This is a genomic window from Nonomuraea sp. ZG12 (assembly GCF_052068115.1).
GTDB lineage: Bacteria > Actinomycetota > Actinomycetes > Streptosporangiales > Streptosporangiaceae > Nonomuraea.
Genome location: NZ_JBQHCW010000010.1, coordinates 166579 through 221411, shown reverse-complemented (window position 1 = coordinate 221411; position 54833 = coordinate 166579). Strand labels below are relative to the sequence as shown.

General features: G+C 69.4%; 61 protein-coding genes and 1 pseudogene (2 of these 62 only partly in view). 18 read left to right on the top strand and 44 right to left on the bottom strand.

Annotated features, from left to right (window positions below; translation table 11 throughout):
* A protein-coding gene (locus tag ACTMTF_RS27120) for a methyltransferase domain-containing protein (RefSeq protein ID WP_441113191.1) crosses the window boundary here: on the bottom strand, positions 1–311 show its beginning. The gene continues 892 nt to the left of window position 1, outside the view; the window shows 311 of its 1203 coding nt (coding positions 1–311); its start codon is at positions 309–311; its stop codon lies beyond the left edge, outside the window.
* A gap of 61 nt (positions 312–372) precedes the next feature.
* On the opposite strand from ACTMTF_RS27120, the gene ACTMTF_RS27115 reads away from it, so the two are divergent.
* The gene (locus tag ACTMTF_RS27115) at positions 373–951 is read left to right on the top strand and encodes a dTDP-4-dehydrorhamnose 3,5-epimerase family protein (protein WP_441113190.1); all 579 of its coding nucleotides are present in this window, start codon (positions 373–375) and stop codon (positions 949–951) included.
* Here ACTMTF_RS27115 and rfbD read toward each other — a convergent pair.
* The 10 genes from rfbD to ACTMTF_RS27065 form a co-directional block, all read right to left on the bottom strand.
* On the bottom strand, positions 933–1847 hold the full coding sequence (rfbD, locus tag ACTMTF_RS27110; RefSeq protein WP_441113189.1) for a dTDP-4-dehydrorhamnose reductase: 915 nt from the start codon (positions 1845–1847) through the stop codon (positions 933–935). The two genes, ACTMTF_RS27115 and rfbD, sit on opposite strands and share 19 nt — an antisense overlap.
* The gene (gene rfbB, locus ACTMTF_RS27105; RefSeq protein ID WP_441113188.1) at positions 1844–2773 is read right to left on the bottom strand and encodes a dTDP-glucose 4,6-dehydratase; all 930 of its coding nucleotides are present in this window, start codon (positions 2771–2773) and stop codon (positions 1844–1846) included. The genes rfbD and rfbB overlap by 4 nt, the downstream gene beginning before the upstream one ends.
* Positions 2770–3837: a glucose-1-phosphate thymidylyltransferase gene (locus tag ACTMTF_RS27100; protein WP_441113187.1), complete on the bottom strand. Its 1068-nt coding sequence runs from the start codon at positions 3835–3837 to the stop codon at positions 2770–2772. Before ACTMTF_RS27100 ends, rfbB begins: the two co-directional genes overlap by 4 nt.
* Positions 3838–3839: 2 nt before the next feature.
* Positions 3840–5285 (bottom strand): sugar transferase, encoded by a 1446-nt coding sequence (locus ACTMTF_RS27095; RefSeq protein WP_441113186.1) that lies wholly within the window; start codon positions 5283–5285, stop codon positions 3840–3842.
* 269 nt (positions 5286–5554) lie between these two features.
* Complete coding sequence (locus ACTMTF_RS27090; RefSeq protein WP_441113185.1) at positions 5555–5905, bottom strand: hypothetical protein; 351 nt, start codon at positions 5903–5905, stop codon at positions 5555–5557.
* A gap of 106 nt (positions 5906–6011) precedes the next feature.
* Complete coding sequence (locus ACTMTF_RS27085; RefSeq protein ID WP_397005577.1) at positions 6012–6644, bottom strand: GntR family transcriptional regulator; 633 nt, start codon at positions 6642–6644, stop codon at positions 6012–6014.
* Positions 6645–6654: 10 nt separating this feature from the next.
* Positions 6655–7545: a DMT family transporter gene (locus ACTMTF_RS27080; RefSeq protein ID WP_441113184.1), complete on the bottom strand. Its 891-nt coding sequence runs from the start codon at positions 7543–7545 to the stop codon at positions 6655–6657.
* A gap of 18 nt (positions 7546–7563) precedes the next feature.
* Complete coding sequence (locus tag ACTMTF_RS27075; protein ID WP_441113183.1) at positions 7564–7941, bottom strand: hypothetical protein; 378 nt, start codon at positions 7939–7941, stop codon at positions 7564–7566.
* A gap of 132 nt (positions 7942–8073) precedes the next feature.
* Complete coding sequence (locus tag ACTMTF_RS27070; protein ID WP_441113182.1) at positions 8074–8559, bottom strand: GNAT family N-acetyltransferase; 486 nt, start codon at positions 8557–8559, stop codon at positions 8074–8076.
* Positions 8559–8915 carry an MmcQ/YjbR family DNA-binding protein gene (locus tag ACTMTF_RS27065; protein WP_441113181.1) on the bottom strand — a complete coding sequence of 119 codons (357 nt, stop codon included), beginning with the start codon at positions 8913–8915 and terminating at the stop codon, positions 8559–8561. The genes ACTMTF_RS27070 and ACTMTF_RS27065 overlap by 1 nt, the downstream gene beginning before the upstream one ends.
* Positions 8916–8964: 49 nt before the next feature.
* Here ACTMTF_RS27065 and ACTMTF_RS27060 point away from each other — a divergent pair, with 49 nt between their 5' ends.
* Positions 8965–9381, top strand: a complete 417-nt coding sequence (locus ACTMTF_RS27060; RefSeq protein ID WP_441113180.1) for a hypothetical protein — start codon at positions 8965–8967, stop codon at positions 9379–9381.
* Here the strand turns inward: ACTMTF_RS27060 and ACTMTF_RS27055 are convergent.
* Positions 9357–10790 carry an alpha/beta hydrolase gene (locus ACTMTF_RS27055; RefSeq protein ID WP_441113179.1) on the bottom strand — a complete coding sequence of 478 codons (1434 nt, stop codon included), beginning with the start codon at positions 10788–10790 and terminating at the stop codon, positions 9357–9359. The two genes, ACTMTF_RS27060 and ACTMTF_RS27055, sit on opposite strands and share 25 nt — an antisense overlap.
* Before the next feature lie 79 nt (positions 10791–10869).
* On the opposite strand from ACTMTF_RS27055, the gene ACTMTF_RS27050 reads away from it, so the two are divergent.
* Together ACTMTF_RS27050 and ACTMTF_RS27045 are read left to right on the top strand one after the other, a co-directional pair.
* Positions 10870–11430: an ArsR/SmtB family transcription factor gene (locus tag ACTMTF_RS27050; protein WP_441113178.1), complete on the top strand. Its 561-nt coding sequence runs from the start codon at positions 10870–10872 to the stop codon at positions 11428–11430.
* A gap of 24 nt (positions 11431–11454) precedes the next feature.
* Positions 11455–12306, top strand: coding sequence for a DUF72 domain-containing protein (locus ACTMTF_RS27045; protein ID WP_441113177.1), 852 nt, complete (start codon positions 11455–11457; stop codon positions 12304–12306).
* 14 nt (positions 12307–12320) lie between these two features.
* On the opposite strand, the gene ACTMTF_RS27040 is transcribed toward ACTMTF_RS27045, so the two are convergent.
* Positions 12321–12716 (bottom strand): VOC family protein, encoded by a 396-nt coding sequence (locus tag ACTMTF_RS27040; protein WP_441113176.1) that lies wholly within the window; start codon positions 12714–12716, stop codon positions 12321–12323.
* A gap of 21 nt (positions 12717–12737) precedes the next feature.
* The gene (locus ACTMTF_RS27035) at positions 12738–12926 is read right to left on the bottom strand and encodes a hypothetical protein (RefSeq protein ID WP_441113175.1); all 189 of its coding nucleotides are present in this window, start codon (positions 12924–12926) and stop codon (positions 12738–12740) included.
* A gap of 105 nt (positions 12927–13031) precedes the next feature.
* Here ACTMTF_RS27035 and ACTMTF_RS27030 point away from each other — a divergent pair, with 105 nt between their 5' ends.
* Positions 13032–13685, top strand: coding sequence for a TetR/AcrR family transcriptional regulator (locus tag ACTMTF_RS27030; RefSeq protein ID WP_441113174.1), 654 nt, complete (start codon positions 13032–13034; stop codon positions 13683–13685).
* Between the two features lie 177 nt (positions 13686–13862).
* Here the strand turns inward: ACTMTF_RS27030 and ACTMTF_RS27025 are convergent, their stop codons facing one another.
* The 4 genes from ACTMTF_RS27025 to ACTMTF_RS27010 all read right to left on the bottom strand — a co-directional run bounded on the left by ACTMTF_RS27025 (position 13863) and on the right by ACTMTF_RS27010 (position 18633).
* On the bottom strand, positions 13863–15023 hold the full coding sequence (locus ACTMTF_RS27025; RefSeq protein WP_441113173.1) for a serine hydrolase domain-containing protein: 1161 nt from the start codon (positions 15021–15023) through the stop codon (positions 13863–13865).
* Between the two features lie 142 nt (positions 15024–15165).
* Positions 15166–16692 carry a choice-of-anchor I family protein gene (locus ACTMTF_RS27020; protein WP_441113172.1) on the bottom strand — a complete coding sequence of 509 codons (1527 nt, stop codon included), beginning with the start codon at positions 16690–16692 and terminating at the stop codon, positions 15166–15168.
* Positions 16693–16773: 81 nt separating this feature from the next.
* Positions 16774–17400, bottom strand: a complete 627-nt coding sequence (locus ACTMTF_RS27015) for a response regulator (protein ID WP_397006790.1) — start codon at positions 17398–17400, stop codon at positions 16774–16776.
* A 15-nt stretch (positions 17401–17415) separates the two neighbouring features.
* Entirely contained in the window at positions 17416–18633 is a 1218-nt protein-coding gene (locus ACTMTF_RS27010; protein WP_441113171.1) for a sensor histidine kinase, read from the bottom strand.
* Between the two features lie 123 nt (positions 18634–18756).
* Here ACTMTF_RS27010 and ACTMTF_RS27005 point away from each other — a divergent pair, with 123 nt between their 5' ends.
* On the top strand, positions 18757–19890 hold the full coding sequence (locus ACTMTF_RS27005; RefSeq protein ID WP_441113170.1) for a sensor histidine kinase: 1134 nt from the start codon (positions 18757–18759) through the stop codon (positions 19888–19890).
* The gene (locus ACTMTF_RS27000; RefSeq protein ID WP_441113169.1) at positions 19887–20552 is read left to right on the top strand and encodes a response regulator; all 666 of its coding nucleotides are present in this window, start codon (positions 19887–19889) and stop codon (positions 20550–20552) included. The genes ACTMTF_RS27005 and ACTMTF_RS27000 overlap by 4 nt, the downstream gene beginning before the upstream one ends.
* On the opposite strand, the gene ACTMTF_RS26995 is transcribed toward ACTMTF_RS27000, so the two are convergent.
* Complete coding sequence (locus ACTMTF_RS26995) at positions 20533–21168, bottom strand: DUF2306 domain-containing protein (RefSeq protein ID WP_397005609.1); 636 nt, start codon at positions 21166–21168, stop codon at positions 20533–20535. The genes ACTMTF_RS27000 and ACTMTF_RS26995 overlap by 20 nt on opposite strands.
* A 162-nt stretch (positions 21169–21330) precedes the next feature.
* Between ACTMTF_RS26995 and ACTMTF_RS26990 the strand changes: the two genes are divergently transcribed.
* Positions 21331–22311, top strand: coding sequence for an NAD(P)-dependent alcohol dehydrogenase (locus ACTMTF_RS26990; protein WP_441113168.1), 981 nt, complete (start codon positions 21331–21333; stop codon positions 22309–22311).
* A gap of 99 nt (positions 22312–22410) precedes the next feature.
* A complete protein-coding gene (locus ACTMTF_RS26985; protein ID WP_397005613.1) occupies positions 22411–23445 on the top strand; it encodes an ion channel in 1035 nt (344 codons plus the stop codon).
* Positions 23446–23521: 76 nt separating this feature from the next.
* Here the strand turns inward: ACTMTF_RS26985 and ACTMTF_RS26980 are convergent, their stop codons facing one another.
* The 7 genes and pseudogenes from ACTMTF_RS26980 to ACTMTF_RS26950 all read right to left on the bottom strand — a co-directional run bounded on the left by ACTMTF_RS26980 (position 23522) and on the right by ACTMTF_RS26950 (position 27707).
* Complete coding sequence (locus ACTMTF_RS26980) at positions 23522–23725, bottom strand: hypothetical protein (RefSeq protein WP_441113167.1); 204 nt, start codon at positions 23723–23725, stop codon at positions 23522–23524.
* Positions 23726–23745: 20 nt separating this feature from the next.
* The gene (locus ACTMTF_RS26975; protein ID WP_441113166.1) at positions 23746–24291 is read right to left on the bottom strand and encodes a hypothetical protein; all 546 of its coding nucleotides are present in this window, start codon (positions 24289–24291) and stop codon (positions 23746–23748) included.
* Positions 24288–25385, bottom strand: a complete 1098-nt coding sequence (locus ACTMTF_RS26970; protein ID WP_441113165.1) for a helix-turn-helix domain-containing protein — start codon at positions 25383–25385, stop codon at positions 24288–24290. Before ACTMTF_RS26970 ends, ACTMTF_RS26975 begins: the two co-directional genes overlap by 4 nt.
* Positions 25386–25475: 90 nt before the next feature.
* Positions 25476–26363 (bottom strand): SDR family NAD(P)-dependent oxidoreductase, encoded by an 888-nt coding sequence (locus ACTMTF_RS26965; protein ID WP_441113164.1) that lies wholly within the window; start codon positions 26361–26363, stop codon positions 25476–25478.
* A 94-nt stretch (positions 26364–26457) separates the two neighbouring features.
* A complete protein-coding gene (locus ACTMTF_RS26960) occupies positions 26458–26832 on the bottom strand; it encodes a hypothetical protein (protein ID WP_441113244.1) in 375 nt (124 codons plus the stop codon).
* Positions 26833–26847: 15 nt separating this feature from the next.
* Positions 26848–26925 (bottom strand): annotated as a pseudogene (locus tag ACTMTF_RS26955) (TetR family transcriptional regulator); the annotation flags it as partial.
* Between the two features lie 107 nt (positions 26926–27032).
* A complete protein-coding gene (locus ACTMTF_RS26950) occupies positions 27033–27707 on the bottom strand; it encodes a hypothetical protein (RefSeq protein WP_441113163.1) in 675 nt (224 codons plus the stop codon).
* Positions 27708–27760: 53 nt separating this feature from the next.
* Between ACTMTF_RS26950 and ACTMTF_RS26945 the strand changes: the two genes are divergently transcribed.
* A complete protein-coding gene (locus ACTMTF_RS26945) occupies positions 27761–28528 on the top strand; it encodes a MerR family transcriptional regulator (protein WP_441113162.1) in 768 nt (255 codons plus the stop codon).
* Here ACTMTF_RS26945 and ACTMTF_RS26940 read toward each other — a convergent pair.
* From ACTMTF_RS26940 to ACTMTF_RS26930, 3 genes are all read right to left on the bottom strand, one after another.
* Positions 28525–28665, bottom strand: a complete 141-nt coding sequence (locus ACTMTF_RS26940; RefSeq protein WP_441113161.1) for a hypothetical protein — start codon at positions 28663–28665, stop codon at positions 28525–28527. The genes ACTMTF_RS26945 and ACTMTF_RS26940 overlap by 4 nt on opposite strands.
* Positions 28666–29028: 363 nt before the next feature.
* On the bottom strand, positions 29029–30033 hold the full coding sequence (locus ACTMTF_RS26935; RefSeq protein ID WP_441113160.1) for a hypothetical protein: 1005 nt from the start codon (positions 30031–30033) through the stop codon (positions 29029–29031).
* A 194-nt stretch (positions 30034–30227) separates the two neighbouring features.
* Positions 30228–31430 (bottom strand): MFS transporter, encoded by a 1203-nt coding sequence (locus ACTMTF_RS26930; protein ID WP_441113159.1) that lies wholly within the window; start codon positions 31428–31430, stop codon positions 30228–30230.
* A gap of 78 nt (positions 31431–31508) precedes the next feature.
* Here ACTMTF_RS26930 and ACTMTF_RS26925 point away from each other — a divergent pair, with 78 nt between their 5' ends.
* Positions 31509–32645: a hypothetical protein gene (locus tag ACTMTF_RS26925; RefSeq protein WP_441113158.1), complete on the top strand. Its 1137-nt coding sequence runs from the start codon at positions 31509–31511 to the stop codon at positions 32643–32645.
* Positions 32646–32659: 14 nt separating this feature from the next.
* On the opposite strand, the gene ACTMTF_RS26920 is transcribed toward ACTMTF_RS26925, so the two are convergent.
* The 4 genes from ACTMTF_RS26920 to ACTMTF_RS26905 form a co-directional block, all read right to left on the bottom strand.
* Positions 32660–32785: a hypothetical protein gene (locus tag ACTMTF_RS26920; protein WP_441113157.1), complete on the bottom strand. Its 126-nt coding sequence runs from the start codon at positions 32783–32785 to the stop codon at positions 32660–32662.
* Positions 32786–32885: 100 nt separating this feature from the next.
* Complete coding sequence (locus tag ACTMTF_RS26915) at positions 32886–37184, bottom strand: HAD-IC family P-type ATPase (RefSeq protein WP_441113156.1); 4299 nt, start codon at positions 37182–37184, stop codon at positions 32886–32888.
* Positions 37185–37222: 38 nt separating this feature from the next.
* A complete protein-coding gene (locus tag ACTMTF_RS26910; protein ID WP_441113155.1) occupies positions 37223–37729 on the bottom strand; it encodes a hypothetical protein in 507 nt (168 codons plus the stop codon).
* Positions 37730–37854: 125 nt separating this feature from the next.
* The gene (locus ACTMTF_RS26905) at positions 37855–38526 is read right to left on the bottom strand and encodes a hypothetical protein (protein ID WP_441113154.1); all 672 of its coding nucleotides are present in this window, start codon (positions 38524–38526) and stop codon (positions 37855–37857) included.
* Positions 38527–38985: 459 nt separating this feature from the next.
* On the opposite strand from ACTMTF_RS26905, the gene ACTMTF_RS26900 reads away from it, so the two are divergent.
* From ACTMTF_RS26900 to ACTMTF_RS26880, 5 genes are all read left to right on the top strand, one after another.
* The gene (locus ACTMTF_RS26900) at positions 38986–39348 is read left to right on the top strand and encodes a metalloregulator ArsR/SmtB family transcription factor (protein WP_441113153.1); all 363 of its coding nucleotides are present in this window, start codon (positions 38986–38988) and stop codon (positions 39346–39348) included.
* Complete coding sequence (locus ACTMTF_RS26895) at positions 39345–39851, top strand: SRPBCC family protein (RefSeq protein ID WP_441113152.1); 507 nt, start codon at positions 39345–39347, stop codon at positions 39849–39851. Before ACTMTF_RS26900 ends, ACTMTF_RS26895 begins: the two co-directional genes overlap by 4 nt.
* 194 nt (positions 39852–40045) lie before the next feature.
* Entirely contained in the window at positions 40046–40783 is a 738-nt protein-coding gene (gene uppS, locus ACTMTF_RS26890) for a polyprenyl diphosphate synthase (RefSeq protein WP_441113151.1), read from the top strand.
* Positions 40780–42195, top strand: a complete 1416-nt coding sequence (locus ACTMTF_RS26885; RefSeq protein ID WP_441113150.1) for an oxygenase MpaB family protein — start codon at positions 40780–40782, stop codon at positions 42193–42195. The genes uppS and ACTMTF_RS26885 overlap by 4 nt, the downstream gene beginning before the upstream one ends.
* A gap of 233 nt (positions 42196–42428) precedes the next feature.
* Positions 42429–42662, top strand: a complete 234-nt coding sequence (locus tag ACTMTF_RS26880; protein ID WP_441113149.1) for a hypothetical protein — start codon at positions 42429–42431, stop codon at positions 42660–42662.
* A 513-nt stretch (positions 42663–43175) separates the two neighbouring features.
* On the opposite strand, the gene ACTMTF_RS26875 is transcribed toward ACTMTF_RS26880, so the two are convergent.
* Entirely contained in the window at positions 43176–43643 is a 468-nt protein-coding gene (locus ACTMTF_RS26875; RefSeq protein ID WP_441113148.1) for an NUDIX hydrolase, read from the bottom strand.
* Between the two features lie 286 nt (positions 43644–43929).
* Here ACTMTF_RS26875 and ACTMTF_RS26870 point away from each other — a divergent pair, with 286 nt between their 5' ends.
* Positions 43930–44457, top strand: coding sequence for a flavoprotein (locus ACTMTF_RS26870; RefSeq protein WP_441113147.1), 528 nt, complete (start codon positions 43930–43932; stop codon positions 44455–44457).
* A gap of 34 nt (positions 44458–44491) precedes the next feature.
* Here ACTMTF_RS26870 and ACTMTF_RS26865 read toward each other — a convergent pair whose 3' ends face one another.
* Together ACTMTF_RS26865 and msrA are read right to left on the bottom strand one after the other, a co-directional pair.
* Positions 44492–44812, bottom strand: a complete 321-nt coding sequence (locus tag ACTMTF_RS26865; protein WP_441113146.1) for a hypothetical protein — start codon at positions 44810–44812, stop codon at positions 44492–44494.
* Positions 44809–45468, bottom strand: coding sequence for a peptide-methionine (S)-S-oxide reductase MsrA (msrA, locus tag ACTMTF_RS26860; RefSeq protein ID WP_441113145.1), 660 nt, complete (start codon positions 45466–45468; stop codon positions 44809–44811). The genes ACTMTF_RS26865 and msrA overlap by 4 nt, the downstream gene beginning before the upstream one ends.
* Positions 45469–45588: 120 nt before the next feature.
* Between msrA and rarD the strand changes: the two genes are divergently transcribed.
* On the top strand, positions 45589–46509 hold the full coding sequence (gene rarD / locus ACTMTF_RS26855) for an EamA family transporter RarD (RefSeq protein WP_441113144.1): 921 nt from the start codon (positions 45589–45591) through the stop codon (positions 46507–46509).
* Here rarD and ACTMTF_RS26850 read toward each other — a convergent pair.
* From ACTMTF_RS26850 to nuoH, 8 genes are all read right to left on the bottom strand, one after another.
* Entirely contained in the window at positions 46477–47466 is a 990-nt protein-coding gene (locus ACTMTF_RS26850) for a polyprenyl synthetase family protein (protein ID WP_441113143.1), read from the bottom strand. The genes rarD and ACTMTF_RS26850 overlap by 33 nt on opposite strands.
* Positions 47467–47476: 10 nt before the next feature.
* The gene (nuoN, locus tag ACTMTF_RS26845; protein WP_441113142.1) at positions 47477–49063 is read right to left on the bottom strand and encodes an NADH-quinone oxidoreductase subunit NuoN; all 1587 of its coding nucleotides are present in this window, start codon (positions 49061–49063) and stop codon (positions 47477–47479) included.
* The gene (locus ACTMTF_RS26840) at positions 49060–50625 is read right to left on the bottom strand and encodes an NADH-quinone oxidoreductase subunit M (protein WP_441113141.1); all 1566 of its coding nucleotides are present in this window, start codon (positions 50623–50625) and stop codon (positions 49060–49062) included. Before ACTMTF_RS26840 ends, nuoN begins: the two co-directional genes overlap by 4 nt.
* A complete protein-coding gene (nuoL, locus tag ACTMTF_RS26835; protein WP_441113243.1) occupies positions 50625–52481 on the bottom strand; it encodes an NADH-quinone oxidoreductase subunit L in 1857 nt (618 codons plus the stop codon). The genes ACTMTF_RS26840 and nuoL overlap by 1 nt, the downstream gene beginning before the upstream one ends.
* A 73-nt stretch (positions 52482–52554) precedes the next feature.
* A complete protein-coding gene (gene nuoK, locus ACTMTF_RS26830) occupies positions 52555–52851 on the bottom strand; it encodes an NADH-quinone oxidoreductase subunit NuoK (protein ID WP_397005677.1) in 297 nt (98 codons plus the stop codon).
* Positions 52848–53606, bottom strand: coding sequence for an NADH-quinone oxidoreductase subunit J (locus tag ACTMTF_RS26825; RefSeq protein ID WP_441113140.1), 759 nt, complete (start codon positions 53604–53606; stop codon positions 52848–52850). The genes nuoK and ACTMTF_RS26825 overlap by 4 nt, the downstream gene beginning before the upstream one ends.
* Entirely contained in the window at positions 53599–54114 is a 516-nt protein-coding gene (gene nuoI / locus ACTMTF_RS26820; RefSeq protein ID WP_441113139.1) for an NADH-quinone oxidoreductase subunit NuoI, read from the bottom strand. Before nuoI ends, ACTMTF_RS26825 begins: the two co-directional genes overlap by 8 nt.
* A protein-coding gene (gene nuoH / locus ACTMTF_RS26815; protein WP_441113138.1) for an NADH-quinone oxidoreductase subunit NuoH crosses the window boundary here: on the bottom strand, positions 54101–54833 show its 3' portion. 578 nt of this gene lie beyond the right edge of the window; only the last 733 of its 1311 coding nucleotides appear in the window; its start codon lies beyond the right edge, outside the window; its stop codon occupies positions 54101–54103. Before nuoH ends, nuoI begins: the two co-directional genes overlap by 14 nt.

Below are 54833 nucleotides of genomic sequence, written 5' to 3'. Positions count from 1 at the left end.
TCGTTGCTGGCCACCTCTACCACGAACGCGTCCGGCTTCAGCCGCAGCCCGGCCACGAACGCCCGCGCGTGCTCCACCCAGGAGGTGGAGTAGGAGGAGAAGTAGGCGTAGTCGGTGAACGTGTCCTCAGGGGTGATCAGCGGCGGGAGTTGTGCCAGCCAGCACGAGGTGCACACGCGAAGGTGCAGCGGGTAGGCGACCTCCGGCTCGTCGAGCCGGTCGGCGGTGAGGAAACGCTCGCAGGGCGGCGTGGCCCCCAGGTCCACCACCGAGGCCAGGTCGCCCGAGCCGCACAGCCGGCAGGTCGTCATTCACACACTCCAGACAAGTTGATATTTCGTTCCGGCAGGCTCTGTCGTTACTGTGCGCGGCATGGATCCCCTCGGCATCGAGGGCGCCTGGTGTCACACACCACGCGTCCACACCGACCCACGTGGCGCGTTCCACGAGGCCTTCAGGGCCGCCGACCTGCCCCACGGGTTCGATCTCGCGCAGGTCAACAGCTCGGTCTCGGTGCGGGGGGTGCTGCGCGGCGTGCACTACGCCGACGTCCCGCCCGGCCAGGCCAAGTACGTCATGTGCGTGTACGGCAGCGTCATGGACGTGGTCGTGGACCTGCGCGCCGGCTCGCCCACGTTCGGCCGGTGGGAGGCGGTGCGGCTGGACGACCGGGAGCATCGGGCCGTCCTGATCGCCGAGGGGCTCGGGCACGCGTTCATGGCGCTCAGCGAGCGGGCCACGGTCGTCTACCTGTGCTCGCGGCCCTACAGCCCGGCCCGTGAGCACGGGGTGCACCCGCTCGACCCGGATCTGGGCATCGCCTGGCCGGGGGACGTCGAGCCGGTGCTGTCGGACAAGGACGCCACGGCGCCCACGGTCCAGGCCGCGCTCGCCGCCGGGCTGCTCCCGGACTACGACGCGTGCCGGCGGTTCTACGCGACGCTGCACTGACGTCCCGCCTTCCCGCCCGTCACAGGCCCGCCCGTAACTGGCCCGCTCACCGCTGACCCGCCCGTCACAGGCCCGCTCACCGTCGGCCAGGCGGCGTGCAGCGCCTCCCGCCAGTGCCGGATCGGCGCGCACCGGGTGCAGGCCAGCACGCCGCTGGCGGGCCGCCGCGCGGGGCGCGGGAAGGCCGTGCCGGGCACCGGGCGCACCCGGCCGGGATCGGCGCCGAGCAGCCTGAAGACCTCGGTGGCCAGCCCGTGCCAGGTGGTCTCCCCCGCGCTGGTGCCGTGATAAATCCCCGGCGGCAGGTCCGAGCGCGCCAGCCTGACCAGGAAACCGGCCAGATCCGCGGACCACGTGGGCTGGCCGCGCTGGTCGTCCACCACGTCCACGGTGGGGCGGGTGCCGGCCAGCTCGATCATGGTGCGGACGAAGTTCGGCCCGCCCGCGCCGTACAGCCAGGCGGTGCGGACCACGTAGTGGCCGTGCTCCAGGGCCACGCGCTCCCCGGCGAGCTTGGTCCGGCCGTAGGCGTTGACCGGCCCGGTCGGCGAATCCTCGTGGTACGGCCGGCCGCTCTCGCCGTCGAAGACGTAGTCGGTGGACAGGTGCAGCAGGCGCGCGCCCGCCCGCCGGCACACCCGCGCCAGCGTGCCGACCGCGTGACCGTTGATCTCCAGCGCCTCGTCCTCGCGGGTCTCCGCCGCGTCCACCGCAGTCCAGGCGGCACAGTTGATCACCACCTGGGGCCGGTGGTCGGCGACGGCGTCGCGCACCGCCCGGACGTCGCACAGGTCCAGCTCGGGCCTGCCGAGCGCGAGCACGGGCTCCCCGGTCAGCGCCGCCTTGACCAGCACGTCGGCGGCCAGCATGCCGCCGCCGGTGATCAGCCACCTCATAGGCCGGCCCACCAGTCAGGGTGATCCGCGTACCACCGGACGGTCTCCTTCAGCCCCTGCTCGAAGCCGATGCGCGGGCGGTAGCCGAGCGCGCGCAACCGGCCGTCGTCCAGGGAGTAGCGGCGGTCGTGGCCCTTGCGGTCCGCCACCTGCTCCACCAGGTCCCAGCCCCGGCCGCACGCCTCCAGCAGGCGTCCGGTCAGCTCACTGTTCGTCAGCTCCGCGGTGCCGGCGATGTGGTAGACGTCACCCGGCAGGCCCTGCGCGGCCACCAGCCGGATGCCCGCGCAGTGGTCCTCGACGTGGATCCAGTCGCGCACGTTGCCGCCGTCGCCGTACAGCGGCACCTTCTCGCCCCGCAGCAGCCGCGTGACGAACAGCGGGATGATCTTCTCGGGATACTGCCGGGGGCCGTAGTTGTTGCCGCACCGGGTGATCGACACGTCCAGGCCGTAGGTGATCGCGTACGAGCGCGCGATCAGATCCCCGCCGGCCTTGGCCGCCGCGTACGGCGAGCGCGGCCGGAGCGGGGCGGACTCGTCCCAGGAGCCGGAGTCGATCGAGCCGTACACCTCGTCGGTCGACACCTGGACGACCTTGGGCACCCCGGCGTCGAGGCAGGCCTGCAGCAGCGTCTGGGTGCCCAGGACGTTCGTGCGGACGAACTCCGCCGCCCCGTCGATCGACCGGTCCACGTGCGACTCGGCCGCGAAGTTGACCACCAGGTCGTGTCCGGGCACCACCTCGCGCAGCAGGTCAGCGTCGCAGATGTCGCCGTGCACGAACGTGTGCGGCACCCCGTCGAGGTTGGCCCGGTTGCCGGCGTAAGTGAGCTTGTCGAGCACCGTCACCTGCGCGTCCCGCATTGCGTGCACGAAATGCGAGCCGATGAAGCCCGCGCCGCCAGTGACCAGAATCGTCGTCATGAGCTGATTTGCACCTTGCTGTGATCGCCCAGCACGAGACGGTGGGCTCTTGGAGTGTTGGGCGCCGGAGTCACCTCGACGTCGTGGCCGATGAGCGACGACTCGATCCGGCCGACCCCCGCGATGGAGGCCCTGGGCAGCACGATCGAGTATTCGATCTCGCTGCCCGTGATGGCGCAGTCCGCGCCGATCGAGGTGTACGGGCCGATGTAGCTGTCGCGGATGACCGCTCCCGCGCCGATGATCGCCGGGCCGACCAGGCGCGAGCGCTCGACCACGGCGCCCGGCTCCACCAGGACCCGCCCGATCAGCTCACTCGCCTCGTCCACCTGCCCGGACATGCCCGGGTCCAACCGCTCCAGCACCATCCGGTTGACCTCCAGCATGTCGGTCACGTTGCCGGTGTCCTTCCAGTAGCCGGTGATCACCGAGGATTCCACGCGCAGGCCCGCCTCCAGCAGCCACTGCAGGGCGTCGGTGATCTCCAGCTCGCCCCGCCACGACGGCTTGAGCTCGGCCACCGCCGCGTGCACGGCCGGGCTGAACAGGTAGACGCCGACCAGCGCCAGATCGCTCTTGGGCCGGGCCGGCTTCTCCTCCAGGCCGATGACCCGGCCCCGCCCGTCGAGCTCGGCGACCCCGAACTGCCGGGGGTCGCCGACCCGGGTGAGCATGATCTGCGCGGCGGGCCGCTCCCGTGCGAAGCGCGCCACGATGTCGCCGATGCCGCCCACGACGAAGTTGTCCCCCAGGTACATGACGAAGTCCTCGTCCCCGAGGTAGTCGCGGGCGATCAGCACGCCGTGCGCCAGCCCGAGCGGCGCCTGCTGGCGCAGGTAGGTCACCTCCAGCCCGAACGCCGAGCCGTCGCCGACCGCCGCCTCGATCTCGGCCTGCGTGTCCCCCACCACCAGGCCCACCTCCCGGATCCCGGCGGCCGCGATGGACTCCAGGCCGTAGAAGAGCACCGGCTTGTTCGCGACGGGGACGAGCTGCTTGGCCGAGGTGTGCGTGATGGGTCGTAGCCGTGTGCCCGATCCCCCGGCGAGCACGAGTGCTTTCACCGTCAGTAAGCCCCTTCTCCACGGGTCACGACGGACCAGGTCTTCCAGAGGATCTGCAGGTCCAGGATGAGCGACCAGTTCTCCACGTACCGCAGGTCGAGGCGGACCGACTCGTCCCAGGTGAGGTCTGAGCGGCCGCTCACCTGCCAGAGCCCGGTCATCCCCGGCTTGACGACCAGGCGGCGGCGCACGTCGGTGCGGTACTGGGCGACCTCTTCCGGCAGCGGCGGCCGGGGGCCGACCAGCGACATCTCACCCCGGACGACGTTGAGCAGCTGGGGCAGCTCGTCCAGCGAGTAGCGGCGCAGGAAGGCGCCCACGCGGGTGATCCGTGGATCGTTCCGCATCTTGAACAGCACGCCGTCGAACTCGTTCGACTCGGCCAGCGCCCCCTTGAGCCGCTCGGCGTCCACCACCATGGTGCGGAACTTCACCAGCCGGAACGGCCGGCCGTCCCTGCCGATGCGCGTCTGGTGGAACAGCGCGGGCCCCGAGCTGGTCAGCCGGATCAGCACCACGATCGCCAGCAACGGCAGCGCCAGCACGAGCAGCGCCGCACCGGCCACCAGCCGGTCGAACACGGTCTTGACGAACTGCCGGACGCCGTTGAACTCGGGGTGCTCGACGTGCAGCAGAGGCATCCCGGCCACCGGGCGGATGCTGATGCGCGGGCCCGCCACGTCCATCAGGGCAGGGGCCACGAACAGGTCGGTCCGATCCGTCTCCAGGCTCCAGGCGAGCCGGCGCAGCGCCGCCCCGTCGAGCTCCGGGCAGGCCAGCACGGCCACGGCGTCCGCGCGGGTCCGCTCCACCACGTCCGCGACGTCGTTGAAGGTGCCCATGACCTCGATCCCGTCCAGGTCGGCGTCCATCCGGTCCGGCGGCAGGCAGGCTCCCACCACCCGCATCCCGTGGTACGGCTGGCGGCGGAACTGCATCACCAGGTCGAGAATCGACTCCCGGTGCCCGACCGCGATCACCTGACGCAGGTACTCGCCGGCGGCTCTCCTGCGATGCAGGCGTTTACGCATCTTGTAGCGGAAGAACAGCGTGGCGAGGAGCGCCAGGGGCAGCATCGCCATCACGAAGCTGCGCGCGATCACGGTCTGCGTGGCATAGGCGCCGATGGCGACGGCGGCCATCAGGCTCACCCCGCCGTTGAAGACCGCCTTGAACTCCTCCGTGCCCTCACCATTGGCCCGCTGGTGATAGGCGCCGCCGAGCATGAGCGCGAGCGGCCAGACGAGCACCAGACCCAGCCCCAGCAGAAACTCGGCCGACGGGATGTACACCCCGTACATCAGCCGGACACCGAGCACGCAAACGCAGGCGAGCAGCACGCAGGCCGTGTCACCACCCAGCAGAAGTCGCAGGTACGCACGCGTCCAGATGCTCGACGCGCTGCGCGGCACGGCCTCAAGGAGCACGACAGCGGACTCCACCCTCATAGCACCACCCTGTTAAATCCGTGCACGGCTTTAACATGACGTTCTTCGGGTCGCACAGGTTGACAACAACCCATGCACAACCAAGGGCGGCGGCCCCCCACTAAAGAGTAAAGATCAGTCTTATGATGGGGAACATTCGCTTCCTGTCCACAATCGGACGAGATCAGCGCTTTTCAGGGCTTGACGGAACGATCCAAAAGTGATGTGTTCTTCGCGGAAATCGAGCCGTTTACCGCGATATTTCGGCAGATTGCGGCATACGTTGCCGGCTAGTCATACTCCAGATCCGGCAGGGCGGACGGGGGATCCGGGCTTCGCCATACGACCACCACGCCGTCGTGCGCCGAGTCGGCCGCCACCGTCAAACGGTCCAGATCGAAATCCGGCAAATAGCGCAATCGCGCCAGGAAGGTCGCGTCGGTGGCCGAACGCGGCACCACGCACCCCTCGCCGTCCCGGTCCAGCAGGATGAACAGAACGTCGGCCTCGGCCTCGGTCACGACCCGGACCTCGACGACGTCCTCCCACGCGAGCGCCTCGACGCTCCCGTCCGCGTAGTGACGGGTCACGCCCTCTTCCGTGACGTACACGTAGGAGTCCGGCATCGGGTTGCCGTGCATGGCCGCGATTCTTGCGAGTAGTGGGGTTGTACCGCAAGGGTTCGCGCACACAGGAGCAGATGACGAGACAAGGGATCTTTCCCCTTACGGGAGTGGATCTTCGCCCTCACGGGGGTGGATCTTCGCCCCACGAGTGGCCGAGGTGGGCTGCCACGGCCGCCCGCGCCGCCTGCTCCGGGCCGTTGGCGATGGCGTCCAGCAGCTCCCGGTGCTCGTGCACCAGCACGTCCCGGTCCTCGTAGACCCGGCGCAGCCGGACCAGCCCCAGCCGGGTCTCGGCGGCCAGCGAGCCGTAGAGCCGTTCGAGCCGGGGGCTGCCCACCGCTTCGATCAGCGCCTGGTGCAGCGCCATGTGCTCGGCCACCGACTCCGACCACGGCGCCTCCACGCCCAGCGCGTCCATCCGCGCCAGCGCCGCCTCCGCCTCCGGCACCCGCCGCCCCGCCACCGCCCGGGCCATCAGATCCTCCAGCGGCCTGCGTACGAACATGAGGTCGTCGAGGTCGGCGAGGGTCACCTCGGGGACGTAGGCGCTGCGGTTGCGCTCGCGCCTGAGCAGCCCCTCGTGCACCAGCCGGGCCAGCGCCTCGCGGACGGTCGGCCTGGCCACGCCGTACGCCGCGGCGATCTCCTGCTCGGGCAGCGGCGTGCCGGGCTCGATCTCACCGGAGAGCACCCTGCGGCGCAACGCGTCGGCCAGCGCGCCGACGGCGGACAGGGGTTTGATCGGCACCGTCACGGCTGTGACTCTAACGCCCCGCGGCCGATGCCACTTCTTGTACGGCGGCCCGCCCGGCTCCGCGCTCCGGCAGCGCCACGACCACCAGGCTCACGGCCAGCAGGGCCAGGCCCGCGATCGAGAGAGGAGCCAGCCGCTCACCGAGCACCACCAGGCCCAGCAGCGCGGCCACCGCCGGCTCGGCCAGCGCCAGCGTCGCGGCCGTGGCCACCGGCGTGGACCGCAGGCCCCTGCCGTACAGGACATAGGACAGGGCGGTGGCGGCGAAGCCGAGGTAGAGGGCGGCGAGCAGGCCGCGCGGCTCGCCGAGCCAGCCCACTCCCTGCCAGAGCAGGACCGGCAGCATGATGACGGCGGCCCCGCCGAACAGCACGCCCATCACCGCGCCGGACGGTGCGCCACCCGAGATCGCCCGCGCGGCACTGACCGCGTAGAAGGCGTAGAGCAGCCCGCCGAGCAGGGCGAACAGCACCCCGGACACCACCTGCCCGCCCGCCTGAGCGCCGCCGCCGGCGATCAGCGCCGCGCAGCCCGCCACGGCCGCCGAGGTCGCCAGCGCCCACCGGGCGCTCGGCCGCTGCCGGTGCATCGACCAGGAGAGCAGCCCGGTGAAGACCGGGCCGCTGCCGATCGCGACGACGGTGCCGATGGCCACGCCGGTGCGGGCCACGGCGGCGAAGAAGCACAGCTGGTACGCCGCGACCGCGACCGAGGCGAGCACCAGGCCGGGGCGGAGCACCCGGCCGATCCCCGCTCCCGCGAACAGCGCCAGCGCGGCGCCGCCGATGACGAGCCTGGCCGCCGCCAGCGCGACGGGGTCGGCGGAGACGAGCAGCCCAGCGGTGCCGGCCGTGCCCCACAGGACGGCGGCGGCCACGACAGCGAGAGGTCCGTTCCTCATCCATCCATTGTCTGACAACTAGACAATTTCGTCCAGTAGCTGGTCCAGCAGCCGACCGGCGGGCTGAGCCACCTCGGCCGCGTACTCCTCCAGGACCGCCAGGCCCTCGTGGACGCCGGACGTGCGACGGCGGGGCAGCTCCAGCAGCACCTCACCCTCGACCGTGACCGACCCGTCGATGTGGAAGGCGTCGCCGGAGACGGCGATGGAGACCTCGAAGCTCAGCTCCCGGCCGTCCGGCAGCACGAACGCGGTGCCGGTGCGCGCCCCGGCGGGCGGGAAGAAGTAGGAGAAGTGCCGGCTGCGCGCGAAAGGATGGCGTAACTCGGCGAGAATCCCCGTCGCCCGGCTCAGCGCCGCCAGCAGCGCGGCCGCGGCCGCGCTCTCGCCGTCCACCCGCAAAGGGTAGATCAGCGGACCAGCCGGTCGAAAGGCGGGCATCCTGGAAAGGCTGGACCGGCGGACCAACCGGTGGCCCGCCGGACGTGATCAGCCGGTCTGTCGCGGCCCGTCCAGCGTGATCTGCGGTCAGTCGGTGGCCAGGCGGGCGTGGCGCTCGACGTCGTAGCGGACGCCGTCGTAGTGCAGCCTGCCGCGCTCGACGCCCTCCGGCCGGAAGCCCGCCTTGGTGGCCACCCGGCACGAGGCCGCGTTGTCGATGCGGTGGCCCAGCTCCAGCCGGTAGAGGCCGCGCTCGCCGAAGGCCCACCGGACCAGCTCGTCGGTCGCCGCCACGGCGATGCCGCGCCCCCGGGCCTCGGGCACCGTCCAGTAGGAGACCCAGCCGTTCTCGTGCGCGTCGATGTCGGTCACCGCGACATTGCCGACGACCTGGTCGCCGAGGGTGACGGCGAACGCGTGGCCCACCTCCGCCCAGCTGGCGATCCAGCCGACCGCGTCCTTCAGCGTGACGATCGGCCAGGCGGCCTGCCTGCTCATGTCGGGCGAGCTGAAGGCCCGCAACACCACGGGGGCGTCCTCGTCACGCCACGCACGTAGTCGTACATATCTCATTACTGACCGATTTTATGGGCCTCCTCGAATGCGGTGACAAGGGGCTTGGGGGCGGTCAGGCACCACGCCTCCGCTGTCAGCTCGAACAGCTCGTCCATCTCGATCCGATCGAGATGGACGACCACCCAGCCGAACCGGCCGGCGGTGAACTGGATCTCGAACACCTCAGGCCTCTCGGCCACCAGCGCCAGCTGCTCCTCGATGGTCGCTTTGAGCCCGACGGTCTCGGTCTCCTCCCACAGGTAGCCGAAGCCCTTGTCGCGCACCTTGAGCCCGACCCAGCTCCCGCCGTCGCTCACCTGCACCTCGGGCAGACTGTCCAGCAGCTCAAGGAACTCTTCGACGCTCACTCCCATGCCCTCTGTGTACCAAACCCGCCTGACATTTCGCGCCTATGATCAACGCATGGTGGCCGAAGGGATCGCGCGGATGCCCGTCCTGGTGCGCGCGGTCACGTTCGTGATGGCGCTCCAGTTCGTCTTCGCCCTGGTGGGGCTCACATTCGCGCTGTCCGGCGTGATCACGTCGGGCAGCCTTCCGGCCTTAGGGCTCGTGCTGCTCCTGGCCGCGACCCTGGCGGCGCAGGGCTGGCTGATGCGGCACCTGGGCGGCCGGAGGCATTGGGTCCGCTGGGCGGTCGCGGGGTTCGAAGTGTTCGTGATCACCACGGAGCTGATCGTCGAGGCGACGGACCCGGGGCTCACCGCCCGGACGTTCATGCGGGCCGTCCTGTCCCTGCCGTCGATCGTCATCATCCTGTTGCTCCTGCCGAGCGCCGGCCGCTGGTTCGACCGCTCTCACGGCAGCAGCAACCCCCAGTAAAGGGCCCACGGTACGAACACGGCCCCGCCCGCGAGCAGGACGCCGAGCCGTACTCTCTCTCCTGCCGGCGGCGACGCGCGCCGCCAGGCCCGCGCGGTGAGCACGGCGGCGACCACGGCGGCCACCGCCAGCCCCTGCAGGGCCAGCCAGATCAGCGGCCGGTCCAGCAGCATCGGACCGGGATAGGCCAGCTTGCCGCCGGTTCTGATGACGTAGAAGAGGTACGCGAACCCGCCCAGCACCGTCGCGAGCCCGGCGGCGCTGAGCAGTCGCGCGGCCCTGGCGGCGGGGGCGCGGGACGTGCCGCGCAGGCGTCTCACCAGCGCGACCACCGGATAGCCCCCGAAGGCCACCAGGAACAGCACCAACGCCGCGAGCTGCATGGTCGCCGATTCCCACCAGGCCGGCGGATCGACCGGCCGGGAGAGCGACGCCTGGACCGGGGCCGGGCCCGAGGTCCTGGCCGTGGGCGGATCGCCCGCCGTGACGTCGTGCACCCAGGTACCGACCAGGTCGGCGTAGCCGGGGGCGAGCTCCGGCAGCCGGGTGACGCCGCCGTCGGGGGTCCGGTGGGCGGCGTGGTCGGCGTCCGCGAAGAAGCGGAAGGTGTAGTGCTGGTTGCCGCCCTTGTCCAGGGCCTTGGCGAACAGCGGCGGGCTCTCCCGGGGCGGGGTCAGCAGGTCGTGGGTTCCCCAGATGCCGAGCAACGGCTGACGAACGGCGGTCAGGGCCGGCTCGGGGTCGTAGTAGGGCTCGGGGAACATGCCGCCGTCGGCGATCATCCGGTAGAAGTTGTGCTCGGCCCGGTCCACGAGCGAGCCCGACACCCCCGCCTTGCGCAGGCCGGCCGCCACCGCCCAGACCTGCTGCCGCAGCGGTGGCAGGCTGTTGGCGCCGACGAGGACCACGAAGGCGATGTCGGCGGTGCGGGAGGCCGCGATCGGGGCCACCCAGCCGCCTTCGCTCAGTCCCCAGATGCCGACCTTGGCCGGGTCGACGCCCTGCTGCCGGCGGAGCGTGGCCACGGCGCCGAGCGCGTCGTCGGCGAGTTGCGCGTACGAGCGCTGGAAGAGCGAGTAGCCCTCGGATCGCTTGTCGTGGACCAGGACGGACATGCCCCTGCGGGCGAACTCGACGGCCTCGACCATCAGCTTGGTCCTGGGGGTGCCGGCGCCGGCGCCGTGCACGAGGACCATGCCCGGACGTGCGGGCCGCGCGTCGGCGGGGGACAGGACCGTCCCGTGCAGGACGAGCCCGTCGCCGCCGGCGAAGCTCACCTCCTCGGCGGTCAGGTCGGCGGGAACACCGGAAGGTGGCGCGGCGGCGACTGGGGAGCCAGGAGGCAGCGCAACGGCTGGGGCGGCGAGTAATGCCAGGGCGATGGCCAGTGCGGCGAGCATGCGTCTCATATTGCCGACACTAGTCTGCAGAGAAGTCTCTGCATAGGAACGTCTGCAGAAATCACTCGGGAGGACTAGGCTGCTCGTCATGAAGGATGAGGAGCCGTCCCAGCTCGACCCGGCGAGACTCAAGGCCCTGGCCCATCCCCTGCGGCGGCTGATGCTCCGCCACCTCAACGTGCACGGCCCCGCGACCTCCACGACGCTCGGCGAGTTGCTCGGCGCCAAGACCGGCACCACCAGCTACCATCTGCGCCAGCTTGAGAAGAACGGCTTCATCGAGGAGATCCCCGAGCGCTCCACCGGCAGGGAGCGCTGGTGGCGGGTGGCCCCGGGGCCACGGGACCTGCGCCTGCCGACGGCCGGCCAGCTCGCCCCGGAGGACCGGCCGGTGCTGGCCGAGTTCCAGCGGATCGGCATGGAGGAGGACCGCGCGCTGTTCGAGCGCTTCCCCGAGGCCTACCACCGCGATCCCGACTGGGCCAAGGCGTCGCGTGGCATGGGGCGGATGACGAAGGAGGAGTTCGAGGAGTTCTTCGAGGCCTACATCGCACTGCTGCTCAAGTACAGCCCGCGTGGCGACGACGTCACCCCGGGCGCGCGGCCCGTTCACATCCGCCTGTTCGCGCTGCCCGCGGACGAGGACTGACCGTCCTCCGGTAGCGTCGAGGCCATGCGGCTTCACGTGGGATGCGCGATGTGGACTCACGCGTCATGGCAGGGCCGCTTCCTGCCTCACCCGCTCCCGCCCGGCGAGCGCCTGCGGTCCTACGCGACCTGGTGCAACGCGGTCGAAGGCAACACCACCTTCTACGCCACCCCGGCGAGGAGCACGGTGGAGACCTGGGCGGCGCAGACCTCCCCCGACTTCCGCTTCGTGGTCAAGCTGCCCAAGCCCATCACCCACGACCGCCGCCTCACCGGCGTCGACGACCCGCTCCGGGCCTTCCTGGAGGCGATCGAGCCACTCGGCCCCCGCGCCCACGCCCTCTGGATCCAGCTGCCCGGCTCCTTCGCCCCGACGGATCTCGGCACCCTGGCCGGTTTCCTCCGCCGGCTGCCCGGCGCCTACAGATACGCCGTCGAGGTCCGCCACCGCGCCTTCTTCGACGACCCGCGCTCGGCCCGGTTGCTCGAAGGAGTCCTGGCCGGCGCCGACGCCGAGTGGGTCCCGTTCGACACCACGGCCTTCTTCCAGAGCCCGCCGACCAGCGACGCCGAGCGGGACGCGTGGACGAAGAAGCCCCGCGTCGCCCGCCGCTCCTCGGCCCTCACCGACCGCCCGATCGTCCGCTACCTGGGCCGGGACGCGACCACCCGCACCATCGAGGGCTGGCGGCCCTGGCTCGACACGGTCACCGGCTGGCTCCGCGAAGGCCGCTCCCCCACCGTCTTCATCCACACCCCGGACAACGCCGACGCCCTGACGCTCGCCCGCCGGTTCCACGACGACGTCCGCTCCCGCCTCCCCGAGCTCGACCCGCTACCGGAACCCCAGCCCATCGAGCCCCTCACCCTCTTCTGACACTCCCGTACCGATCACGATTCAGTGTGGGCAGGAGCGGTCCACTCGACGAACTGGATGATCACGCCGTTGGGGTCGGTGATCTGGAACAGGCGCTCACCCCAGGGCTCCTCGCGCAGCGGCATGGTGATCTCGACTCCGGCCTCGCGTAGCCGCTTTTCCTGGTCCTGGAGGCCGTCGGCGAGGGTGAAGGCCAGGATCAGGCCGGTGGCGTGCTGGTCGCGCTGTTCGGATGGCAGGACCTCGATGCCGCGGGCGAGCAGGACGATGGCCACCGCGTCGGCGCGGGTGAGGGAGGCGAAGCCGTCGGCCGCGGCCTGGACGGTGTAGTCCAGGTGGGTGGTGAGGAACGCCTGGGAAGCGGTGACGTCGTCGACGGTGAGCGAGACGGTGGACGCGGTGATCTGCAAGAAGGGCTCCAAACTAGGGGGTCAGTAGCTGCGGCGGCGGGGGATGTTGCGGACGACGCGAGGCTCGGGCCGGCGCACGGGGCGGTCGGCGGCCAGGTGGCGGAGGGCGGGAGTGCGGCGCGGCGCGAGGTCGCGGCCGTCCCGCCCGGCCAGGGTCCCGCCGAAGTCGATCGTGGGGACGAAGACCGAGACGCGGTGGAGTTCGGACATACGCTCTTCTTTCTTCCTGCGGTCGCAAACTTGCTACGGACGTAAAGTTAGCCCAGTAGGCGCAAGAGTGTCAACATAAAAATAGGATGAGGATAAGATTGCCTCATGGCTACCGACACGACACCGCCCGCGCAGCCCCCCGGCTTGCGCGAATCCAAGAAACAGGAGACCCGGCAGCTCATCTCCGACCACGCCACCCGGCTGTTCATCGCCCAGGGCTTCGAGCGGACCACCATCGCCGAGATCGCCGCCGCCGCGCGCATCGCCAAGAAGACCGTCACCAACTACTTCGCCCGCAAGGAAGACCTGGCCCTGGACCACCAGGAGGAGTTCACCGCCGCCCTGGCCGACACCGTCGCCGCCCGCCGCCCCGGCGAGTCGGCCCTGGCCGCCCTGCATCGGGCCTTCCAGGACTCCGTGGCCGCCCAGGACCCGGTCGCCGGGTTCTCCGGCCGGGAGTTCGCCCGCATGATCGCCGACAGCCCCACCCTGACCGCCTGCCTGCGCGGCCTGCACGACCAGCGCGAGCACCGCCTCGCCCAGGCCCTGGCCGCCGCCACCGGCACCGCACCCGATGACATCACCGTCCACATCGCCGCCGGACTGCTGGGCACCGTCCACCGCGTGCTGTTCCAGCGCATCCAGGACCTCACCCTCGCGGGCCGGTCGAACGACGAGATCGCCCGCGCCATCGCCGGCGAGGCCACCCAGGCCTTCGACCTCCTCGAACCCGCCCTCGCCCACTACGCCACCGCCTGAACGGCCCAGCTCGCCCCGGGCGCGGGCCGTACCTCCAGAAAAAGCGCGAGCCGTACCCCCCAGAAAGAACGCGGGCCGTACCTCCAGAAAGGGTGCGGGCCGTGCCTCCGGAAAGGGGCGGCACGACGTCCGCGGACGTGCGCCCGCGGTGGGCTCACGTCCGCGGAGGAGGTGGCGCTACCTGCCGGCGCACAGGGCGCGGTCCACCGCGGCGATCACCGCGTCGCCGGCGGCCTCGCTCTGCGGCAGGGAGGTCACGATGACCGTGGCGGCGCGGCCGTCGGAGGTGACGGCGTCGCGGGTCTCGTAGCCGTGGATGTCGCCGCCGTGGCCGATCGCGGTGACGCCGCAGCTGAGCTTCATCTTGATCACGCCCAGCCCGTACCGCCAGTTCCACCTGGGCGGGAAGGTGGTCTTGACCGTCGTGGTCATCTCCTTGAACTGCTTCGGCTCGAGCAGCCGGCCGTCCTGCAGGGCGACGAGGAAGCGGTTGACGTCGCTGGGGGTGGCGATGAGCTGTCCGGCCGCGCCACCCCAGGACGGGTCCATCTTGGTGTAGTCCAGCAGCGGCTTCTTCGGCGCGACGGCGAGGTAGCCGCGGGGGTGGGGGTCGCGCAGGGTCTCGACGCCCTTGCCGGGCCAGTAGGTCTCCTTCAGGCCGAGCTTGTCGATGACCCGCTCCTCGACCAGCTCGGAGATCGACCGCCCGGTGACCTTCTCCGCGACCATCCCGGCCAGGATGTAGCCGGTGTTGCTGTACGCCCACTTCTTGCCGGGCGCGAAGGACGCCTTCTTCGCCAGGGCCAGGTCGACCAGCTCGCGCGGCTCGAAGGTGGTGTGCCGGATCTTCACGTAGTCCGGGATGAGGTCGGTGTAGTTGGGCAGGCCGGAGGTGTGCTGCAGCAGCTGGCGGGTGGTGATCTCACGGCCGTCGATGCCCTTGCCGCGCACCAGCTCGGGCAGGTACTTCTCGATCGGCGCGTCCAGCTTCAGCTTGCCCTCCCCGGCGAGCTGGAGCAGCACCACCGCGGTGAACATCTTGCCGGCGCTGCCGATGCGGCCGTAGCCGTCGACCGGCACGTCCTTCTTCGTCTTCAGCTTGGCGACACCGGCGACGTAGTCGGTGACGTTCCCGTCGGCGTCACGCACCGAGGCCATGACGCCGGGGAACCTGTGCTTGCCGACCAGCTGGTCCAGGCTCGTCTGCACCGGGTCGGTGGCCGCCGACGCCGTGGCCGGTAGGCCTGCCATGACCAGGCCGGTCATGGCGGCGACCGCGGCGGCGGCCAGGACGCCACGCCTGAGGGTGCGGGCGGGGACTTCGACGAGCTTGGACATGGGGACCACTCCCTGACTGGGGTCTTTACCGGTGCGTTGCTCTGACGCTGATAAGCATCGCGTCCAGCCCCGGCCGTGATCGATCCCGCAGCCTGAACAGCAGGGGTACCGCTGGCCCTACCTCACGTGGTCGGGTTCGGCGTCAGCGGATCTCGTACGTGCTGGTGGTGCCGCTCACCTCGTTGCCGACGACGAGCAGCGGGCGCCTGGTCGGGCTGTCGTGCGCGGGGACGAAGGCCAGCCCCTCGGGGCCGAGGTCGCCGTCCCGGGTGTTGACGTAGTCGGCCAGGCGGGGCCGGCGCGGGTCGGTCACGTCGTAGGCGACGACGCCGCCGACGCGCTCCAGGCCCACGAAGGCGTAGGTACGGCCCTTGATCGTGCCGACGGTGACGCCCTCGGGCTCCGGCCCCTTGTTGTCGCTGCGGGAGTCGAAGTCGTCCTCCTCGTTGTCGGTGTTGAAGTGCTCGGGCAGCTCGCGGGCGATCAGCCGCTCCAGCTCGTCACCGGAGTCCCAGACCAGCTCGCCGGAGGCCGACCGGATCGACAGCGAGCGGGTGCCGAAGACGTGCAGCGCGGTGTGCGCGCCGTCCGCGTCCTTGGGCGAGTCGGCCGCGACGGTGAGCCGGCCCAGCTCGGTGTCCTTCTGGAGCTCGGCCGCGTCCGGGAAGGCGGAGGAGGACAGCTTCAGGTCCTTGACCCGCACCTCGTCGGTGTAGCAGTCCCAGTCGCGCGTGTCCCCCTCGTTGGCGGTCACCAGGTAGGTCCGGCCACGGGAGCTGAAGTCGGCGATCGCGTCCGGCAGGTACATGCCCTTGACCGGGTGGGGCCGGATGTCGATCTTGTCGTCCTTGTCGGAGGCGTCCAGCCCGTTCCCAGCCGCCGCGTGGTCCTTCAGCCCGAGCGCCGCGATGTCACGGACCGTCCCCCTGCGCAGGTCGACGACCGCCAGCGCGTTGTTCTCCTGGAGGGTCACCCACGCCGTGTCGCCCTCGACGGTGACGTACTCCGGCTCCAGGTCCTGGGCCGCGCTCGCCTTCGGGCCGCTGATCCGCACACCCTTGGCGCGGAGCTCGTCCTCCCGGCCGTTCCACGCCCGGAAGTCGGCGGTCCGTACGGTGCCGCGCCGTACGTCGACGATGCTGACCGAGCCCTCGGGGTCGTTCACCTGGTCATCGCAGTAGGAGGAGGGCTCACCCTCGTTGGCGACGACGACCTGCCGGCCGTCCGGGGTGAAGGTCAGCATGTCGGGCAGCACACCCACCGTGACCTGGCGGAGCTTCCTGCCGGTGCGCGTGTCGAAGAAGGCGACGCTGCCGGGCTCGGTCTTGGCCTCGGCCTGCTGCGCGACGGCGAGCATCCGGCCGTGCACGGCGACGCTGTTGGCGCCCGGCGTGGCCAGGGTGGTGACCTTGCGCGGCCGGCGCGGGTCGCGCAGGTCGAGGACGTCGACCGTGCCCGCCTGCGCGTTGACGACGAACACCCGGCGGGTGGCGGGGTCGTAGGCCGGGATCTCGGCGGCGCTGGTGCCGACGGAGCCGGCGGAGTATCGGCCGAGGAAGGACAGCTCGATCCCCCGGGTCTCGGCCGAACCGGCGGCGGGGGTGGCCGTGAAGAGTGCGGAAAGCACCAGGCCGGCGGTGGTGAGGCGGGCGAAAGTCGTCGTGCGCATGAGGCGCAGTGTCACGAAGGCCCGTGACCTTCCCATGTCTCGCGAATGAGCACGAAATGAACCATCGATCTCAGGCCGGGATCAACTATCCGCGCCCGGCTTGAGCAAACCGGTGTCGTACGCCGCCGCGACCGCGGCCGCCCGGTCCTTCACGCCGAGTTTGCCGAACAGGTGCAGCAGGTGCGTCTTCACCGTCGCCTCGGTGATGAACAGCTTCGCGGCCACCTCACGGTTGGTCGCGCCCCGGGCGATGAGCGCGAGGACTTCGAGCTCCCGGCGGCTCAGCGTCCGCCGTTCGGGCTCCCGCGACCGCTGCGTCAGCACGCCGGTCACGGACGGGGACAGCACCGTCTCGCCACGGGCGGCCGCCTGCACGGCGCGGCGCAGGTCGGCGCGCGGGGTGTCCTTGAGGAGGTAGCCGGTGGCGCCCTGGTCGATCGCGGGCAGCACGTCGGCGTCGTCGTCGAACGTGGTCAGCACCAGGATGTGGATGCCGGGCGTCTGCTCGCGGAGCCGGCGGATGACCTCCGCGCCGCTCATCTTCGGCATCCGGAGGTCCATGAGCACCACGTCGGGCGCGGTCCGCAGGGCCACGACCAGCGCCTCCGGCCCGTCGGCCGCCTCGCCGACGACCTCGAAGGCGTCGTCGCCGGTGAAGATCCCGCGCAGCCCGTCCCGTACCACGGGGTGGTCGTCGACAATGATCATGCGGATGGGCACGGCTCACCCCGTCGCGGTGGAGGACGGATCGGCCGGGATGGCCGGAATGCTGGCGGAGATCGCGGTGCCCTGGCCCGGCCCGGCCTCGATCACCAGGTCGCCGGCCAGCCGGGTGACGCGCTGGCGCATCGCGACGAGCCCGAAGCCACCGACGTCGGAGGGCCCGGTCTCCTCGGGGACGAACCCGGAGCCGTCATCGCGTACGTCAAGAACCACGACATCCTCCATGTACGACAACGTGAGGCCGACGCGGGAGGCGCCGGCGTGCTTGGCGACGTTGGCCAGCGCCTCCTGCGCCGTGCGCAGCAGCGTGCTCTCCACCGCCAGGTGCAGCGGCCGGGGGTCGCCGGTCACGGAGAAGCCGGCGGGCGTGCCGGTGGCCCGCGACCATGTCGCCGCGACGCCCGCCAGGGCGGTGGGCAGCTGCGCCTCCTCCAGCGGAGCCGGGCGTAACGCCTGCATCGATCGGCGGGCCTCGTTCAAACTGTCCCCGGCCAGCGCGCGCATCGCGGCCAGCCGCGAGCCGAGCACGGGGTCGTCGACCGCGCCGTCGATGGCTTCGAGCTGGGTGATGATGCCGGTCAGCCCCTGCGCGACGGTGTCGTGGATCTCCCTCGCCATCCGCTGCCGCTCCCCCAGCACGCCGGCCTCGCGGGCCCGCGTCAGCAGCTGGGCCTGCAGGTCCGCGTTCTCCGCCGCGAGCGCGGACAGCTCGGCGCCGGTCCGCCTGAGCTGCTCGATCATCACCTTGCGCTGGTCGTTCTGCTGGGAGATGGCACGGATCGAGAGCCCGGCCGTGGCGGCGACCAGCGTCGCGACGAGGAACGAGAAGACCATCTGCGCGGGTGACCGCCCCTCGGGCACCACCACGAGCACCGCGGCCGTCGCCGCAACCCCCGCGTACGCCCACCGACCGGGCAGCACGGTGAAAGCCTGGATGAACGCCCCCACCCCGGTCACCGAGAACACCCCGTCGATCCTGACCAGCGCCCCGACGAGGACGAGCAGCACCACGAAGTAACCGGCCAGTGCCCACGGCCGCTCGCCCCAGCCAGGCTGCCGGCCCACCATGAACCAGTGCCAGGCCATGGCGAGCACCGCCAGGACCAGCAGCTCCAGCCGCCACTCCCGGAGCAGGGCGAAGCCGGCGGGCAGCAGGAAGAACAGGTAGGGGACGGCGGGCCGGGCGCGATCCCAGCGCGGGACGTCGCCGCTCACCATCGGCGAACCCCGGCCATGGTGCCACCAGCGACCATGACACCCAGCCTAACCGGGACGGGCACGCCGCTCCACGGCTTGCGTCGCGGGCTTCGGAGTGCGGGCGGGCTCTCGTACGATGAGGGGGTGCACAGGCTCATCCGCTCCGTGTGGAACGAGCCCCGTCCCCCCGACCCGCCCGCGCGGGTGTGGCGCGACTGGGTGCTTGTCGGGGTGCTCGTCGCGCTAGCTGCGCTCGAAGGAGCCCTGCGGCCGGATCTTCCGTGGCGGGCCGTCTCGGTGACGGTCACCATCGGGCTGGCGCCCCTGTTGCTCTGGCGCCGCACCAGGCCACTGCTGGTGATTGTGATCATTTTCACCGTCGGCAACCTGGCCACGCTGCTCACCGCCGGCGCCTCCGGCGAGACGTACACGATGGCGTACATGTTGATCTTCGTGTACGCGCTGTTCCGGTGGGGGGCCGGGCGTGAGGCGGTGATCGGGCTGGCGATCGCGCTCGGCTCGGTCCTCCTGTCGATCCTCTTCAGGCAGCTCGCCGCCCCCGACCTGATCGGCGCGTTCGCCGTCATGTCCGCGGCCATCGCCCTGGGGGTGGCCCTGCGCTTCCGGGCCAGGGCGCGGTTGCGCGAGCTCGATCAGGTCAAGCTGCTCGAACGCGAGCAACTGGCCCGCGACCTGCACGATACCGTCGCCCACCACATCTCGGCCATGGCGATCAGGGCCCAGGCGGGCCTGGCGACCTCGGCCTCGCGGCCGGACGCCGCGACCGACGCGCTGCACGTGATCGAGGCGGAGGCGGCCCGCGCCCTGGACGAGATGCGCGCCATGGTCCGCGTCCTGCGCCAGGACCAGCCGGCGGACCTGGAGCCCGGCCGCGGCATCACGGACCTCGAACAGCTCGCGAGCCACGGTCCGTCCGGCCCCGCCGTCCATGTGGAGATATCCGGCGCTCTCGGCGACCTCCCGCCGTCGGTGGGGGCCGCGATCTACCGCCTCGCCCAGGAGTCGATCACCAACGCCCGGCGGCACGCGCGGCACGCCACCCGCATCGAGGTCCGCGTCGCCGCCGACGACACCTCGGTGCACCTGCGGGTGAGCGACGACGGCGAGAGCATTCTCGTCCGCCAGCCGCCCGGTTACGGCCTCATCGGCATGATCGAACGCGCCGACCTGCTCGGCGGCACCTGCGTGGCCGGTCCCGGCCCCAACCGCGGCTGGACCGTGACCGCCGTGCTCCCCCGCGCGGGGGCGGCGACGTGAGCGTCCGGGTGCTCGTCGCCGACGACCAGGAGATCGTCCGCACCGGACTGGCGATGATCCTGGACGCCCAGCCGGACATCGAGGTCGTCGGCCAGGCGGCCGACGGGCGGCGGGCCGTCGAGCTGGCGCGGCGGCTGCGGCCGGACGTGTGCTTGTTCGACATCCGGATGCCCGGTCTCGACGGCATCGCCGCCACTCGTTCCCTCGCCGGACCGGGCGTCGCGGACCCGCTCGCCGTCGTCGTCATCACCACGTTCGACCTCGACGAATACGTCTACGCCGCGCTGCGGGCCGGCGCCCGGGGCTTCCTGCTCAAGAACGCCGGCGCCCGGCAACTGTCCGAAGCGGTCCACGCCGCCGCCAACGGCGACGCGCTCATCGCCCCGAGCATCACCGCCCGCCTGCTCGGGGCCTTCGCCCGCACCGGCCCCGCGTCACCGCCCGCGCGGCCCATCGAGGCGCTCACCGACCGCGAGGAGCAGATCCTGGCGACCGTGGCGCGCGGGCGCACCAACGGCGAGATCGCCGACGAGCTGCACATCTCGCTCAGCACGGTCAAGTCCCACATCGCCAGCCTGATGGCCAAGCTCGGCGCCCGCAACCGCGTCGAGATCGCCATGTGGGCGTACGAGACCAACCGGGTCAAGAACTCCGCCGAATGATCCATTCGGCCACGGCGAGGTTGATCACCCAGCCGGCGGCCATGGCCACCGCTCTGGGCAGCTCGCCAGGTGTGCCGTCCAGCGCGAACAGGGGCACATGGGTGAAGGCCTGGGTGCCCGCGCCCATGCCGATCGCGTAACCGCGGATCATCCAGGCGCGGTGCCGGGCGAAGTCCCGCCGCCGGATCGCGGCGAAGCCGAGCACGATGGCGACCACCATGGCCGTGCCGAACACGAGCCGGGAGGCGGCCACGAGCGGGCCGTCCATCGCCGGCAGGGCGTAGAACACGCTCATCCAAAGCCCGGTCAGCGCCGCGATGAGCCCGCAGGGGACCAGCACCCGCCCGGCGACGCGATGCCAGCCGCGCTTCCGGCGCAGCCTGGGCACGAACTGGAACGCCCCCAGGACGCTGTAGACGGTCACGGTGATGATGTGCAGCACCACCGGCACGGGCGCCGCGAAGAACCGGGCGTTGTCCGGCGTGATCTCCGCGCCGCCGGTCAGCTCGGTCAGGCGGATGCCGCCGGCGAGCACGGGCACGAAGGCGAGCCCGATCAGCGCGGCGGGCACCCGCCACTGCGTCTTGCGGCGTTCCGTCGCCATCTTGTCTGTCATGCCCCTGAGCGTGACGACTGGAGGGATGGTTTCCATCAGCGGAACGGTCCCCGCTGAGCCGGTCGATCGTCCGCCAATCAGGCGTACTTTTGGCTGATGACCCCTTTTTTCAGGACTTTTACGCTGATCGCACTGTTCCCTTCCCGCCTTTGAGGAGATGCAATGAAGGCGTTCGTCCTGCGCTCGTACGGCTCACCCGACGTCCTGAAGCTCACCGACCTCGACCGGCCCGTCCCCGCCCCCGACGAGGTACTGGTCCGGGTGCGTGCCACCTCCGTCCAGCCGTTCGACTGGCATCTCATGAGAGGCCAGCCGTACATCGCGCGGCTGATGGGCGGCCCTCTCGGTCCGCGCAGGCCGAAGATCGACATCCTGGGCGGCGACCTCGCCGGCCAGGTCGAGGCGGTCGGCGCAGACGTGACCGAGTTCGGTCCCGGCGACGAGGTGTACGCGATGTCCAAGGGGAACGGCTTCGCCCAGTACGCCTGCGTCAAGGCCGCCGAACTGGCCCCGAAACCCAAGAACCTGACCTTCGAGCAGGCAGCGGCCGTGCCGGTGGCGGCCAACACCGCCCTCGTGGCCCTGAAGGACCGGGTCCAGCCGGGCACGCGGGTGCTCGTCGACGGCGCTTCTGGGGGCGTGGGCACGTTCGCCGTGCAACTCGCCAAGGCGTTCGGAGCCACGGTCACCGGCGTCTGCGGCAGCCGCAACGTCGGCCTGGTCCGCTCGATCGGCGCGGACGAGGTCATCGACTACACCAAGCAGGACTTCACCCAGCTCGGGCAGCGCTACGACCTCGTACTGGACATCGCCGGCAGCCACTCGGCCCTCGCCTGCCGCCAGGTTCTGACCCGTAAGGGCACCTATGTCGTCATCGGCGGAAAGGCCGGACGCTGGGTCCAGCCCGCCGGTCACACGATGGCCGCGGTCATGCTGTCGCCGTTCGTCTCGCAGACGATGACCATGGCCGACGTGATCGGCTGCACCGAGAACAAGCGAAACCTGATGACACTGACCGAACTCATCGAAACCGGCAAGGTCACCCCGGTCATCGACCGCACCTACTCCTTCGAGGAGATCCCGGAAGCGCTCAGATACCAGGAGGAAGGGCACGCCTCAGGCAAGGTCGTCGTCACGATCTGAGCCCTCGTGCCACCGCCCGGATAGACCCGATCAGGGGCTGCTTCGATGGATTCGTCCGGTTAGAGTGGCCGCACTGAAGCGGGTGAAACTGGAGGAAGCATGCTGCTCTTACTGGCTCGCATGCTGACCCGGATCGCGGCGCTGGGAACGTGGTGGACGCCGGTTCTCGTCTTCAGTCTGGTGTTCCTAACCAGCTGGCCCCTGATGGCCCTCGCGGAGCCCGCCGACAGCGCGATCGTCGAGCCGGCCAACTACTGGTGGTATTTCGTGGTGACCGCCGCCACCGTCGGATACGGCGACCTGTACCCGGAGACGGCCGCGGGCCACGCCGTCGGCACCTACGTCATCATCGGCGGCATCGCGACGTTGACCACGGTGTTCGCCCGGCTGGCGACAGCACTGGAACGAGCGAAGGGACGACGCATGCAGGGCGCCATCACAGCGGAGAACTCCGGCCACATCGTGCTGCTCGGCTACACGCCGGGACGAACCGAGCAGATGGTGGACGAACTGATCGCCGACGGTTCGACCGGCATCGTCCTGTGCGCCTTCGACGACGTGCCGACCCACCCGATGCCCGACCGCGATGTCACCTTCGTACGCGGCGACCTGACCGACGACGGCGTCCTCCGCCGGGCCGGCGTGCAGCGGGCGTTCAGCGTGCTGGTCGACGCCCGCGACGACAACGAGGCCCTGACGGTCACGCTCACCGCCGACCACGTCGCCGACGGCGCCCATCTCGTCGTCGCGCTCCGCGACATCGCCAAGATCCGCCAACTGCGCTACGTCAACGAGTCCGTACGCTGCGTCCAGTGGCACAGCCCGCACATGATCACCGAGGAGCTGAAGGACCCCGGCATCACCGAGATCTACACCCACCTGATGACGCACAACGGCGCCGACACCTATTCGGTGCGCTTGCCGGACTCCCTGGGCCAGGTGCGGGTCGACCGCTGCCAGATGACGCTCGGCAGAAGGTACGGCGCCACCATGCTCGCCGCGCGCACCGGCGACAAGCTGCTGGTCAATCCCAGCTGGCAGACCGAGCTGCCGACGGGAGCCGTGCTCTATTACGTCGGCTCCCGCCGCCTCACCCCCGACGAGATCGCCAAGGCAGTACGCGAAGCCGGCTGACCTGCGTGGATGACGCGCCGCTTCGGGCGATCACCCGTGTCGGTCTCTTCCCTGAGCACCCGTGCCTGGTGAAGGACTACTCGCTCTTCGGGGAATCCGGCCAGTACGGAACCGACCACTGGGCGGCGGAGCCGATGATCGCGCCGTCCAGGGTGACGATGCTCAGCTCGATCCCGCCTGCAGGCCATTCCACGCCGAGTTCGAAGGCCTCCCGGGGTGGCGAGGGCCAGAGCCACAGCCCCATGGTGATGACGCTGTCGTCTTCGCTCCCGCTGCGCATCGACACGCCGCGCGTATCAATTACGGGCCGACATTCCGCCGGACATAGAGTCCGAAAGTGGAGCCGGAACACGGCAAACGCATCCCCGTCGCCCTCAGGGAATCAACAATATTGCCGGCGGCAACTTCATTGAGTTTACCGTCCTCGCACGCTCGAGCGAGAATCCACAGAGTTCCGTGCACCTCCAGCCCATTCGCCCTGCCTACCTCCACAGCCTCGCGATCATCGGTAATGGCGATCCCGCGAGACAGTTCAGCTGCCGAAAACACGCTGGCTTCCCCGAGATTACGCTCCGAAGATCCGATACGCCTCACCCACTTGGTGAAGCATCTGATCTCTTCGAGCGTGTCCAGCCTTGCCAACTGCAGCCAATCCGTGTCCAGCACGGCCTGAAGGATCGGATACGCCCGCACCCCTTCGCGTATCTCCTCGCGCACCACGTGAGTCGTCAGACAGGTGTCACCTGCCAGCAAGTCGCGCAGCACGTCAAGGCGCTCCGCACGGGCGAAATGATTGAGGCACATCGCGTCGAATACCAGGACGGGGGCCTGTCCAGCGCTGGTCAAGGCTCAAGATCCGCATCGTCGCGCAAGGGCAGATCGGCTGCCGTTACCTGACCGCGCATGAGCTCGACAGCTCGCGACCCGGTGATAAATGCCTTCTTGTAGGATTCCATCACCGCATGCGCATAGCTCGGAGGGACTCGAACCGTTTCCAGATCAGGTTGCGGCGCCCATCCCACCGCTTCCATCAACTCCGCGCGGGTCGGGTTCCGCCGGCGCATTTCTTTAGCGATGCCCCTGTCGATGACTTCCGCTGTGACGGCTTGCCGCATGGTCAGAGACCAAGACGTTCTGAAACGTGCGGCCAGAGCCACCAGGTCCTCTCGTTTTACGGCCCCGCCCGGCGAAGCGGCATTTCGGACCACTTCGGTGGGGAGAAGGAGCTCCACTGCGAAGGCGTCGATGGTCGCCTCCCTCTCATCCCGAGAGGCATGCACGCCTATATCAGTGGAGTACTCGTCACCGACGATCAGATGCCCCAACTCATGAGCCGCAGTCGCGCGGCGGCGACCAGGATCACCCTGCCTGCTGACAACCGCGACAGCGAGGTCGCCCTCGATCAATGAAGCGCCTTCACCAGGCGTCTCGACCACCGCAACGAGCTGACCCAATCGTTCGCACACACTCATGAGTGAATCGATGGGATCCAATCCCAGACTGAGCCGATCTCTGACCCAAAGGGCCGCACGACGGGCGCTCGGCGCATCCTGAATCGCTTCTGGACCTCGCTCGATCGCAGGAGGGGAGAACTGTCCGATCTCCATGAGCTGCCGAATGTCGGCCACCCACGTGGACAGGGCGATTTCCAAGCGGTAGGACTGTCGAGTCGCATCCGTGACCGTGTCGTCGGCCAGGTCCGTCCGACGGGACACGACCAGCGGTGGCGTATCGAGGAAGTAACGTAGCGGAACATCGAGCACTGATGACAGCTTGGCCAGTTCGAGCGCATCGACTCGACGAACACCCCGCTCGATCTTGGCGATCATTGTTCGATCGAGATTCAGGGCTGACGCAAGCTGCTCCTGCGACATGTCAGCTGCTAGACGACATTCGCGTACACGCTCGCCTATATCCGCCCACTCTGCAGGATCCCTCATAGTGCGATAATCGCACGATGCATGCGTACAGCGCGACCTCCTCAAGCCAGCCCCAGGCAATCGTTATCTCGAGAGCGCTTTACTGCGATTTCATGCCATCACCTTGCCCGGAGGGGCGAGTGGGGCCAGCTCGCGGCTGAGGCGGAGGACGGCCTGGGTCATGTGGGGGTCGGTGGCGGGGCGGAAGGGGGCGATGGGACGGGCCTGGGGGCCGATGACCAGGCCGGTCTGGCCGTTCAGTGAGGCGTCGGCCGCCGCGAGGAGCGAGGGCCGGGCGGCCACGGCCGGGGAGACGGAGGTGGCGCGGTCGAAGCGCCGCCGGACCAGTGGCCAGAGCAACCGCAACCCGGGCGAGACGATCTTGGGCGATCGCATGGTGCCGTCGGTCATGTCCGTGGCTGCGCCGCCGGGGTCGGCCGCGAAGACGGCGATGCCGGTGTCTCTCAGGCGTTCGGCCAGGTCCAGGGTGTAGGCGAGGTTGGCGAGCTTCGCCCGGCCGTACCAGTGGAAGGCGTAGTAGCCGCCCGGTGGCTCCACCGCGTCGAAGGAGCGTTTGGCGGTCACGACGGAGCCTGAGGTGACGTTGACGATCCGGCTCGGCCCTCCTGCCCGGAGCTGGTCCAGCAGTAACTCGGTCAGAAGATACGGGGAGAGGTGGTTGACGGCGAACGACGCCTCGATGCCGTCCACCGTTCGCTGCCGCTCCGTGAACATCGCGCCGACGTTGTTCACCAGGACGTGCCAGGGCCCGGTGAGGTGAGCGGCGAGAGCTCGTACGGCATCCAGCGAGGCCAGGTCGGCCGCGACGAACCTCGACTTCGGGCCCGTCGCCACCGCGTCGATCCGCTCGACCGCGCGGGCACCACGCTCGGCGTTCCGGCCCACCACCGTCACCGCGTGACCGAGGGCCGCCAGCCCGATCGCCGTCTCCAGGCCGATCCCCCCGGTCCCCGCCGTCACCACAACCCGCTTGTCCATGACCCCACCCTTCGCCGGTCAGCCATAACCGGATAGCTATCCGATTGCCTTTGGGCACGGTAGCACAACCGGATGGCTATCCGGTTGGTGGACGTCAGCGCGGCGGGCGCAGGCCCTCAAGGAGTACGGCGAGGTAGATCTCGGCGTACTTGGCCTGGTCATCGCCGATGCGAACCGCATGCCCGATGCCGCAGATCAGCCGGCGGACATCGTCGGCTCCGAGACCAGGCCGAATCGCCCCCGCCTCGCGGGCGCGGTCGAGCAGGTGCGTGAGGGCGAGCTCCAGCTCGCCCTTCATCGCCGACATCCGCCCGTCGGCATCGCTGTCGGATTCGAACACCGCGGCGAACCCGGAATCGTTCAGCATCCGCTGGAGCGTGAGCCGCAGCAGCCGATGCAGGCTCGTAACAGCGTCCTCCTCGGCCGCCGCGGCCTGCGCTTCGCCGATCAACTGCTGGAAGCGCTCCACCAGCAGCGCTTCCAGCAGCGCGTGCCGATTGGGGAAATGCCGGTACACGGTCCCGACGCCCACCCCGGCGAGCCGGGCGATGGAGTTGAGCATGAGCGAGTCGTCACCGGCGTCCAGCTGCTCGCGGGCGATCCGCAACACCCGCGCACGGTTACGCGCGGCATCCGCGCGCAACGGCGTGCCTCGCTCGGGATCGGGTGTCACGGGCTCAGTCTAAGCCGCATAAACCGCAGGCCCAGAACGCCGTACCACAGCATGATCGGCAGGTGGAGGACGTATCCGAGCTGCTCCAGCGCCACCGTCGGGCCGGCGGTTCCGGTCGTCCACGGGAGCACGACCGCGGCCAGCCCGGAAAGGGCCGCGACCAGGCCGGCGACACGGAGGCGGGCAGGCATCGGAACGCCGGACGCGGCGGCGACGGTGGCGGCCACCCACAGCAGCCCCGCCAGGTTGACCAGCCACTTGGCGGTGAGCATGACCGCCAGGGCCGCCGAGGCGGCGGCGGGGACGGCGGCCAGTTGGGTCAGCGCCAGATTCCCGGCATCGTGCAGCAGGCCCGCCAGCCCGGCCGCGGCCAGCAGGCCACCCGCCACCGGCCCACCCACCATCGGACCGCCCGCCACCCGCCCGGCCGGCCCGGCCGGGCGGGTGGTCATGGCCAGCCCGGCGGTGGTCAGCGCCAGCCAGCCCAGCACGTCGAAGGCGAGCTCGGTCAGATGCAGGCCGGCCTGCTCGCCCACGGCGGCGAGTGTGGCGGCGGGGTCGGACGGATTCAGGGTCAACCCCGATGGCACCACGATGACCGCACCGGTCATCATGGCTACCAACGAGGTCAGCAACAGTACGCCGATGAGCCGGCTACGAGGATCGGTCATGGCGGTGACGGTAGAACCCTGACGCGGCGGCAAGGTCAACACGAGGGGATGCCATGTGGCGGATCGGGCAACTGGCGCGCATGGTGGGCGTGTCCGAACGTACGCTGCGCCACTACGACAAGATCGGCCTGCTCGTTCCCGCCGCGGTCGACGGGGAAAGCGGCTACCGATGGTACGGCGTGACCGAACTGTCCAGGCTTGAGCGCATCCGCGGCCTGCAACGCCTCGGCCTGCCGCTGCGTCAGATCGCCGATCTGCTGGACGCCCCCGAGACCCAGGTACGGCAGGCGCTGGCCGAGGTCGTGGCCGGCCTCGAACGCGACATCGCCACGCTGGCCGCGACCGCCGCGCACGCCCAGGACCACCTCGCCACGCCGATGTCGATCCTGCCGCAGCAGGCCACCGTGGGCCCGCGCCACCTGCGCGTCCGCCGCCTGCGCGTAGCGCACGCCGCCGAGCTGGCCGGCCTCTGCGCGACGCCGCCGGCCACACTGCTGACCTGGCTGTACGGCCCGCCGACGGGCCGATTCGCCGCCGCCGTGACCACCGAGCGCGCCGGTGAGCAGCTCAGGCTGCAAGCCCGAAACGTCGTACGGGCCATCGTCCCGCCCTCGGTGGGGATCGTCCGCGCCGGACAGGATCTGTTCGGCTGGCTGAGCCGCCACCGGCTGACCGTCGACGGCCCCACTGTGGAGGAGCACCTCGTCGACGCCGACGGCGCCCACGCCATCGCCCTGGAGGTGCCGGTCGCTCACGATGGCGCCCGGGACCGGCCTGGGCGCCTTCAGGGCCGTATGTTCAGCTCGGCTCAAGCCCTTTAGCCATACGCCTTCTCGGCCTTTTCGTAGGCCTGGACGGTCGACTGCTTCTCCAGCCGACCCCCGTCCGCCTGCCACCGGGGTGTGATCTCCCCATAGGGGACCTGTTTGCGGAGCTCGGTGAGGTTCTCGTCGGTCACGAGCAGGCCGGCAGAGCGCGGGTCCAGTCGATGATCTCGGCGAACCTTGCGGACACGGTGTGCGTATTGCCGGCGAGGGCGGCCAGGGCCGTCGCGTTCCCGTAGATCTGCCGCAGCGCGGTCTGCGCCTTGTCGGCGGCCTCGCCAGACCATGGGGCGTCGCGCAGGTCCCGCGCCCGGCTCTCCAGAGCGCTGAGCCGGGTCAGGACTGGTCAACCGGGGGCGGGCAGCTCGGGCATCGAGACTCCGATCATCGGCCACGCCTACCCATACGGAGATCTTTCTTGTTAAGCGGCGATCAGCGTGGCGATCCCACGTTGATTCGGACAGGACGCCCAGCGAGATGCCCAGGGCCGCGGACCCCTACCCGTACTCCTTCTCCGCCTGCTCGTAGGCCGCGAGGAGCGGTGTGCCGGCGGCCAGCCACGCCATGCTGCTCTCGGCGAGCTCGTGGGGGACGTTATGCATGCGCTCGACGTCCGCGCGCAGGTCAGTGGCCATTTGGTCGGTCACGAGCAGGCCCGGCAGGTCCTGCTTGATGCGCTTGGGCAGCAAGCGATAGACGTCGAGGAACTCGTTGTTCGCCTCCGCGAGGAAGCTCCGGGTCCGGCTGTCCGCCGAGCCGCCGAAATCCCACAACTCATCCCAGTCGCCACGATGCGGGTCCACCACTTGCTCGAAGTTGGCGGAGCACCAGGAGGTGACCTCCGTGAACCTCCTGGCCGCGGCATTCAGACTGCCGGCGGTGGCGGCCAGGGCGGTCACGTTCGCGTAGATCTGCCGCAGTGCGCCCTGGGCCAGGTCGGCGGCCTCGCCGTGCCAGGGAGAGTCGCGCAGGTCCTGCGCCCGGCGCGGTAACGTGTTCGCCCGTTCGACCAGGGAGCCGGCCATCTCATCGAAGTACGTCGGAACATCTCCATAGAGCCAGAAGGTGGAGTGGCTGAAGTCCTGCACCGCCTTCGCCGCGGTCATGTCGCCGACGCCGTAATCGATTTCAGGCAGTTCGAGCACATGACTACCGTTGGGGTAGAGCTTGCTCGGCCTGCCTCCGTAGCCCAGGAGCCCCTTGCCGTCAGTCCCGGGGATCCGCTGCGCGAACCGGGTAAGGGGGATGTCGCCGAGCTGGGGGGTGTCTGCGAGATCATATCTGGCGCAGGCTCGTTCGATCAGGAGTCCGGCCATACCGATCTCGGCGTGCAGGTCGTTCCAGAGCAGGCGCGCCACATTGCCGGCGCCCTGGAGAAGGGCGCCGAGATCTTGCGGCAGGCGCCAGTGGAGGTTCGGGATGCTGTTCGGCAGTTTCTTGAACGCCATGTCCACGTCGGCGTCGACGGACAGCTCGATGAGCCTGCCCGAAACGGCTTTCACGCCCTTGCGGTCGATCTCGACCCCGTCTCGCCGCTGCTCGTTTCCGAGTCCCGGCCAGTATCCGGGGAGTTTCGGCTCAGTTTCCCACTCGGACCACTGATCTGCGGGCGTTGATTCCGGATCACGCATCGAGACTCCGATCATCGGGGGTGCCTCACCCTACGAAGATCTCTCACAAGCGTGCAAACCCGGTGTCATACGGCGTCAGGAGTGAGCTCCGCCGCTGCCTGGACCGCCGGCGGCTTGAGGAAGCCGGTGGCCCAGGCGACGGGGATGGCGATCACGGCGATGACCAGACCGGTGATCAACGGGGCCGAGGCGCCGGAGCCGCTGATCGCCACGCCACCGGCGACCGAGCCGGCCGCGATGCCCACGTTGATCGCGGAACCGGGCAGCGCGGACGCCAGCGCGCCACCCGGACCGGCCAGGCTCACCACGCGGACCTGCAGCGAGGGCACCATGCCGCCGACGAACAACCCCAAGGCCGACATCACCAGCGCGACGAGCAGCGCGACCGCGCCGACGAGGTGGAGCGCCAGCAGACAGGCCGCGGCGCCGACCGTCGCCGTGATGAGGGTACGGGCGGCGTTCCGGTCGGCGAACCGGCCGCCGCCGAACGCGCCCATCGCGTTGGCCAGGCCGTAGGCGAGCAGGAACACGCTGATCAGCGCACCGGAGATGCCCGTGACACCCTCCAGGAACGGCACGATGTAGGTCAGCGCCGAGTAGACCGCCGCGAAGACCAGGAAGTTCAGTGCCAGCACGGCAAGCACGCGTGGGGCGAAGGCGTACCTGGCCTGGCCCGCGACGCCGCCGGTGGTGCGCGGCACGGACGGCACCAGCGCCACCGTGGCGATCAACGCGACCACGCTGAGCAGGATGATCCCGGTGAACGAGCCGCGCCACCCCACCGTCTGCCCGACCAGCGTGCCCAGCGGTACGCCCAGCGCGGCCGACACCGAGATCCCGGAGATGATCACCGAGATCGCCCGGCTCGCGCGCTCCGGCGGGACCAGCGCCATGCCCGTCACGAACCCGACGGCGATGAACAGCCCCTGCACCGCGCCTGCCAGGACACGTGCGGCGACGAACAGCCCAAGGTCGGGGACCAGCAGCAGGACCAGGTTGGCCAGGGCGAACAGGATGAGCGTGCCCACCAGCACGGCCCGCTTGTCCAGCCTGATCGTCAGCGCGGTCAGGATCGGCCCACCGATCGCCATCCCCAGCGCGTAGGCGGTCACCAGCGTGCCGGCCGCGGCGACGGAGACCCGGAGATCCGTGGCGATCAGGTTCAGCACGCCGACCACGAGCAGTTCGGCGCAGCCCAGCACGAACACCCCGAAGAACAACGTGGCCAGTGCCAGGTTCGTCCTGGCCAGGCTCAGCTGGGTATCCATGCGCGCCCCCCACCATAGTTACTCGCGGTAATTGTACTATTACGCAGAGGAACGTACTCGCAACGGATGGGAAGCTCGATGACCGTCAATCCCTACGCCGCGGCGCCCTTCAGCTACGCCTCCATGCCGGGCGCGACCCCGTACTCGATCGTCGAGCTGATGCCCGGCGCGCGCAACCTGATGCACCACGCCCAGGTGACGGCCGGCGAGCGGGTGCTGCTGCTGGTCGAGCACACGGCCGACCCCGTCGTCGTGCAGGCCATCGCCGCGGCGGCGGCCTACCGCGACGCCGACGTGCATGTGCTGTCCGTGGCGCCGTTCAGCCCAGGGGGGTGGGACAAGGACGTGACCCACCAGATCGAGACGGCCGCCGTACGGGAGGCCGACGTCGTGATCAGCGCCACCTGGTGGGGCGAGGTGCACACGGCGCCCCTCTTCTTCGACCAGATCAGAGCCCTGCCCCTGCGCTTCGCCTCGCTGCACATGGCGGCGACGGCCAGCGCCATGCTCACCGGCGCCCGCTTCCCCAACGAGGTCTACTACGCCATCAAGCATCGGGCCCTGACCAGTCTCAACACGGCCCAGAGCATTCGCGTGACCTCCGCCCTGGGCACCGACCTGACCCTGTCGCGCTTCACCTTCACCCTCGACGAGGGCCCCCTGGGCCCCGGCGACTGGCAGCCCTTCCCGTACGGCGGCGCCAACTTCCATCCGACCGCCACCGAAGGCGTCCTGGTCATCGAGGACTCCACCTTTACAGGCGTGCCGGAACAGCCCCTGCGCATCACTCTTGAGGAGAACCTGGTGCGGAAGATCGAGGGCGGGATCGCCGCCGAGCACCTCCGCCGCGCCTCACCCGACGGCTACTACCTCCGGCACGCCCTGATCGGCCTCAACCCCAAGACCCGGCTCTCCGGCGGCACCCAGTTCGAGCGCGAGAAGCACGCCGGAGCCTTCTACTGCGGCCTCGACGCCCTGAGCGACGGCGCCCCGATCGCCACCAGCCCCGGCTTCGCGCACTGCGACTGCCAGATCGACCGGCCCACCATCCACGTCGACGGCGAACCGTTCGTCGAGGACGGCCGCCTGCTGCTCCTCGACACCCCGGAGATCCGGGAGGTCGCCGCCCGGTACGGCCCACCCGACGTGATCCTCGACGACAACCCGCTCATGATCCTCCCCCGCCGCTACACCGGGGGAACGGCGACCCGCTGATCGCCTGGAGGCACCTAGGCGAACCGCACCCCCGCAGGACGGAAGATCGAGGCTGCGAGGCTCTGGACGAAGCGCATGATCAGCGCTTCGAGCAGCATGAAGGCGGCCTTGGCAAGCAGGGAGGCGAAGAACTCAGACAACTCTCTACCTAACGGTCATGTGGGCATTTACGAGCATATTTCGCTATAAAGGTGTCAAGGTGGTATCGGTTGGTCTGGCAGTTCGGTGAACGGTCGATGACTACTCCCTGATGGCCCGCTGTTCGATCAGCACGCTCACCATGGTCGCGGCCGCGGCGCAGCCCAGGCCGATCCCCCAGCCGATGAGGCCGGTCGGGCGGCAGCCGAAGAGCTGACTGAGCCCCGGCACCGAGATGATCACGACCAGCGCGGCCAGCGACGACACCACGGCGAGCACCACCATCCGGTCACGCCCGCCCAGCGCCAGCGTCTGCAGCAACTGCGCCACCACCAGGCCGATGAGACCGACCGTATCCGCCCGCCCCCGGGTGCCGCTCACCCGGGCCAGCGACCATGCCGCGGTGGCGGCGGCCGCGGTGACGACGGCGCGCAGGTAGATGTCCCGCGTCAGGGCGGCGCCCAGCGAGGCCTCCGGCCCCTCGGACAGCAGGCGCTCGGGACTGGACGCGCTGGGCGGCCGGATGGCCACCGCCATGGCGGGCAGCATGTCGGTGAGCAGGTTGACCAGCAGGAGCTGGCGGGTGTTCAGCGCACTCCGGCCGGTCAGGAAGCTGGATCCGAGCGTGAAGGCGATCTCTCCGATGTTGCCGCCGAGCAGGATGCCCAGCGCGTCGCGTACGGAGGCCCACATGCCCCGGCCCTCGATGATCGCGTCGATGATCGTCTCGATGCGGTCGTCTGCCATGACGATGTCGGCGGCGGCCCTGGTGGCGGGGGCGGCGTTCGTTCCGAGGGCGATGCCCACGTCGGCGAGCCGGATCGCGGGCACGTCATTGGCGCCGTCCCCGGTGACGGCCACGACCTTGCCCGCCTCTCGGAAGCTGGTGACGATCCGCGCCTTGTGCTCGGGCGTGACCCGGGCGAACACCGCCACCTCGGTCAGCGCCTCCGTCAGGGCGTCGTCGTCGAGCGCCTCGAGTTCGGGGCCGGTCATCACGCGCAGCCCGTTCAGCGCCCCGATCTCCGCCGCGATGGCCTCCGCCGTGCTGGGGTGATCGCCGGTGAGCATGACGACCCGTACGCCGGCCCGCGTGAGTTGCTCCACGCTGCGCTTGGCCGTCGGGCGCACCGGGTCGGCCATGCCGAGGAACCCGAGGAAGCGCAGGTTCTCGATGCGCGACTCGTCAAGGTCGGCACGGCTGGAAGCGGGCCGCTCGGCGACGGCGAGCACACGGTAGCCCTGCAGCGCCAGCCGTTCCATCCCCTGCTCCAGCTCCCGCCTGATGCGCTCGTCCAGCGGAACGTTCTGTCCGTCCACCACCATGCTGGTGGACCGGGAGATCACGATCTCGGGCGCGCCCTTCACGCTCAGCAGCTGTCCCGACTCCGACCGGCCCAGTACGGCGTGGTAGCCGCGAGCCGGCTCGAAGGGCAGCTCGTCCACGCGCTGCCACGTACGGAGCCCGTCCTCCGGGGTGATGCCGAGCCGCTCGGCGCCTGCCACGACCGCGCGGTCCGTGGGGTGCGGAATGGCCCGCCCGCCGTCGAACCTGGGTCCGGCGCGCAGCGCCGCGCCCACGATAGCCCTCAGCTCGGGTGCGGCCTCCTCCACGGTCTGCTCGACCCGGCCGTCCGAGACCATGCGCAGGCTGATGTGGCCCTCCGTGAGGGTTCCCGTCTTGTCGAAGCAGAGCACGTCCACCCGGCCCAGGGCCTCGATCGTGGACGGATTGCGTACCAGCGTGTTGCGGGTGGACAGGCGCTTGGCCGAGGCGAGCTCGGCCACGGTGGCGACGAACGGTAGCCCTTCCGGCACCGCCGCCACCATCATGCTCACCGCCGGGGCGAGCGCCTGGGCCAGCGGCGCGCCGCGGATCAGCTCGACCAGCAGCAGAACCACGCCGGAGCCCAGCGCGGTCGGCAGGATCTTGCGGCCCAGGGCGCGCAGCCGCAGCTCCACCCCGCTCGGCGGCGGCTGTTCCTGGCTCAGCTTGGCGGTCCTGCCCGCCACGGTCGCCTCGCCCGTGGCCACGACCACGGCCAGCCCGTGCCCTGCCGCGACGGTCGTCCCCTCATAGACCATCGACGCCCGATCCGCGATGGCGGGCGCCGCGGTCGGCGCGGCGGTCTTGCCGACGAGCTGGGACTCGCCGGTGAGGGGCGCCTCGTCCATCTCCAGCCCGGCCGCCTTGATCAACCTCCCGTCGGCCGGTACGGCGTCGCCGGCCCTGAGCTCGATCACGTCCCCGGGCACCAGGGCGTCGGCGTCGCCCGGCACGAGGCCGGAGGGGCGGCGGAGCCGTACCCGGACGGCGGTTCTCTCGGTGAGACGGTGCAGCGCGTGGTCGGCGCCCCGCCGCTGGGCACCGCCGAGCAGCGCACCCGTCACGGCCACGCCGCCGATCAGCAGCGCGTCGAGCACCGAGCCGAACGCGGCCGACAGGCCCGCCCCCGTGGCCAGGAGGGGGGTCATCGGGTTGACGAGCTCCTCCACCGACGCACCGACCAGGGACTGCGGCCCCTTGGCCGCCGGGCGGACGGTTCTGCGGCGTTCGGCCTCCGCCTCGGTCAGTCCGTGGGGCGACGTGCGGAGCCGTTCCACGACGTCGCGGACCGCCATGGCGTGCCAGGGCGTGTGGTCGGCGCGGATCGGCGGGGCCTCCCGCCCGACGCCCCTGGCCGTCCACTGCCCGGCCCCGAAGGAGGCCAGCGAGGTGCAGTCGCGCACCAGGTTCGCACGCGCGATCGCGGTCGTGGCCGGGCCGAGGAGCGCCAGCCCGACGCCGGCGACCGAGCCGGCGGCGGCCAGGTACACCGCTCGCACGCTCGCCTTCCTGGCCGAGGCCAGGTAGCGGAGGAGCAGGTGCACGCCGTCCAGCTCGGCGATCACATCGGCGTCCCACGGGACCCGCCGCACACCGTCGAGCAGGCCGATCCCCAGGTCGGCCTGGCGCAGCCCACCCCGCCCGCGCCGCGACACCACCGCCACACCACGCCCCTCGGACTGCAGACCCCGCACCGACGCGGCGAGCCTGGCCCCGCCGTCGATGGAACGTTCCAGACCCAGCCGCCGGGCAAGGCCCGGCTCCCCACCGGCCAGGACCACCTCGCACGTCCCCTTCGGGGCCGTGACCAGGGCCTCGGCGGCAGGATGCAACTCGCGGACCAGGCCGACCAGGGCGATCGGAGTGCCGTCCCGTGCCACCTCGACCGCGCGTACGCCATGCTCCCGCCACTGCTCGGGCATCTCCGTGTGCGGTCGCGCGCGGAACCCGTCGCGGTCGCGCTCAGCGCCGGGGTCGGTGAGGTCGAGCAGCGTGTACAGCCGGGCATGCAGGTCGTCCGAATCCACGTCGGGGGCGAGCGGCAGCACGCCGTCGATCGTCCACGCGCCCGTGGTGAGCACGGCGGCGTCCAGGACGACAGTGTCGATACGGTCCATGCGGCGCAGGGCCTCATGGTCGAGCACCATCGTGCCGCGCCCGGCCAGACCACGCCCGACGGCACTGGTGAAAGCGTCCCTGCCGAGGCTCGCCGCCTTGGGGGTGCCGCTGATCAGCACGGACAGCCCGCGCCGGTGGCTCCGGCTGATGATCGAGGTCACTCCGTGCGCGGCCAGCGACGCCGCGCCGGCCGCGTCGGCGTACCGCTCCACGGGCCCGCGCGGCAGCGGGACCGGCCGCGCCGCCGCCGATGCGGCGATGTGCCGGTACGCCCCCGGCGCTGCCGCGAACTCCTCCTCGCGCCGCTCCCACACCTGCCGCCCGGCGCGGGCCTCGACGTAGCGTGCGGCCGCGGCGACGGAGTCGATCAGGAGCGACGCGGGCCGCATGCTCAGCGTCTGCGAGACGATCCTGGACGTCATCAGCACCGCGTCCACGGCGGGTTTGCCGATGCGCTGCTCCAGCTCCGTACGCACCCGCGGGGTGTGTTCGGCCAGCGCGACGAAACTGGGCACGGCGGCAGGCAGCGCGGGCAGGCGGAACAGCCGGCCGGTCGCGGCCAGCCCGGCACCGGCGAGGTGCAGACCGAGGCTGATCGCGGCCCTGGCCTGCTGCTCCACGCCGTCGAGAACGCGAGCCGGGTCGGGCGGCCGGTCGTCGGCGTCGCACTCCTCCACGATGGCCACGAGCTTGGCGACGTCCGTCGTCTCGTCGCAGCCTGCGAACACGCTGCTGAGCGCCCCGTTCACCTCCGCGCGCGGCGCGCCGGCCGCGCGCAGCCGCTCTTCCAGAACGCGAGCGGGCCCCTCGGTGCCGGGCCCGCCGATGCTCCTCAGCTCGATCCGTACGCCCCCTGGGCATGGCCGTACCCGGCGGGAACGCGGGAGGACGCTCCGCACCGGTTGCGGAAGCATGTCAAGCAGCGCGTCAGTGGAGAGCATGCCCAACAGCGCCATACGTCCTCATGTTCTCCCGTCTATGGCGATGTCGCTGCTCACTTGCTCTGCGGGGTGCTCTTGCGCTTGCTCACAGCCTCGGCCACCGCCCGCTGTACGTCGGGCGCGTCGCGCTTCTTCGGCCTCTGGGTCTGCCTCTGGGTCTGCTTCTGGGCCTGGGTCTGGGCCTGCTGCTGTGCCTGTGCGGGCCTCTCGCCCTCCCCGTCGGGCTTGGCCTGCCCCGGCCGCCCTCGCTGCGTGATGGCCATGCCCACGCCGATGGCGGCGGCGACCGGCCACTCGATGGCCCCGAAGATCGCCATCGCGCCGAGCGCTCCGTAGTAGGCGACGCGTTCGGGTGGCGGGAGAATCGTCCGGGCGACGTCGACGTAGTGTCCGACTTCCTGCTTGCTGATGTGCGGCATCGGGACATGCGGCATCGACACGTGGGGCATCTCGACCTGGCGCCGGCGGACCTCGATGCCGAGCATCGGCATGTCGATCCGCTTGGGCTCTTTCCCGTTAGACGTGGCCTCGTCACGGCCCTGCTGCTGGATAGCGGTCATGACCCCTCCTCTGGACAGGCACTTCATGTCCTCCTATCCACAGATCCAGCACCTTATTCCGGATGGGTCACATTTGATAATTTGCCCTGGCCGGAGAAAGTTTTACTTCTATCCGGTGACGGGCGTCAGACCATTGCCGATTCCCCGCCGGGATAGGCAAAGGATGACCGGGGCGAGTAGAAGCCCCACACGATCTGCAGCGGCTCGGCGGGGCGGAGAGCATGGACGGGGTGGCTCGGCTCCAGAAACTCCAGTGACACGATCTCGAACGGGTCGACCGGTTCCGCCACGAACGGATAGATCCCACTGAGCCTCTGCCCGCCGGCCTCCGTGATGTAGCGCAACTGGCCACGGTTGACCGCCGTACCGGTGTCACCGACCCGCGCGGTCGTGCGGATCACCGGCACCCCGTCCGACTCCGTCGTCGCGACCAGCTCCCCGCCACTGACCTCGATCGTGGTACGGCCCGCGGTCGCGGGCGCACCCCGGGCGGCCGCGTACTCGCGGACCACCACACTGGAGTTGAAGTAGTGCGTCCACCAGCGGCCGGGGGTCACACCGTCGGGAGCGTAGGCGTCCTCCAGGTCCGGCCCGATGTAGGTGAGCGAGTACGCGCCGAAGCCCGAGGTCTGCTCAGGCTGGTCGACGACGTACTGGTTCATGAAGACCTGGCGGTTGGCCATGGGCTTCAGACCATCAGGCACCAGGGCCGCGACGGCTTCAGGGTCGGCCGGAACCCAGCCGAAGTAGATCATCCGGCTGTTGACGACAAGCTGGGGCGCCACGAGTTCGGACACGACTTCTCCCTGACTATCGACGGCACACAGCCGCAACATACGTTACGTACCCACGGAGAACAACGATGGATATGATCCGGAAACCGAGACCCTTCGCGGCGAAGATGCCACCCACCCGTTCGACTAATCGAACGAATACCGTTGGTGGCAGCACTTCACCTCAGGACGCCATTCACGGCTTTCCGGCAGAAGCAGCGCGCTGGTGCGGTCCGGTCGGACCACTGTGAGACCGCAGACCGGGCCAGGCGACACCCGTCCCACCGATCCCGCAGCACCCATGGGGCACTTTGTGCGGCTACTGCTGACGCAAGCCCCGCAGGACCTCCCGAAGCGCGTCCGGCTGTTCTCGCCATGGATGGTGACCGGCGCCCTCCAGCACATGAAGCCGGCCGTTGGGCAGAGTGTCGGCGAGCACCTAGGGGATTGCTTAACGCGTAACCAACAGGTTACGCTTTCTGGGTGGACAAGGTAGCGGGGGCGATCGCGGATCCTGTGCGGCGGGCGATCCTGATGATGCTGCGCGACCAGCGGCTCTCCGCCGGAGAGATCGCCGAACGCTTCGCGATCACCCGGCCCGCCGTGAGCCGCCACCTTCGCGTCCTCAGGGACAGCGAGCTGGTCCAGGTCGAGCTGGTGGGCAGGCAGCGGTTCTACGTGCTCCACGCCGAGCGGCTCACCGAACTCACCGAATGGATCGCCCTCCTCAACCGTCCCTCCGGGTGGGAGCACCACTTCGACGCCCTGGAGACAGAGATCTACCGGACCCGCCGCGAACGCCGTGACCACGGCACGAGCGGCCAGGAAAAGGAGAACACCGCATGAGCCCCATGCCCACCGGCCGGCTGTTCCGTACCGGCACCGGAGCCGACCTCGTTCTCACCCGCAGCTTCCGCGCGTCCGCCGAGGACGTGTGGGCCAGTCTCACCGAATCCGACCGCACGGCCCGTTGGTTCGGCCCCTGGGAGGGCGACGCCGCGCCCGGCCGGACGGTCAAGGTGCAGCTGGCGTTCGAGGAGCAGACGCCGTGGTGCGACCTGCGCATCGACGCATGCGACCCCCCACGGCGGCTGGCCCTGTCGATGACCGACGAGTCCGGGTCCTGGCGGGTGGAGCTGCTGCTGTCCGAATCGGACGGCTCGACCGAGCTGCGGTTCGTGCACCACCTGACCACCGAGGACGGCATCGGCGAGGTCGGCCCCGGCTGGGAGTACTACCTGGACATGCTCGTGGCCGCACGCGAGGGCTCCCCCACACCGGACTTCGACGACTACTACCCGGCGATGAAGCCGTACTTCGACGACCAGTCCGGGACTGACCGGGCGTAGGTCCAGGCAGACAAGAGGGGCCTCCGAGCAGTCGCGAAGGCTTCGGAGGTCATGCCGACCGGGGCCGCTCACTCCGGCACCCTTGGTGCCACGCGTGCGCGGCCGGCAGGGCCTTGCCCACGGCGCCATCCCGCCGTCCCCTTGACGCAGCACGCTCGACAGTACTTTGAGTAATGATATAGTTACTTTCAGCTATGAGAATCGTCAACGGACTGCCGCGTCACGTGGCTTGCGTGATGGATGGGAACGGGCGGTGGGCCGCGCAGCGATCGCTACCGCGCACCGCAGGCCACGAGGCGGCAGAGGCCTCCGTCATTGACATCATCGACGCGGCGCACTCGGCCGGCATCACATGGTTGAGCCTGTACGCCTTCTCCACCGAGAACTGGCGGAGGCCGGCGGGCGAGATCGACATCCTGATGAGGCTCGTGCGCCGGGCCATCCGCAAGCATGCGCCTGCGTTGTACGCGCGGGGCGTCCGGTGCAGGTTCCTGGGCATGTCCGATCCGCGGATCCCGCCACCCTTGGTTCAGGACATCACCGATCTGATGGCGCTCACCAGCGAAAACCGGCAAATGACGCTCACGGTCGCCTTCGATCACGGGGGACGCCGCGACATCGTGGAAGCCACTCGTTCACTGATCCGCGCCGCCGTCCCCGCCGAGCAGATCACCGAGGCCACCTTCGCCCGGCACCTCCCCTACCCGGACACACCGGATGTGGACCTGGTCATCCGCACCTCCGGAGAGCAACGAATCTCCAACTTCATGCTCTGGCAAGTGGCTTACGCGGAATGGGTCTTCCCCCAGGTGTTATGGCCCGACTTCCGTGCGACCCACCTCTGGGAATGCCTTGACGCCTACCGATGGCGCCAGCGCCGGTTCGGCGGCGTCCGCCAGTCAACCACCATCACGGGAGATGAGCCTCGATGACCCACACCACCGCGGAGGAGACCGCCGATGTCTTCGGGCCGGACTCGATCTTGCGCGGCCTCGTCAACGAGCCACGGTGGGCCCTCGCGGTGACCCGTGCCACGGTGCTGGAAGCCGCGCACCCGCAGATCGGCGCGGCGTTGATCGGAAACTCGACGTTCGTGACGCACCCGTGGCGGCGGCTGCGCAACACCCTGGTGAGCACGCAGCGCATACTCGACCCGGACCAGCACGTTCGCGGCCGCGAGACGGCTCGCCTCAACCGCCTGCACGCCCGCATCGCGGGCACCGACCCCCAGGGCCGCCACTACGACGCGATGGACGCCGAAGCACGCGCCTGGGTGGTGGCGACCCTGTTCGAATCGGCGGTGACGATGTACCGGCTGACCGGCGAGGCACTCGACGGGCCCGCGATGGAACAGCTCTACACCGAGTTCCGGACGATTCTGGCCCTGCTCGAAGGCGACAGCGACCGGCTTCCCGCGACGTTGCAGGAGTTCTGGCCCTACTACGATCACATGATCCACCATCGCCTGGAGAGCACCGAGGCGGTGCGCGTCATCCTCTATCGGCTCTTCGCCAACGTGCCCGCGCCACCCCTGCTGCGCGGCCATCCCGCGGTGTGGGCCGTGGGCCGGGCCGTGGCGGGCCCGGCGGCCGCCGCGATCACCATCGCGTCGCTTCCGGAGAACCTCTGCCGGCGTTTCGCCCTGCCTGACCTCCCAGGGGCGCGGACGCTCATGCACGGGGCCTACCTGGCCAGCGGATTGTCCACCCGCCTGCTGCCGGACAGCTGGATGAACGCCGGCTCGTTCATGCGCCTGCTGGATCCCGACCACTCCGGTGGTGCTGGACCGTGGGAGAGCATTTGGCGCAAAGCGGGCCAGGCCGCGGCCATGTTCCGGCTCATCACCCCGGCTCCCGACGAGGTCGGCCAGACCTCGCTCTCGGCTGACCGGTTCTTCGCCGAGGTCCTGGACCAGACCGGCGACGGCCATCTCGCCTGGCCTGACCTGGCGGCCATGGCAAGAGAGATCGCCACCCGGCTCGACCTGGACGAACAGAACGAGGAGCGGCTGTACAACGCCTACGCCGCCTGGTGGCGGGAGTTGCAGACCAACCTCGACGCCGACGGCGACGGACGGGTCACCCGCCAGGAGTACGCCGCGTCAGCTCCCTCGCTGCCCAGCTCCGGACTGATCAAGATCGCCGGAGTGCTGTTCGACGTCACCGATGTCGACGACGACCAGCTGATCGACGCACAGGAATACCAGAAGTTGTTCCGCACGGCCTTCCACCGTGATCTGACCGGCAGCGCCGGCACCTACTCACGCAGCGCTTTCGTCAGGCAGTTCCTGTCCTTCATGTCCGGCCAGCAGCGCTCAACCGCCTACGACTCCCTCCTGTCGTAGGCGGTTGATCGCGGATACTCCGGCCCCGCGCAGTATCCGCGATACACGCCTTATCTCGAAACATCATCGGATGATCCGGGAAGGCACAGGGTTGCGTCAGCTCTCAGTGACGAGAGATCTCTGGCGGGTCGACCAGGAGCCACACCACTTCCGTTTACTTTATGCTTACGTATGGCTACTCTAAGTAACGAAGGATTGCCGGATGGTGATCCCCCGCACAAGGGAGTCGTCCCGTGAAGAGCATCTTCCGTCGAACGGCACTGGCCTCGGCCCTCGCGACAGTCGCCACCGGAGCCCTATTCACCGTCGGCCCTGCACAGGCGGCCTTCGCCGACTGCACCTTCCTGAACGGGCACATGGAATGGAGGACTGTCCCCGAGGGCTGGAGCACCCCGCCGAGGTGGAGTCCGGCCGGCCCGTTCCCCGGCCAGCGCTGCCAGAACGGCCGACTCCACGATTACTACTGACGCTCTCTGAGAGCACCGCGATACAGAAGTCGGTTCCCCGCTTCACAAATAACCGGCCTCCGGATTCTCAAGCAGGAGAAAAATCTTCTGAAGAACCTTGGGCACCGCGGCCGGCCGATGCGCCGTAGGTCGTCGATCGCCGGCGCCGTAAAGACGACGCTTGCTGGTGGTAGCGCTTCGCCCCTGGCGACAACTCCACCAACGCACAGAGGAACACCGCACAACGGCCAGGCCGTAGCGTGTTGTTCGGGAAATACCAGCACTCCGTACGCGACGGAGGTAAGGTTTTTCCCGAACATCCCTCCTTGCCGCTGATCTCGTACAGGCCTTGGAGCACAACTGATCCATCCCGCCCTGCCAGCGCAAAAGAACCCGACCTTGGACGTGGCCGGGCTCTCTACACCAGAGGGGCCAGCCTCCGCCCCTCCACATGCCAGCGGGTGATCTGCCTTCTGACCTGCTGACTAGTGGCTGGAGCGGAGATACACGAGCTGCGCGTGCACCCGTTCCAGGTCAATCGACATGCGGGTAGGCGCGCTCTAGGTAGTCGTTGATCTGCCGCCATTGCGTGGGATGAATGTCCAGCAAGTGAAGATCGCTCGGGTCCACCCATCGGACATCGCTAGCCTCGTCGTTGGCTCCTGGCCGACCACCGACCGGACGGGCGATCAGCATCACCTCGTACTCCTGCCGGATCTCGCCGTCCGTATAGGCCACGATGTGGCCAGGGTCCGAGTAGATGCCCAGGATCCCCACCGGCTCCACACGAACGCCGGTCTCCTCCTCGGTCTCCCGTACTGCGCACTGCGACGGTGTCTCCCCGATCTCCATCTTGCCCATGGGCAGAGCCCACTGACCGGTGTCGCGTCGGCACTGCATCAGAATGCGCCCCGCGTCATCCACCGTGACCGTCCCACAGGCCGGTACCAAGCTGTTCGCCTTCGGCGCGTCCGGGTCGTTCCAATACTCCACTCGCCCCATGAGCTGCCTTTCAGATCTCCGCACCCGACCACGGAGCAACTCCGGCTTGGACGCGCTCGAACGATGACATGTAGTGCCCGGCAATGGCCCCGGCGTCGAGACGACGGAAGTGAAAGATCGGATTGGCTGACGCCGATTCTCCGTACGCATGCGGATTGACCAGGATGTCATCGTCGTAGCGGCCTTTCCGGTCATCCCACTGGCTGGAAGCTGGGGCTTCGCGTTCAGCTCGACCGCTTGTCCCATCCCTGGAGGCCGCATAGGAGGCTGGTTAGGATCACGCCGTATGGAACCCGCCAACGGCATCCTCTACGTCGTCGCGTGCGCCGCACCTGCGGCGGCTGACCTCCACAACCTCGTCCGCCTGGCCCAGAACGCAGGCTGGACGGTCCACGCCGTGACGACCCCGATGGGCGAGCGGTTCGTGAACGTTCCCGAGCTGGAGCGCCTGACGGGTGATCAGGTTCGCAGCACCCACCGGATGCCCAGCGAGCCGAAGGGGTTGCCACCAGCAGACGCCGTGATCGTTGCCCCAGCGACCTTCAACACGATCAACAAGTGGGCCAACGGTATCTCCGACACCTTCGCCGTCGGGCTGCTCTGCGAGGGCCTTCCCCGGCTGGATCATCCTCGACGCCGCCGGGGTGGGTGGTACGCGATCCGCACCGTCCTGGTCCCTCGTCATAGCGGGTTCTCGAACGTCCGCTGCGGAGCGAGCCTGGATGAGCTGTACAGACACCTGGAGTCCGAGATTCGGCGATCAGACCGTCCCCGCACCCTGGCCACGGCCGTACGAGACCGGGGCACGGTGTAAAGCATCAGCCGATGCCGAAACCCGCAGCGGACAGCTACTGATCGTGACGATCGGCCACCGTCACCCGGCCAAGGATCAAGTCCGCGATCGCGACGGACCGGGCCACAAAGCGGCGAGCCTCGCGGCCACGGACGCGCCTCAGCACCCTGCGCAGATCACGGGCGCACGAGCTAAGGATGCGCCTCTGCTCGGCGTCGATCTCACCCCGCTGAGAGCCGACGTAGGAGGTAACGATGCCCGCCATATAGGCGTCGGCCAGCACGAAGTCCGCGAAAGCCTCCCCCATACCGGGGAACGGCTGACCGAGGTGCTCGGCCCAGAGGACCGAGACCTCGTCGAAGACCGCCTTGTTCACTCTCCGGCGGGCGCGATACCGACCGGGCAGGAGACCCCGGTGCCACCGATGCCGCAGTAGCCGTTCGGCTCCTTGAAAAGGTACTGCTGGTGGTAATCCTCGGCGAAGTAGAACGGACCCGCTGAAGCCACCTCAGTGGTGATCTCTCCGTATCCGGCCGCCTTGAGCACCTTCTCGTACGCGTCCCGCGACGTCTCCGCCGCCTTCCGCTGCTCCGGCGAGTGGTGGTAGATCGCGGACCGGTACTGCGTCCCCACGTCGTTGCCCTGGCGCATGCCCTGGGTGGGGTCGTGGGCCTCCCAGAAGACCTTGAGCAGCTCCTCGTACGAGATCTCGGCGGGGTCGAAGACGACCCGGACCACCTCGGTGTGCCCGGTGCGTCCGCTGCACACCTCCTCGTACGTGGGGTTGGGTGTGTAGCCGCCCTGGTAGCCGGCGGCGGTCGTGACCACGCCGGGGGTCTGCCAGAACTTGCGCTCGGCGCCCCAGAAGCACCCCAGGCCGAAGTCCGCCACCTCGAGGCCGTCGGGGTAGGGCGGGGCGAGAGGGGCGTCGAGGACGGCGTGTCGCGCCGGGACGGGCATGGTCTCGGCGCGCCCCGGCAGGGCGTCCCCGCGACTGACCATCGATGTCTTGTTGCCGAACAGCCAACCCATCGCGCCACCTCCACGGGCTCTTCCACTGTACAGACGCGCCAACGCTTTACGGTTCCTACATAGTCCCGTACAGATGCTCGCATTTGTAGTGAAGGATGGTAATGCCCGAATATGGGGTTCATGCCTGACGCGCGACGCGGTGTTCTGTACGGAGTGGCCGCCTACATCATGTGGGGATTGTTCCCGCTCTACTGGCCGCTGCTCAAGCCGACGGGAGCCGTGGAGATCCTGGCCCATCGGATCGTGTGGTCGCTGGTGGCCGTGGTCGCCATGTTGGCCGTACGGCGGCACTGGTCGTGGATCAAGGAGCTGGTGACGCAACCCGGGAAGCTCGGGCTGCTGACCCTGGCCGCCATGGTCATCACGGTGAACTGGGGGACCTACATCTACGCGGTCAACACCGGTCACGTCGTGGAGGCCGCGCTCGGCTATTTCATCACCCCGCTGGTGAGCGTGGTGTTCGGGGTCGTGCTGCTGCGTGAGCGGCTGCGGCGGCTGCAGTGGGTGGCCGTGGGGTTCGGGGTGCTGGCCGTGCTGGTGCTGACCGCCAACTACGAGCGGCCGCCGTACATGGCGCTGGTGCTGGCCGTCAGCTTCGGGGGCTACGGACTGATCAAGAAGCACGCGAACGTGGGCGCCGGTGAGAGCTTGACCGTGGAGACGCTGGTGCTGTTGCTGCCGGCGCTGGGCTACGTGGTGTTCCTGCAGCAGGCGGGCCAGGCGACGTTCGGGACCGCGGGCGTGGGGCACGCCCTGCTGCTGGTCGGCGGGGGTGTGATCACGGCGGTGCCGCTGATGTGCTTCACGGCCGCCGCCAACCGGGTGCCGCTGAGCACGATCGGGCTGATGCAGTACATCGCGCCCGTCCTGCAGTTCCTGTGCGGGGTGCTGATCGCCAGGGAGACCATGCCGCCGAGCCGGTGGATCGGGTTCTCGCTGGTGTGGCTCGCGCTGGCGATCTTCACGTACGACAGCTTCCGTACGGCGCGTGCCGCACGGATGGCCAGGTCAGCCCGACCGCTCGACCACGTAGTCACATAGCGACAGGAAGGCGCCTCTGGCCGGGATGTCGGGCAGGCTGGAGATGTCGTCCCGTGCCCGGTTCACCCAGTCGTTCAGGTCGGCCTGGGCCCTGGCCATCGCCGGGTGCGCCCGCAGCAGGGTCAGCGCCTCTTCGACGTCCGCCTCCGCCACCGGGCCCGACAGCAGCTCCGACAGCCTGGAGGCCGGGTCGTCGGCCAGCGCGTAGAGGACCGGCAGGGTTCTGACGCCCTCGCGCAGGTCGGTGCCCGGCGTCTTGCCCGACTCCGTGGACGTGGAGGCCACGTCCAGCAGGTCGTCGCCGAGCTGCCAGGCCACGCCGATCGCCTCGCAGGCCCTGCTGAGCCGCTCCTCGACCTCGGCGGGGGCGCCGGACAGCAGCGCGCCGAAGCGGCCGGAGGCGGCGATCAGCGAGCCGGTCTTGTCGGCCAGCACGCTGATGTAGTGGGTCACCGGGTCCTCGTCGGCGCGCGGGCCGACGGTCTCGCGGATCTGCCCCTGCACCAGGCGGGAGAACGTCTGCGCCTGGATCCGGATCAGCTCGGGGCCGAGGTCGGCCAGCAGGTCGGACGCCTGGGCGAACAGGTAGTCGCCGGTGAGGATGGCGACGGTGTTGTCCCACCGGGCGTTGGCCGACGGGGAGCCCCGGCGCACCGGGGCCTCGTCCATGACGTCGTCGTGGTAAAGGGAGCCGAGGTGGGTCAGCTCGATCACCACGGCGCCGGGCACCACGCCCGGCGCCGAGGGGTCGCCGAACTGGGCGGCCAGCAGCACCATCAGCGTGCGGAAGCGCTTGCCGCCGGCCTGGATGAGGTGCTTGGACGCCTCCGTGACGAAGGCGTCCTCGCTCTCCACCGAGGTTCGCAGCAGCTTCTCGACGGCGGCCAGTCCGTTGGCCACATCCTGCGCCAACCGCTCATCCTCGATGGGAAGGTCAACCACGGGAGGCGCGGACATATTAATCCCCTTATCTGACGAAAAGGCTGGCAGCGGCGTTGTGGGCGAGCTGGAGCACGGGCTCCGGGAACACCCCGACCCCTACCGTAACCAGCATGGCGATCGCGATGACCGCCACGGTCCCCGCACTGGGGATCGCGATCGACGGCCCGTCCGCCGCCGGCTCGTTGAAGAACATCAGCACGATGACCCGGACGTAGAAGAACGCCGCGATCGCCGAGGCGACGACGCCCACCACGACCAGCCCGGTCATCCAGTTGCCGAGCGAGTCGCCGGCTTCCCTGCCGCTGGCCAGCGCCGCCGTGAACACGGCGTACTTTCCGAAGAAACCGCTGGTCAGCGGGATTCCGGCGAAGGCCAGCAGGAAGAAGGCGAAGACTCCCGCCAGCATCGGCGAGCGCTTGCCCAGCCCGGCCCAGCGGGACAGGTGGTTCGCCTCGCCGCCCGGGTCGCGCACCAGCGTGACCACCGCGAACGCGCCGACCGTGGCCAGGCCGTAGACCAGCAGGTAGAACAGGATCGCCTGCATGGAGATGGCGTTGCCCGCTGCCGTGCTGGACGTGGCGACCACGCCCACCAGCAGGAAGCCGGCGTGCGCGATGGAGGAGTAGGCGAGCATCCGCTTGATGTCGGTCTGGGTGATCGCCAGGATCGAACCGACGATCATGGTGAGCGCGGCGATGACCCAGATGACCGGACGCCAGTTCCAGTCCAGGCCGCCCAGGCCGGCCCAGAAGACCCGCAGCAGGGCGCCCACGGCCGCGACCAGCGTGCCGGAGGCCATGAGGGCGGTGATGGGCGTCGGCGCTCCCTGGTAGACGTCCGGCTTCCAAGCCTGGAACGGCGCGGCGCCGAGCTTGAACAGCAGGCCGACGCCGAGCAGCGAGAACCCGAGCAGCAGCAGCGGGTCGAGCAGCGCGCCCGTCGCCATGGCCTGGTTGATCCCGGCGAAGGAGACCGTGCCGGCGTAGCCGTAGATCATCGCGGTGCCGTACAGGAAGAACGCCGAGGAGAACGCGCCCAGCAGGAAGTACTTCATCGACGCCTCCTGCGACAGCAGGCGGCGACGGCGGGCCAGGCCGCACAGCAGGTACAGCGGCAGCGACATGACCTCAAGACCGACGAACATCGTCAGCAGGTCGTTGGCGGCCGGGAAGAGCAGCATGCCGCCGATCGCGAACAGCGCGAGGGGGTAGACCTCGGTGTGCGCACTGCCGGCGCGCTCGGCCTCCTCCTCGTCGGCGCTGCCGGGCACCGCGGCGGCCGAGGCGACGAAGTGACCCTCGTCGTTGATCAGCAGCACACAGACGAACGACAGGACGAGGATGACGCCCCAGATGAACAGGGACGGCCCGTCGACCGCGAGGGCGCCCATGGCGACCGGCGTGGTCGGCACGTCGCCGGAGACGACCTGCAGGATGACGAGGGCGAACGCGCCCGCGATGCTGAGCAGGGTGATGGGCACCTGCATCGACTTGCGCAGATAGCGGGGCGCGAACGCCTCCACCAGCACGCCGACGATGGCGGCGCCGAAGATGAGCAGTAGCGGCGCCAGCGTGCCGTACTCGATCGTCGGCGCCACGATGGTGTTGTTCACTGACCGGCTCCCTTCTCAGCGATAGCCGGATTGTCCACTTCCACGTTGGTCAGCGTGCTGGTGACCGCTGGGTTGATCACGTCGAGCAGCGGCTTGGGGTAGAACCCGAAGCCGATGATCAGGGCGATCAGCGGCGCCATCACCCAGATCTCGCGTGCGTTGAGGTCCTTGAACGCCTTCACCGGCTCGCTCGTGGGCCCGTTCAGGGTCCGCTGCACCATCCACAGGATGTAGACGGCCGCGAGGATGACGGCCACCGCGGAGACGATCGCCGCCGCCACGAACGCGCCCGACCCGGAGGCCGTGCTGGAGTAGGCGCCGATCATCACCATGAATTCGCTGACGAACGTCGACAGCCCCGGCAGCGACAGCCCGGCCAGGCCGGCGATCAGGAAGAAGCCGGCGAGCATCGGGGCGACCTTCTGGACGCCCCCGTAGTCGGCGATGTGCGGCGAGCCCCGCCTGGCGATGAGGAACCCGGCGGCCAGGAACAGCGCGCCGGTGGCGAAGCCGTGGTTGACCATGTACAGCGTCGCGCCGGCCTGGGAGACCTGCGACATGGCGAACACGCCCATCACGATGAAGCCGAAGTGCGAGATCGACGTGTAGGCGATCAGGCGCTTCATGTCGGTCTGCCCGATGGCCACGATCGCGCCGTAGATGATGCTGATGACCGCGAGCACCACGATCGGCATCGTGAACGCCTTGGCCGCGTCGGGGAACAGCTCCAGGCAGAAGCGGAGCATGCCGAACGTGCCGACCTTGTCGAGCACGCCCACGAGCAGCACGGCGGCGCCCGCCGGAGCCTGCGCGGCCGCGTCGGGCAGCCAGGTGTGCACCGGCCAGAGCGGCGCCTTGATGGCGAAGGCGATGAAGAAGCCGGCGAACAGCCACTTCTGCGTGGCCGGGTCCTGGATGGCCCCGATGAGCTCGGGGAACATGAACGTCTGCTTGTCGGCGATGAGGTACAGCCCGATGACCGCGACCAGCATGAGCAGGCCGCCGAACAGGGAGTACAGCAGGAACTTGACGGCCGCGTAGGACCGCTGGGCGCCGCCGTACGACCCGATCATGAAGTACATCGGGATCAGCATGGCTTCGAAGAAGACGTAGAACAGGAAGACGTCGGTCGCCGCGAAGACGCCGATCATCATCGCTTCCAGCACCAGCAGGAGCGAGAAGTACGTCTTCACCGACCGCTTGGGCGCGACCACGGTGCCGTCGGCGGCCTTGACGCCGTCGGCGTCGTGCCAGGAGGCGAGCACCACGATCGGCACCAGCACCGCCGACAGCGCGATCAGCACCAGCGCCACACCGTCGACGCCGACGCCGAAGTGCACCCCGAAGGACGGGATCCAGTCGTAGACCGCCTCGAACTTGAACCGGTCACCGGCGGCGCCGGGGAACTGGAACGCCATCACCAGCGTGAGCGCCAGGACCACCAGCGAGACCGCCAGCGTGACCTGCTTGGCCAGCTTGTCGCTGCCCTTGGGGAGCAGGGCCACCACGATGGCGCCCAGCACGGGCACCGCCATGATGATCGGGAGCCAGAGTGCCGACATCAGATGTTCCCAACGAGGAGCAGGGCGCCGGTCACCAGGGCGGCACCGATCAGGATGGACAGCGCGTACGTTCGTGCGAAGCCCGTCTGGAGCCGTCGCAGGCGCCCTGAGCTCCCGCCGATGCCCGCGGCCAGGCCGTTGACCAGCCCGTCGATGCCACGGTTGTCGAAGTAGACGGCGAAGCGGGTCAGCCACTGGCCGGGCCGCATGAGCAGCGACTCGTTGATCGCGTCGCCGTACAGGTCACGCCGGGCGAACGTGGTGAGGAACGAACCGCGCGGCTGCACGGCGGGCACCGGGGAGCGGCCGTACTTGAACCAGGCGTAGGCGGTGCCCACCGCGACCAGCGCCAGCGTGGACAGGCCCACAGTGGTGGTGCTGAAGACGTGGAACTCCGGACGGTGCTCCGGCAGGCCCACGGCGGGAGCCAGGAAGTCCATCAGCCGGTTGTCCATGATGAGGAAGTAGCCGAGGACGATCGAGCCGATGGAGAGCAGGATCAGCGGCACCGTCATCACCGAGGGCGACTCGTGCGGGTGGGCGTCCTTCTCCCAGCGCTTCTCGCCGAAGAACGTCATGAAGATCATGCGCGACATGTAGAAGCCGGTGATGCCCGCGCCGAGGACGGCCAGCCAGCCCATCCAGGCGCCGTGCTCCATGGCCGTCTCGATGATCCCGTCCTTGGTGTAGAAACCGGACAGGAACGGGAAGCCGATGATGGCCAGGTAGCCGACGATGAACGTGGCGAAGGTGATCGGCATGTACTTACGGAGACCGCCGTACTTGCGCATGTCCACCTCGTCGTTCATGCCGTGCATGACCGAGCCGGCGCCGAGGAACATGTCGGCCTTGAAGAAGCCGTGCGCGATGAGGTGCGCGATGGCGAAGGCGTAACCCGCCGGGCCGAGGCCCGCGCCGAGCATCATGTAGCCGATCTGCGACATCGTCGAGCCGGCCAGGCCCTTCTTGATGTCGTCCTTGGCACAACCGATGATCGCACCGGCGAGCAGCGTGACGACGCCGACGATGGTGACGACCAGCGAGGCGACGCTGGAGGCCTCGAAGAACAGGCCGGAGCGGACCACCAGGTAGACGCCGGCGGTGACCATGGTCGCGGCGTGGATGAGGGCGGAGACCGGGGTCGGGCCCTCCATCGCGTCCAGCAGCCAGGACTGCAGCGGCACCTGGGCCGACTTGCCGCAGGCGCCGAGGAGCAGCAGCAGGCCGATGGCGGTGATGGTCCCCGTGGAGACCCCCGACTGCTCCAGCACCTTCGGGGTGAGCTCGCTGAAGTTCAGCGTGCTGAACGAGGTCCAGATGATGAACATGCCGACCAGCAGGCCGAGGTCGCCGACGCGGTTGACGACGAACGCCTTCTTGGCGGCGACGGCGGCCGACGGCTTGAACTGCCAGAAGCCGATCAGCAGGTAGGAGGCCAGGCCGACGCCCTCCCAGCCGATGAACAGCCCGACGTAGTTGTCGGACAGCACCAGCAGGAGCATCGCGGCGACGAACAGGTTCAGGTAGGCGAAGAACCTGCGCCGGTCGGGGTCGTGCGACATGTAGCCGATCGAGTAGATGTGGATCAGCGATCCGACACCAGTGATCAACAGGGCGAAGCTGATCGACAACGGGTCGATCAGCAGGCTCATGTCCACCATGCCCGGGATGAACTCGTACAGGTGCACGGCCTGACGGCGCTGAGCCTCCCCGAGTCCGAGCAGCTCGACGAACGCCAGCACCGCCACGACGAACGAGGCGAGGGACATGGCCACGCCCAGCAGATGGCCCCACCGGTCGGAGCGGCGGTTGAGCACCAGCAGGATGAGCGCCCCCAGCAACGGGAGCACGATCATCAGCCAGGACAACCCGATCGCGCCACCAGCGGTGTGCTGGATGATCTCAGCAGGAGATTCCACCAGTCACCTCTTAGTACTTCAGCAGGTTGACGTCGTCGACCGACGCTGACCTGCGGGTTCGGAAGATCGTCACGATGATTGCCAGGCCCACCACGACCTCGGCCGCGGCCACCACCATCACGAAGAACGCGATGATCTGACCTTCGAGGTTGCCCACCTGCCTGGCGAAGGTGACGAAGGCGAGGTTGCAGGCGTTGAGCATGAGCTCGACGCACATGAACACCACGATCGCGTTGCGCCTGGTCAGCACGCCGATCGCGCCGATCGCGAACAGCAGGCCGGACAGGATGAGGTATTGCGTGGTCACTTGGACTCCTCCTCGGCCCTGTGCTTGATGGCCTCGGCGAACTTGGGATCCTCAGGGAGGAGCCCCTGCTCCACGTCGTACCGCGCGATGTAGCGGTTGACCGAGGATTCGGCGACCGAGCCGTCCGGCAGCAACGCCGGCATGTCGATGGCGTTGTTGCGGGCGTAGGTGCCGGGCCCGGGCAGCGGCGACGGCCTGTCGCCTGCGAACCTGGCGCGGGACTGGTCCTTCTGCGTGGCCTTCTTCTCGGTGCGCTCCCGGTGCGCCAGCACCATCGCGCCGAGCGCGGCGGTGATGAGCAGCGCCGAGGTGATCTCGAACGCGAAGACGTACTTGGTGAACAGCAGCAGCGCGATGGAGCGGATGTAGCCGCCCTGCGCCGTGGCCGCCGCCAGGCCCGCCTGGGTGGAGAAGACCGCGTTGCCGACGGCCAGCACGATCAGCGCCGCGAAGCCGAGCCCGGCGATGATCGCCCAGAACCGCTGTCCCCGGAGCGTCTCGACCAGCGAGTCGGAGGAGTCGACGCCGACCAGCATGAGCACGAACAGGAAGAGCATCATGACGGCGCCGGTGTAGACGATGATCTGCACGGCGGCCAGGAAGGGCGCTTCCTGCACGGCGTAGAGGACCGCGAGGCAGAGCATCACGGTCCCGAGCATCAGCGCCGAGTAGACGGCCTTCCGGTTGAAGACCATGCCGAGCGCCGCACCGACGGATATGACGGCGAGCACCCAGAAAGTGATGGTCTCACCCATTGGTCCGTCCCAGCCGGTAGTAGTCCTCTTCGGTCTCGCCGAGTCGCATGGGGTGCGGAGGCTGCTCCATCCCCTGGGTCAGCGGGGCGAGCAGCATCTCCTTGGTGAAGATGAGGCTCTCGCGATTGCTGTCGGCGAGCTCGTACTCGTTGGTCATGGTGAGCGCGCGGGTCGGACAGGCCTCGATGCACAGACCGCACAGGATGCACCGCAGATAGTTGATCTGGTACGTGCGTCCGTAGCGCTCCCCCGGGGAGAAGCGCTCGTCCTCGCTGTTGTCCGCGCCCTCCACGTAGATGGCGTCGGCCGGGCACGCCCAGGCGCACAGCTCGCACCCGATGCACTTCTCCAACCCGTCGGGCCAGCGGTTGAGCTGGTGCCGTCCGTGGAAGCGAGGGGCCGTCGGCCTCTTCTCCTCCGGATAGTTGGTCGTGACGGGCTTCTTGAACATCGTATGGAAGGTGACCCCGAAGCCCTTGACGGGGTTCAGCCAATCAGTTAGTCCCACTGGGAATCTCCTTGTGCTGCACCCCGTGGTAGTGCGGCAGATCGAGCGGCGGCACAGGGAAGCCGCCTGCCGTCGGCTCGTTGGACAGCTCCTCGAACTCGGCTTCGACCTCCGCCTTCCTGGCTTCCTTACGGCGCTGGTTCACCGTGTCGAACCGCATCCAGATGGCCAGCGCGCCGATGACGATGATCACACCGAGACCGGCGGAGACGTACAGATCGCCCTCGAAGGTCCCGTTGTTGACGAACAGGACGTTGCGTACGGCGGCGACCAGCAGGATCCACGCCAGGTTGACCGGGATCAGGACCTTCCAGCCCAGCGACATCAGCTGGTCGTAGCGGACCCGCGGCAGAGACGCGCGCACCCAGACGATGAAGCAGAACGTCAGCACGAACTTGATGAAGAACCAGAGCACCGGCCAATAACCGACGTTCGCCCCCTCCCACATCGAGATCGGGAAGGGCGCCCGCCAGCCGCCGAGGAACAGCGTGACGGCGATGCCGCTGGCGGTGAAGGTGTGGATGTACTCGGCCATCATGATGACGGCGAACTTCAGCGACGAGGAGTATTCCGTCTGGAAGCCGCCGACCAGCTCGCCCTCACCCTCGGGCAGGTCGAACGGGATGCGCGCGGCCTCGCCGAACATGCAGACCACGTAGACCAGGAACGACGGCAGCAGCAGCACCGCGAACCAGGTCGCCTCCTGCGCCTCGACGATC

Bases quoted from the DNA above. Each gene is read 5' to 3' on its own strand.
- ACTMTF_RS27115 (WP_441113190.1), top strand. From the start codon at position 373: ATGGATCCCCTCGGCATCGAGGGCGCCTGGTGTCACACACCACGCGTC.
- rfbD (WP_441113189.1), bottom strand. From the start codon at position 1,847: ATGAGGTGGCTGATCACCGGCGGCGGCATGCTGGCCGCCGACGTGCTG.
- rfbB (WP_441113188.1), bottom strand. From the start codon at position 2,773: ATGACGACGATTCTGGTCACTGGCGGCGCGGGCTTCATCGGCTCGCAT.
- ACTMTF_RS27095 (WP_441113186.1), bottom strand. From the start codon at position 5,285: ATGAGGGTGGAGTCCGCTGTCGTGCTCCTTGAGGCCGTGCCGCGCAGC.
- ACTMTF_RS27090 (WP_441113185.1), bottom strand. From the start codon at position 5,905: ATGCACGGCAACCCGATGCCGGACTCCTACGTGTACGTCACGGAAGAG.
- ACTMTF_RS27080 (WP_441113184.1), bottom strand. From the start codon at position 7,545: ATGAGGAACGGACCTCTCGCTGTCGTGGCCGCCGCCGTCCTGTGGGGC.
- ACTMTF_RS27070 (WP_441113182.1), bottom strand. From the start codon at position 8,559: ATGAGATATGTACGACTACGTGCGTGGCGTGACGAGGACGCCCCCGTG.
- ACTMTF_RS27065 (WP_441113181.1), bottom strand. From the start codon at position 8,915: ATGGGAGTGAGCGTCGAAGAGTTCCTTGAGCTGCTGGACAGTCTGCCC.
- ACTMTF_RS27060 (WP_441113180.1), top strand. From the start codon at position 8,965: ATGGTGGCCGAAGGGATCGCGCGGATGCCCGTCCTGGTGCGCGCGGTC.
- ACTMTF_RS27055 (WP_441113179.1), bottom strand. From the start codon at position 10,790: ATGAGACGCATGCTCGCCGCACTGGCCATCGCCCTGGCATTACTCGCC.
- ACTMTF_RS27050 (WP_441113178.1), top strand. From the start codon at position 10,870: ATGAAGGATGAGGAGCCGTCCCAGCTCGACCCGGCGAGACTCAAGGCC.
- ACTMTF_RS27045 (WP_441113177.1), top strand. From the start codon at position 11,455: ATGCGGCTTCACGTGGGATGCGCGATGTGGACTCACGCGTCATGGCAG.
- ACTMTF_RS27035 (WP_441113175.1), bottom strand. From the start codon at position 12,926: ATGTCCGAACTCCACCGCGTCTCGGTCTTCGTCCCCACGATCGACTTC.
- ACTMTF_RS27030 (WP_441113174.1), top strand. From the start codon at position 13,032: ATGGCTACCGACACGACACCGCCCGCGCAGCCCCCCGGCTTGCGCGAA.
- ACTMTF_RS27025 (WP_441113173.1), bottom strand. From the start codon at position 15,023: ATGTCCAAGCTCGTCGAAGTCCCCGCCCGCACCCTCAGGCGTGGCGTC.
- ACTMTF_RS27020 (WP_441113172.1), bottom strand. From the start codon at position 16,692: ATGCGCACGACGACTTTCGCCCGCCTCACCACCGCCGGCCTGGTGCTT.
- ACTMTF_RS27015 (WP_397006790.1), bottom strand. From the start codon at position 17,400: ATGATCATTGTCGACGACCACCCCGTGGTACGGGACGGGCTGCGCGGG.
- ACTMTF_RS27010 (WP_441113171.1), bottom strand. From the start codon at position 18,633: ATGGTGAGCGGCGACGTCCCGCGCTGGGATCGCGCCCGGCCCGCCGTC.
- ACTMTF_RS26995 (WP_397005609.1), bottom strand. From the start codon at position 21,168: ATGACAGACAAGATGGCGACGGAACGCCGCAAGACGCAGTGGCGGGTG.
- ACTMTF_RS26990 (WP_441113168.1), top strand. From the start codon at position 21,331: ATGAAGGCGTTCGTCCTGCGCTCGTACGGCTCACCCGACGTCCTGAAG.
- ACTMTF_RS26985 (WP_397005613.1), top strand. From the start codon at position 22,411: ATGCTGCTCTTACTGGCTCGCATGCTGACCCGGATCGCGGCGCTGGGA.
- ACTMTF_RS26980 (WP_441113167.1), bottom strand. From the start codon at position 23,725: ATGCGCAGCGGGAGCGAAGACGACAGCGTCATCACCATGGGGCTGTGG.
- ACTMTF_RS26970 (WP_441113165.1), bottom strand. From the start codon at position 25,385: ATGAGGGATCCTGCAGAGTGGGCGGATATAGGCGAGCGTGTACGCGAA.
- ACTMTF_RS26965 (WP_441113164.1), bottom strand. From the start codon at position 26,363: ATGGACAAGCGGGTTGTGGTGACGGCGGGGACCGGGGGGATCGGCCTG.
- ACTMTF_RS26950 (WP_441113163.1), bottom strand. From the start codon at position 27,707: ATGACCGATCCTCGTAGCCGGCTCATCGGCGTACTGTTGCTGACCTCG.
- ACTMTF_RS26945 (WP_441113162.1), top strand. From the start codon at position 27,761: ATGTGGCGGATCGGGCAACTGGCGCGCATGGTGGGCGTGTCCGAACGT.
- ACTMTF_RS26930 (WP_441113159.1), bottom strand. From the start codon at position 31,430: ATGGATACCCAGCTGAGCCTGGCCAGGACGAACCTGGCACTGGCCACG.
- ACTMTF_RS26925 (WP_441113158.1), top strand. From the start codon at position 31,509: ATGACCGTCAATCCCTACGCCGCGGCGCCCTTCAGCTACGCCTCCATG.
- ACTMTF_RS26915 (WP_441113156.1), bottom strand. From the start codon at position 37,184: ATGGCGCTGTTGGGCATGCTCTCCACTGACGCGCTGCTTGACATGCTT.
- ACTMTF_RS26910 (WP_441113155.1), bottom strand. From the start codon at position 37,729: ATGACCGCTATCCAGCAGCAGGGCCGTGACGAGGCCACGTCTAACGGG.
- ACTMTF_RS26895 (WP_441113152.1), top strand. From the start codon at position 39,345: ATGAGCCCCATGCCCACCGGCCGGCTGTTCCGTACCGGCACCGGAGCC.
- uppS (WP_441113151.1), top strand. From the start codon at position 40,046: ATGAGAATCGTCAACGGACTGCCGCGTCACGTGGCTTGCGTGATGGAT.
- ACTMTF_RS26885 (WP_441113150.1), top strand. From the start codon at position 40,780: ATGACCCACACCACCGCGGAGGAGACCGCCGATGTCTTCGGGCCGGAC.
- ACTMTF_RS26875 (WP_441113148.1), bottom strand. From the start codon at position 43,643: ATGGGGCGAGTGGAGTATTGGAACGACCCGGACGCGCCGAAGGCGAAC.
- ACTMTF_RS26870 (WP_441113147.1), top strand. From the start codon at position 43,930: ATGGAACCCGCCAACGGCATCCTCTACGTCGTCGCGTGCGCCGCACCT.
- msrA (WP_441113145.1), bottom strand. From the start codon at position 45,468: ATGGGTTGGCTGTTCGGCAACAAGACATCGATGGTCAGTCGCGGGGAC.
- rarD (WP_441113144.1), top strand. From the start codon at position 45,589: ATGCCTGACGCGCGACGCGGTGTTCTGTACGGAGTGGCCGCCTACATC.
- ACTMTF_RS26850 (WP_441113143.1), bottom strand. From the start codon at position 47,466: ATGTCCGCGCCTCCCGTGGTTGACCTTCCCATCGAGGATGAGCGGTTG.
- ACTMTF_RS26840 (WP_441113141.1), bottom strand. From the start codon at position 50,625: ATGTCGGCACTCTGGCTCCCGATCATCATGGCGGTGCCCGTGCTGGGC.
- nuoL (WP_441113243.1), bottom strand. From the start codon at position 52,481: ATGATCGTGCTCCCGTTGCTGGGGGCGCTCATCCTGCTGGTGCTCAAC.
- ACTMTF_RS26825 (WP_441113140.1), bottom strand. From the start codon at position 53,606: ATGGGTGAGACCATCACTTTCTGGGTGCTCGCCGTCATATCCGTCGGT.